Annotated in this window: 47 protein-coding genes (1 of these 47 running past the window's edge); 21 read left to right on the forward strand and 26 right to left on the reverse strand. The window is 41.1% G+C overall.

Annotated elements, in window-relative coordinates:
- Positions 1 to 220: 220 nt before the first annotated feature.
- Positions 221 to 571: a histidine triad nucleotide-binding protein gene (locus RMZ41_RS23235; RefSeq protein ID WP_322642998.1), complete on the reverse strand. Its 351-nt coding sequence runs from the start codon at positions 569 to 571 to the stop codon at positions 221 to 223.
- A gap of 220 nt (positions 572 to 791) precedes the next feature.
- On the opposite strand from RMZ41_RS23235, the gene RMZ41_RS23240 reads away from it, so the two are divergent.
- Positions 792 to 2,330 (forward strand): glycosyltransferase family 39 protein, encoded by a 1,539-nt coding sequence (locus tag RMZ41_RS23240; protein WP_322734329.1) that lies wholly within the window; start codon positions 792 to 794, stop codon positions 2,328 to 2,330.
- Between the two features lie 56 nt (positions 2,331 to 2,386).
- Here the strand turns inward: RMZ41_RS23240 and RMZ41_RS23245 are convergent, their stop codons facing one another.
- The gene (locus RMZ41_RS23245; protein WP_322643000.1) at positions 2,387 to 4,336 is read right to left on the reverse strand and encodes an amino acid transporter; all 1,950 of its coding nucleotides are present in this window, start codon (positions 4,334 to 4,336) and stop codon (positions 2,387 to 2,389) included.
- Positions 4,337 to 5,029: 693 nt separating this feature from the next.
- On the opposite strand from RMZ41_RS23245, the gene RMZ41_RS23250 reads away from it, so the two are divergent.
- Positions 5,030 to 6,046 carry a ribose-phosphate pyrophosphokinase gene (locus tag RMZ41_RS23250; protein ID WP_322643001.1) on the forward strand — a complete coding sequence of 339 codons (1,017 nt, stop codon included), beginning with the start codon at positions 5,030 to 5,032 and terminating at the stop codon, positions 6,044 to 6,046.
- A 352-nt stretch (positions 6,047 to 6,398) separates the two neighbouring features.
- Positions 6,399 to 7,094, forward strand: a complete 696-nt coding sequence (locus tag RMZ41_RS23255; RefSeq protein WP_322643002.1) for a Uma2 family endonuclease — start codon at positions 6,399 to 6,401, stop codon at positions 7,092 to 7,094.
- Positions 7,095 to 7,159: 65 nt separating this feature from the next.
- On the opposite strand, the gene RMZ41_RS23260 is transcribed toward RMZ41_RS23255, so the two are convergent.
- Positions 7,160 to 10,798 (reverse strand): response regulator, encoded by a 3,639-nt coding sequence (locus RMZ41_RS23260; RefSeq protein WP_322643003.1) that lies wholly within the window; start codon positions 10,796 to 10,798, stop codon positions 7,160 to 7,162.
- A 349-nt stretch (positions 10,799 to 11,147) separates the two neighbouring features.
- Between RMZ41_RS23260 and RMZ41_RS23265 the strand changes: the two genes are divergently transcribed.
- Positions 11,148 to 11,381: a hypothetical protein gene (locus RMZ41_RS23265; protein ID WP_322643004.1), complete on the forward strand. Its 234-nt coding sequence runs from the start codon at positions 11,148 to 11,150 to the stop codon at positions 11,379 to 11,381.
- Between the two features lie 369 nt (positions 11,382 to 11,750).
- Here RMZ41_RS23265 and RMZ41_RS23270 read toward each other — a convergent pair whose 3' ends face one another.
- Positions 11,751 to 12,641 carry a hypothetical protein gene (locus RMZ41_RS23270; RefSeq protein WP_322643005.1) on the reverse strand — a complete coding sequence of 297 codons (891 nt, stop codon included), beginning with the start codon at positions 12,639 to 12,641 and terminating at the stop codon, positions 11,751 to 11,753.
- A gap of 58 nt (positions 12,642 to 12,699) precedes the next feature.
- Positions 12,700 to 12,978, reverse strand: a complete 279-nt coding sequence (locus RMZ41_RS23275) for a GlsB/YeaQ/YmgE family stress response membrane protein (protein ID WP_322643006.1) — start codon at positions 12,976 to 12,978, stop codon at positions 12,700 to 12,702.
- A gap of 492 nt (positions 12,979 to 13,470) precedes the next feature.
- Between RMZ41_RS23275 and RMZ41_RS23280 the strand changes: the two genes are divergently transcribed.
- The 4 genes from RMZ41_RS23280 to RMZ41_RS23295 all read left to right on the forward strand — a co-directional run bounded on the left by RMZ41_RS23280 (position 13,471) and on the right by RMZ41_RS23295 (position 17,385).
- Entirely contained in the window at positions 13,471 to 14,340 is an 870-nt protein-coding gene (locus RMZ41_RS23280) for a zinc metalloprotease HtpX (protein ID WP_322643007.1), read from the forward strand.
- A gap of 103 nt (positions 14,341 to 14,443) precedes the next feature.
- A complete protein-coding gene (locus RMZ41_RS23285) occupies positions 14,444 to 14,866 on the forward strand; it encodes a hypothetical protein (protein WP_322643008.1) in 423 nt (140 codons plus the stop codon).
- Positions 14,867 to 15,069: 203 nt separating this feature from the next.
- The gene (locus RMZ41_RS23290; RefSeq protein ID WP_322643009.1) at positions 15,070 to 16,350 is read left to right on the forward strand and encodes a pitrilysin family protein; all 1,281 of its coding nucleotides are present in this window, start codon (positions 15,070 to 15,072) and stop codon (positions 16,348 to 16,350) included.
- Between the two features lie 168 nt (positions 16,351 to 16,518).
- Positions 16,519 to 17,385, forward strand: coding sequence for a fructosamine kinase family protein (locus RMZ41_RS23295; protein ID WP_322643010.1), 867 nt, complete (start codon positions 16,519 to 16,521; stop codon positions 17,383 to 17,385).
- Positions 17,386 to 17,746: 361 nt separating this feature from the next.
- Here RMZ41_RS23295 and RMZ41_RS23300 read toward each other — a convergent pair whose 3' ends face one another.
- Positions 17,747 to 18,067 (reverse strand): TMEM14 family protein, encoded by a 321-nt coding sequence (locus tag RMZ41_RS23300; RefSeq protein ID WP_322643011.1) that lies wholly within the window; start codon positions 18,065 to 18,067, stop codon positions 17,747 to 17,749.
- 98 nt (positions 18,068 to 18,165) lie between these two features.
- Between RMZ41_RS23300 and RMZ41_RS23305 the strand changes: the two genes are divergently transcribed.
- The 3 genes from RMZ41_RS23305 to RMZ41_RS23315 all read left to right on the forward strand — a co-directional run bounded on the left by RMZ41_RS23305 (position 18,166) and on the right by RMZ41_RS23315 (position 22,468).
- Positions 18,166 to 19,506 carry an ATP-binding protein gene (locus RMZ41_RS23305; RefSeq protein ID WP_322643012.1) on the forward strand — a complete coding sequence of 447 codons (1,341 nt, stop codon included), beginning with the start codon at positions 18,166 to 18,168 and terminating at the stop codon, positions 19,504 to 19,506.
- Positions 19,507 to 19,754: 248 nt separating this feature from the next.
- Complete coding sequence (locus tag RMZ41_RS23310) at positions 19,755 to 21,044, forward strand: tellurite resistance TerB C-terminal domain-containing protein (protein ID WP_322643013.1); 1,290 nt, start codon at positions 19,755 to 19,757, stop codon at positions 21,042 to 21,044.
- Between the two features lie 95 nt (positions 21,045 to 21,139).
- Complete coding sequence (locus tag RMZ41_RS23315; protein WP_322643014.1) at positions 21,140 to 22,468, forward strand: ATP-binding protein; 1,329 nt, start codon at positions 21,140 to 21,142, stop codon at positions 22,466 to 22,468.
- A gap of 46 nt (positions 22,469 to 22,514) precedes the next feature.
- Here the strand turns inward: RMZ41_RS23315 and RMZ41_RS23320 are convergent, their stop codons facing one another.
- Both RMZ41_RS23320 and RMZ41_RS23325 read right to left on the reverse strand, forming a co-directional pair.
- A complete protein-coding gene (locus RMZ41_RS23320) occupies positions 22,515 to 22,997 on the reverse strand; it encodes a cupin domain-containing protein (RefSeq protein ID WP_322643015.1) in 483 nt (160 codons plus the stop codon).
- Between the two features lie 379 nt (positions 22,998 to 23,376).
- Positions 23,377 to 24,558 (reverse strand): AGE family epimerase/isomerase, encoded by a 1,182-nt coding sequence (locus RMZ41_RS23325; RefSeq protein WP_322643016.1) that lies wholly within the window; start codon positions 24,556 to 24,558, stop codon positions 23,377 to 23,379.
- A 168-nt stretch (positions 24,559 to 24,726) separates the two neighbouring features.
- Between RMZ41_RS23325 and RMZ41_RS23330 the strand changes: the two genes are divergently transcribed.
- Positions 24,727 to 25,626 carry an aspartoacylase gene (locus RMZ41_RS23330; RefSeq protein ID WP_322643017.1) on the forward strand — a complete coding sequence of 300 codons (900 nt, stop codon included), beginning with the start codon at positions 24,727 to 24,729 and terminating at the stop codon, positions 25,624 to 25,626.
- Positions 25,627 to 25,845: 219 nt separating this feature from the next.
- Here the strand turns inward: RMZ41_RS23330 and RMZ41_RS23335 are convergent, their stop codons facing one another.
- From RMZ41_RS23335 to purE, 6 genes are all read right to left on the reverse strand, one after another.
- Positions 25,846 to 26,112: an NIL domain-containing protein gene (locus RMZ41_RS23335; RefSeq protein ID WP_322643018.1), complete on the reverse strand. Its 267-nt coding sequence runs from the start codon at positions 26,110 to 26,112 to the stop codon at positions 25,846 to 25,848.
- 150 nt (positions 26,113 to 26,262) lie between these two features.
- Positions 26,263 to 27,138: a sulfate ABC transporter permease subunit CysW gene (gene cysW, locus RMZ41_RS23340; RefSeq protein WP_322643019.1), complete on the reverse strand. Its 876-nt coding sequence runs from the start codon at positions 27,136 to 27,138 to the stop codon at positions 26,263 to 26,265.
- Positions 27,125 to 27,985, reverse strand: a complete 861-nt coding sequence (gene cysT / locus RMZ41_RS23345; RefSeq protein ID WP_409875824.1) for a sulfate ABC transporter permease subunit CysT — start codon at positions 27,983 to 27,985, stop codon at positions 27,125 to 27,127. The genes cysW and cysT overlap by 14 nt, the downstream gene beginning before the upstream one ends.
- Before the next feature lie 171 nt (positions 27,986 to 28,156).
- Positions 28,157 to 29,326 carry a sulfate ABC transporter substrate-binding protein gene (locus RMZ41_RS23350; RefSeq protein ID WP_322643020.1) on the reverse strand — a complete coding sequence of 390 codons (1,170 nt, stop codon included), beginning with the start codon at positions 29,324 to 29,326 and terminating at the stop codon, positions 28,157 to 28,159.
- 492 nt (positions 29,327 to 29,818) lie between these two features.
- On the reverse strand, positions 29,819 to 30,598 hold the full coding sequence (locus RMZ41_RS23355; protein ID WP_322643021.1) for a class II glutamine amidotransferase: 780 nt from the start codon (positions 30,596 to 30,598) through the stop codon (positions 29,819 to 29,821).
- Positions 30,599 to 30,848: 250 nt separating this feature from the next.
- Positions 30,849 to 31,367, reverse strand: a complete 519-nt coding sequence (gene purE, locus RMZ41_RS23360) for a 5-(carboxyamino)imidazole ribonucleotide mutase (RefSeq protein ID WP_322643022.1) — start codon at positions 31,365 to 31,367, stop codon at positions 30,849 to 30,851.
- A 148-nt stretch (positions 31,368 to 31,515) separates the two neighbouring features.
- On the opposite strand from purE, the gene nagA reads away from it, so the two are divergent.
- On the forward strand, positions 31,516 to 32,721 hold the full coding sequence (gene nagA / locus RMZ41_RS23365) for an N-acetylglucosamine-6-phosphate deacetylase (protein WP_322643058.1): 1,206 nt from the start codon (positions 31,516 to 31,518) through the stop codon (positions 32,719 to 32,721).
- A gap of 88 nt (positions 32,722 to 32,809) precedes the next feature.
- Here nagA and RMZ41_RS23370 read toward each other — a convergent pair whose 3' ends face one another.
- The 5 genes from RMZ41_RS23370 to RMZ41_RS23390 form a co-directional block, all read right to left on the reverse strand.
- The gene (locus RMZ41_RS23370) at positions 32,810 to 33,955 is read right to left on the reverse strand and encodes a site-2 protease family protein (protein WP_322643023.1); all 1,146 of its coding nucleotides are present in this window, start codon (positions 33,953 to 33,955) and stop codon (positions 32,810 to 32,812) included.
- 433 nt (positions 33,956 to 34,388) lie between these two features.
- Positions 34,389 to 35,246 carry a DUF72 domain-containing protein gene (locus RMZ41_RS23375; RefSeq protein ID WP_322643024.1) on the reverse strand — a complete coding sequence of 286 codons (858 nt, stop codon included), beginning with the start codon at positions 35,244 to 35,246 and terminating at the stop codon, positions 34,389 to 34,391.
- A gap of 186 nt (positions 35,247 to 35,432) precedes the next feature.
- Positions 35,433 to 36,038 (reverse strand): DUF4360 domain-containing protein, encoded by a 606-nt coding sequence (locus RMZ41_RS23380; protein WP_322643025.1) that lies wholly within the window; start codon positions 36,036 to 36,038, stop codon positions 35,433 to 35,435.
- A gap of 949 nt (positions 36,039 to 36,987) precedes the next feature.
- A complete protein-coding gene (locus RMZ41_RS23385; protein WP_322643026.1) occupies positions 36,988 to 37,683 on the reverse strand; it encodes a pentapeptide repeat-containing protein in 696 nt (231 codons plus the stop codon).
- Between the two features lie 132 nt (positions 37,684 to 37,815).
- Positions 37,816 to 38,310: a hypothetical protein gene (locus RMZ41_RS23390; RefSeq protein WP_322643027.1), complete on the reverse strand. Its 495-nt coding sequence runs from the start codon at positions 38,308 to 38,310 to the stop codon at positions 37,816 to 37,818.
- 889 nt (positions 38,311 to 39,199) lie between these two features.
- On the opposite strand from RMZ41_RS23390, the gene aroF reads away from it, so the two are divergent.
- The 4 genes from aroF (at position 39,200) to RMZ41_RS23410 (ending at position 47,183) form a co-directional block, all read left to right on the forward strand.
- On the forward strand, positions 39,200 to 40,069 hold the full coding sequence (aroF, locus tag RMZ41_RS23395; RefSeq protein WP_322643028.1) for a 3-deoxy-7-phosphoheptulonate synthase: 870 nt from the start codon (positions 39,200 to 39,202) through the stop codon (positions 40,067 to 40,069).
- Positions 40,070 to 40,564: 495 nt separating this feature from the next.
- The gene (locus RMZ41_RS23400; RefSeq protein WP_322734330.1) at positions 40,565 to 41,941 is read left to right on the forward strand and encodes an efflux RND transporter periplasmic adaptor subunit; all 1,377 of its coding nucleotides are present in this window, start codon (positions 40,565 to 40,567) and stop codon (positions 41,939 to 41,941) included.
- Positions 41,942 to 41,988: 47 nt separating this feature from the next.
- Entirely contained in the window at positions 41,989 to 45,243 is a 3,255-nt protein-coding gene (locus tag RMZ41_RS23405) for an efflux RND transporter permease subunit (protein ID WP_322643030.1), read from the forward strand.
- Positions 45,244 to 45,800: 557 nt separating this feature from the next.
- Complete coding sequence (locus RMZ41_RS23410; protein ID WP_322643059.1) at positions 45,801 to 47,183, forward strand: sensor histidine kinase; 1,383 nt, start codon at positions 45,801 to 45,803, stop codon at positions 47,181 to 47,183.
- Between the two features lie 38 nt (positions 47,184 to 47,221).
- Here the strand turns inward: RMZ41_RS23410 and RMZ41_RS23415 are convergent, their stop codons facing one another.
- From RMZ41_RS23415 to RMZ41_RS23425, 3 genes are all read right to left on the reverse strand, one after another.
- Complete coding sequence (locus RMZ41_RS23415) at positions 47,222 to 48,322, reverse strand: AI-2E family transporter (RefSeq protein ID WP_322643031.1); 1,101 nt, start codon at positions 48,320 to 48,322, stop codon at positions 47,222 to 47,224.
- A gap of 147 nt (positions 48,323 to 48,469) precedes the next feature.
- Positions 48,470 to 48,904, reverse strand: coding sequence for an NUDIX hydrolase (locus RMZ41_RS23420; RefSeq protein ID WP_322643032.1), 435 nt, complete (start codon positions 48,902 to 48,904; stop codon positions 48,470 to 48,472).
- A gap of 21 nt (positions 48,905 to 48,925) precedes the next feature.
- Entirely contained in the window at positions 48,926 to 49,399 is a 474-nt protein-coding gene (locus tag RMZ41_RS23425; RefSeq protein WP_322643033.1) for a hypothetical protein, read from the reverse strand.
- A 350-nt stretch (positions 49,400 to 49,749) separates the two neighbouring features.
- On the opposite strand from RMZ41_RS23425, the gene folD reads away from it, so the two are divergent.
- The 3 genes from folD to RMZ41_RS23440 all read left to right on the forward strand — a co-directional run bounded on the left by folD (position 49,750) and on the right by RMZ41_RS23440 (position 52,515).
- Positions 49,750 to 50,628 (forward strand): bifunctional methylenetetrahydrofolate dehydrogenase/methenyltetrahydrofolate cyclohydrolase FolD, encoded by an 879-nt coding sequence (folD, locus tag RMZ41_RS23430; RefSeq protein WP_322643034.1) that lies wholly within the window; start codon positions 49,750 to 49,752, stop codon positions 50,626 to 50,628.
- 221 nt (positions 50,629 to 50,849) lie between these two features.
- Complete coding sequence (crtE, locus tag RMZ41_RS23435) at positions 50,850 to 51,782, forward strand: geranylgeranyl diphosphate synthase CrtE (RefSeq protein WP_322643035.1); 933 nt, start codon at positions 50,850 to 50,852, stop codon at positions 51,780 to 51,782.
- 271 nt (positions 51,783 to 52,053) lie between these two features.
- Positions 52,054 to 52,515, forward strand: a complete 462-nt coding sequence (locus RMZ41_RS23440) for a divergent PAP2 family protein (protein ID WP_322643036.1) — start codon at positions 52,054 to 52,056, stop codon at positions 52,513 to 52,515.
- 111 nt (positions 52,516 to 52,626) lie between these two features.
- Here the strand turns inward: RMZ41_RS23440 and RMZ41_RS23445 are convergent, their stop codons facing one another.
- The 4 genes from RMZ41_RS23445 to RMZ41_RS23460 all read right to left on the reverse strand — a co-directional run bounded on the left by RMZ41_RS23445 (position 52,627) and on the right by RMZ41_RS23460 (position 55,615).
- Positions 52,627 to 53,271, reverse strand: a complete 645-nt coding sequence (locus tag RMZ41_RS23445; RefSeq protein WP_322643037.1) for a hypothetical protein — start codon at positions 53,269 to 53,271, stop codon at positions 52,627 to 52,629.
- Between the two features lie 268 nt (positions 53,272 to 53,539).
- The gene (locus RMZ41_RS23450) at positions 53,540 to 53,869 is read right to left on the reverse strand and encodes an MgPME-cyclase complex family protein (RefSeq protein ID WP_322643038.1); all 330 of its coding nucleotides are present in this window, start codon (positions 53,867 to 53,869) and stop codon (positions 53,540 to 53,542) included.
- Positions 53,870 to 53,934: 65 nt separating this feature from the next.
- Entirely contained in the window at positions 53,935 to 54,654 is a 720-nt protein-coding gene (locus tag RMZ41_RS23455) for a SnoaL-like polyketide cyclase (RefSeq protein WP_322643039.1), read from the reverse strand.
- 235 nt (positions 54,655 to 54,889) lie between these two features.
- On the reverse strand, positions 54,890 to 55,615 hold the full coding sequence (locus RMZ41_RS23460; protein WP_322643040.1) for a pyridoxine 5'-phosphate synthase: 726 nt from the start codon (positions 55,613 to 55,615) through the stop codon (positions 54,890 to 54,892).
- A 211-nt stretch (positions 55,616 to 55,826) separates the two neighbouring features.
- Between RMZ41_RS23460 and RMZ41_RS23465 the strand changes: the two genes are divergently transcribed.
- On the forward strand, positions 55,827 to 57,671 hold the 5' end (the start) of the coding sequence (locus RMZ41_RS23465; protein WP_322643041.1) for an AAA family ATPase. It continues 4,062 nt past the right edge of the window; the window shows 1,845 of its 5,907 coding nt (coding positions 1–1,845); its start codon is at positions 55,827 to 55,829; its stop codon lies beyond the right edge, outside the window.

Consider the following 57,671-nt stretch of genomic DNA (forward strand, 5'->3'; position numbering starts at 1 on the left):
ATCCCATACGTTGGCGCTTTCGCGGCGTTGAATAGTTGCTGTCATTGTCTTATAAGTGCGGTTAGTTATTTATGAATTTGATAAGCACATTTGCTTATCTATATTTATTAGATTAGAAGCAAAATTGATATTTGTAAAGAAATATTATATATGTATTGATTATGGCAGCGATTTTTTTTAGTGATGAATTGCGTCTAGAGACACAATTCATCGACTTTTATTAACCAGGAGGCCAGTCCAACTGCCGTCCTCCCAAAATATGTAGATGTAAGTGGTGAACTGTCTGTCCACCATCATCACCAGTGTTGATGACAACTCGATAACCGTTTTTCAATCCAGCTTCTTCTGCAACACGTTTGGCGGTTAACAAAAGATGCCCTAACAGAGCATGATCTTGAGATTCAGCATCAGCTAGGGTGGGAATGGGTTTTTTGGGAATAACGAGGATATGAACTGGTGCTTGGGGGTGGATGTCTTTGAATGCTAAGACTAAATCATCCTCATAAATAATATCAGCCGGAATTTCCCGACGAATGATTTTGCCGAAAATCGTTTCTATGGTTTCACTCATGCTAATTACCTACTCATCTGCTAGAGATTTTAAAGTTTTAGTCTAGTAACTAGATCATCTACACAACAGAATACTCCTTCCTGTGATAAAGTCTTCCATAGATAACATTCGTCCCGCCCCAGCGTAGAGACAATAATTACAATCTCTTACTGAACTACAGGGTAAGATTTTGATGATTAGAAAGTTGCATATTGTGTGTATCACTGCTTTGGAGCTTTTTATGAAACAGTCAAAATACTATTTTATTGTTTTTATTATTATCGCAATTAGTATATTTTTGCGTTTCTTTTTGTTGCAAAATCAAAGTCTTTGGTTTGATGAAGGGTGGAGTTTAGAACTATCTAATGGTGCGAGCGTTCAAGAAAATTTCTTAAAAATTATAACTATAGAAGCTGGTGATAAATACCAACCACTTTATTATTTGGTCTTGTTCTATTGGCGCTCAGTTTTTGGAGATAGTGAATTTGCGATTAGATCGCTCTCATCTCTGTTAGGAGTCGGTTCAGTAATTACTATATTTTTTACTTGTTTACATATTTATGGAAAAAAACATGCTTTATGGTCATCAACGATCTTAGCAGTTAGTTCCTTCAGTGTATTCTACAGCCAAGATGCCAGACCTTATGCATTATTAATATTTCTTACCTTACTTCAAATCTATTTCTTTAGTTATGCAATTACTGTAGACAAGAGTAATAAAATCATTCCACAATTGCTTTTTGGGATATTGACTGCCATAGGGAGTTTTGGCAGTATTTTAACAATCATATTTAGTTCAGCTATTTTTTTATCTCATGCAATTGTTTATAAAAACTTAAAAGAATTAATTAGATGGTGGATACCCCCAATAGTTTTTTCCTCCCCAATGCTTTGGTTTTACTTATCTTCACCTGCTGCATCCGATCCAACAGCAACTACAGTTACTCGTGCTGGATTACCCATAATTACAAACATAATGTTTGTGATATACGGTATATTAGTTGGTACATCTTATGGCCCACCACTAGAAAAATTACGCGATCAAGATAAGATAAATGTTTTCCTTGGTTACTGGCCTCATTTCCTAATATTTATTATTGTCATTGCTGTTATTTTTATAGCTTTAGTAAGAAGTTTATTAAAACAGCGTAAGAGAAAAAGGTATAAAGAGGCTGATTACTTTTTTACTTCACTTTTAACGATATCCTTTCTACTACTTTTAATTTTTGCAGTGGGGACTAAAATTAATTTGCTACCAAGGCACTCTTTTTTTGTCTGCATACCACTTTTTATTCTAATACCATCAGCTTTTTTACATAATTACCAGCGTAAAAATAAACTTTACATAGCCTCTCAAGTTCCAAAGTTAGCTACAGTTTCTTTGCTATTGATGAATCTTTATTCCAATTGGCAATATTATTTAAATCCAGCTTATGCAAAAGATGACTACCGTTCAGCTGTTCGCTATCTGATAAAAACTCGAAATCAATCTGCCAAATCTGTATTGTTACTTGGGCAAGATACATTATTTCGATATTATGGCGATTCATCGACCATATATTTACCAGATTATATTAGAGAAGATATGAAGATAAAAACTATTGGAGAACAAGTTAATGTAGCAACCCAAAATGCAGATACAGTTTATGTGATACTTAACCGCGAATATTATTGGAAATACAAGGATGTTTTTAAAGTAGAAATGAATGATTTATATAAATTGGAAGGTGAGAATGATTGGAATTATATAAAGATATATCGGTTCACGAGGAAAAAATAGAAAAAAGCGCCTCTTTTATGAAGTTTTTGCTGGGGCGGCTCAATTATTTATGATGCTTAACCACCAACATGAACGCCAGGACGTTTGTGAGGCTCCTTTTCAGCCCGACGGAGTACTTCACGAGTTACCACAGCAATGTCGCCCTCTCCAAATAAAATAAAACGCAGTAAGTATTGTATGGGGTTGCCCTCAACCCAGCCGAAGTAGGCATGAGGGATTTTTCCTGTATGATCGCGAATGTAAAGCAGTAAGGCCGCGATCGCATTAGGTACTGCTGCACTCTCAGCCCGTAAAATGCGATAATCGCCAACTTGTACCCCTCTGACTTTGATAATATCCGCAAACTCCGAAGCATCTGATACCTGAATTTCTAGAAAAAGAATTGGATCGTTGGGTGGAATATGGTTGTCTTCGCGTACCTCTTTCTCTTTTAAAAAATACTCTAGAACATCGCCTTTATTCAACCGATTTGCAATCAATCGGATTGCTCCCTGGCTTTCTTCGGCCAGAAATTGTTCGGCAAGTTCGTCAACTTCAATTCGCTCTGTTCGTAGTTCTGTTGAACGCCAAACACGAGAAACCAGCGAGGTAAAAATGATCGCGCCAATGAAAAACCCAGCAATTCTAATCCCCTCTGGTCTTTCGATGATATTGACAACAGTAGTATATAAAAATAGCAGTGTAATAATTGCAAAAACCAGTCTTGCCCGCTTCTCTCTGTGACGGTGGGCTGATAAGGTTACGGCAAATGCTGCTGAGGTGATCAATACAAGCACACCAGTTGCATAAGCTCCACCTTGAGCTTCCACATTTGCTCTGAAAATAATTGTGACAACAAAAGCGATCGCTGTGTAGACTAACACTAAAGGTCGCGTAACTCGTGCCCAATTAGGAGCCATACCGTAGCGTGGGAGGTAGCGAGGCACAATATTTAGCAGCCCTGCCATTGCAGAAGCACCTGCAAACCACAAAATGGAAATAGTACTTAGATCGTAAATTGTGCCAAAGGCATTGCCTAAATACAAATGTGCTAAATAAGCAAGGGCGCGTCCGTTAGCTTTACCCCCAGATGCAAATTCTGCGACTGGAATCAGTAGGGTAGTTATAAAGCTGGTGGTGAGCAAAAAGAAGCTCATAATCAAAGCAGCACTAGTGAGCAGCTTGCGTGTATTCCGAATCCGCCCTCTGGAGTATTCGGGAGTGTCATTGCTGCTACCCTTGACAAGGGGCATAACGGTTACGCCAGTCTCAAAGCCTGATAATCCTAGCGCTAGCTTGGGAAATATCAAAAGAGCTATACCAATTAGGATCAAAGGATTAGAATGGCGAGCAAAAAGTGCAGTCTGCCAATTAGCGATCGCTCCTGGGTGAGTTAAAATCTGAGACACACCAACGCCAACGACAACGAAGTTTAACAGCAAATAAACTGCCACCAATACTACAGCAATCCCAATCGCTTCTCGGAAACCTCTCAAGAAAACTGCACCTAGTAATGCAACTAATACTAGGGTAATTGCGATCGTCTGACCGTGAAACCAATCTGGGGTAAGGGGATTTTCGATAATATGGGCTGTAGCATCAGCAGCCGAAAGGGTAATAGTAATAATAAAGTCGGTTGCCACAAAGCCGAGTAAGCACAGCACAAGTAATTTGCCTTGCCACCAAGGGAGCAAACGCTCTAACATTGCGATCGACCCTTCACCATGAGGGCTTTCGGCAGCAATGCGTCGATAGATTGGTAATGCTCCAAATAGCGTCAGCAAAACTAGAACCAGGGTAGCTATAGGAGAAAGAGCGCCAGCAGCCAGTGCTGCAATACCAGGTTGATAGCCAAGGGTTGAGAAATAATCTACACCAGTCAAGCACATAACCTGCCACCAAGAATGCTGACGATGTGTTTCTTCCCTCCGGCGGTACGCTCCTTCCTTATCACGTCTGTTTTCTTCAAGCAACCAGCTGATAAACTGACTGCTGAGGCGTTTTGTTGAAATAATTGATTTAGCCATCAAATACAGTGTGTTCTAAAACTTGGCTTTGTGATTTTTCTAAGCCTTTGTGGTTTATTAAAATTGTTAACTACAAAGATATAGCAATAATATTGTAGATTAAGCATCCTGTCCGATTTACAAAATATTTAGTGAGATTAGACCAGTCAGATCGGCGAAAAGTCAAACATAAAAAAAATTAATCGACGTTCTCCGCTCCGATAAGACCAATGGGAAAGGATTTAAGACTTTCGGAGTAAGGATGGGTGTGGGCTTTTGGCTCCAAGCTAAAAATTAAGTCTGCCAGTTTATTTATTTACCGCTAGGATCATAGAATATAATTAGATACGTGTTGGACACTTAGCTCCAAGTGTTCATCCGTCTAAAAACAAACTTCATCAATATCACCTAAATTGTAAATGCTTTGCTGTCACTTATAAATAAGGTACTTAGAATAAGCAATTTATCATACCAATCTTTGAGAGATTGGGGTTCTTTGCCTCAAACCAAAAAACTTGAACTATAGACTGAGTGGACGGATTTGATACCGATTCAGGTATAAATAGTTTGCTTGCAAAAAAAACTAGACAGTTAACAAATGATAATTTTATAGGAACATGTTTTAATTTTGTATGGAAGCTTCAATAAAACTCACAAATGTTTTTTAGGCAATTTCTCGGTTAAATCTATTAAATCTCTAATGATAATATTACTATGAATGCACATAGAGGATCTGCTGTGCTCAGTTCTGCAACTTTCAAAGTGCAACCATCCGCAACAGGACTGACCGAGAATCATCGCCTGCGGCTGTTTTCTGGCTCTGCCAATATCCAACTGTCTCAAGAAGTTGCTCGTTATCTGGGCATGGACTTGGGGCCAATGATTCGCAAAAGATTTGCGGATGGAGAACTTTACGTTCAAATCCAAGAATCAATTCGGGGTTGTGATGTTTATTTAATCCAGCCATGTTGTCAACCCGTAAACGATCACTTGATGGAATTATTGATTATGGTTGACGCTTGTCGTCGAGCTTCTGCGCGACAGGTGACGGCAGTAATTCCCTACTATGGCTATGCTCGTGCCGATCGCAAAACGGCAGGACGAGAGTCAATAACCGCCAAGCTGGTTGCTAACTTGATCACTGAAGCTGGAGCTAACCGCGTTTTAGCAATGGATTTGCACTCGGCACAAATCCAAGGTTATTTCGATATCCCTTTTGATCATGTTTACGGTTCGCCAGTATTGCTGGATTATCTAGCCAGCAAACAACTTCCCGATTTGGTGGTTGTTTCCCCTGATGTTGGCGGTGTAGCAAGGGCCAGAGCATTTGCAAAAAAACTGAATGATGCGCCACTGGCAATTATTGACAAACGTCGTCAGGCACATAATGTTGCAGAAGTGTTAAATGTCATCGGCGATGTTAAAGGCAAAACAGCAGTGTTGGTGGATGACATGATCGACACTGGCGGCACGATCGCAGAAGGGGCGCGATTACTGCGTGAAGAGGGAGCGCGTCAGGTATACGCCTGTGCAACTCATGCGGTATTCTCTCCACCAGCGATGGAGCGATTATCTAGTGGTTTGTTTGAGGAAGTCATTGTCACCAATACGATCCCCATACCAGAAGCCAATCGTTTTTCTCAACTAGTGGTGCTGTCGGTGGCTAATCTTTTAGGAGAAACCATCTGGCGGATTCATGAAGATACTTCAGTTAGTAGTATGTTTCGCTAAACTCTCATTCGCGTTACAGGTATAAATTACCCACACTGTCCCTTTTAATCGGTTACAGTGTGGGTTTTTAGTTGTATAGCAAGGGGCTGGGGACTGGGGACTGGGTGAAAAGTCTTTTTGTGTCTAAGTTTCATCATCTGTTGATGTCCTAACCACCAAGGCTGTTGCTATATAACTAAGTTTATTCTCAAGATTATTAAGAAATAATTTAAACTGTTCTTCTGCGAGATACCCTACAGCCCCATCCCTCTTAGGCTGGGGTTATTGACGTGGAGTATTAAAATGGATGCAGCAGAGCCAAATTAGAATACTTTGATTAAGTTTGGACAATTTGCGTAAAGAGGACAAAGGGATGGTTACAACTCCTAAAAAAGTGATTTCAGTTTTACCTCTGGAAAATGGCGATCGCTTATCTCGCTGCGAATTTGAGCGTCGCTATCAGGCAATGCCGCATTTAAGAAAAGCTGAACTGGTTGAAGGAGTTGTATATATCATGGCATCGCCACTGAGAATTAAAAGTCATGGGGAACCACATGGAGATTTAATCGGGTGGTTGTGGAACTATAAAACGGCAACACCTGGGGTTGTCCTGGGAATTGAACCCACAGTGCGTTTAGATCCAGATAATGAACCACAGCCTGACGCGGTACTATTCATTCCGGGCAGACAGGCGTTGATTAGTGAAGATGATTATATCCAAGGCGCACCCGAACTGGTGATAGAAGTAGCAGCAAGCAGTGCAGCCATCGATCTACATGATAAAAAACGCACCTATCGACGGAATGGAGTACAGGAGTATATTGTCTGGCGAACATTAGATAATCAGTTGGATTGGTTTAGGCTGCAAGCGGACGAGTATGTTTTGCTACCAACCGATGAGCAGGGAATTATTCGCAGTCAGGTGTTTCCGGGGTTATGGTTGTCGATACCTGCTTTGCTGTCAGGAGAAATGGCAACGGTGTTATCTGTGTTACAAGCAGGTTTAGCTGCCACTGAACATCAAGAATTTATGCAAAAGTTGAATGAGAATATGGGAAATAGGGAATAGATATGTACTGAGTTTTTTCAAAAATCAGATAGGAGTCCTATAAAAAACATGACTCCTTAACGATTTTAACGATACAGCCAAACTCGAAGTAGTGAAAGTAGTTGCTCAGTATCTACAGGTTTAGTGATGTAGTCAGAAGCTCCAGCTTCGATGCACTTTTCGCGATCGCCTGGCATGGCTTTGGCAGTTAAAGCAATTATTGGTAGGGAACGGAATTGTTGTTGCTGGCGGATGGCGCGGGTGGTTTCATAACCATCCATTTCTGGCATCATGATATCCATCAACACTATATTAATGTCATGATTAGTTTGCAACATCTCTATGCCATCTCTGCCATTTTCGGCAAACAGCACTTGCATTTGATAGCTTTCTAAAAAGCTGGTGAGGGCAAAAATATTTCTTAGGTCATCGTCTACAATCAAAATTTTCCGATTTGCCAGCACCGGATCGTTTTGGTGTAGCTGCTCTAGTATCTGACGCTTTGGTGGGGGCAAATTTGCTTGCACCCGATGCAAAAATAGAGCAGTTTCGTCTAATAACCGCTCTGGCGATCGCACATTTTTAATAATAATTGTTTCTGCTAGTCCCCGCAGTTGGGTTTCTTCTTGTCGGCTGAGTTCTTTGCCGGTGTAAACAATAATCGGTAGTTTCAACAGTCTAGATTCTTGCTTGATTTGCTCAATTAGGGCAAACCCGCTCATATCGGGCAGACCAAGATCCAGTACCATACAATCAAAGTGGTGCGATCGCAAAATTGAGAGGGCTTCTGCTCCCGTACCCACTGCTGTACTGTGGACATCACCATTACCAATCAGTTCGATAATACTTTGAGCTTGTACGGGATCGTCTTCTACGATCAGGAGATTTCTTACTTGACGCTCAATAAAGCCTTTAATATCAGTCAATACCTGAGTTAGTGCCTCTGGAGAAACAGGTTTTTGGAGATAGGTAATCGCTCCTAGTTGTAATCCCCGTTGCTGTCTTTCATCCACAGAAAGTATATGTACTGGTATATGTCTAGTATCAGGTTTATGTTTCAAACGATCCAGAACCGTCCAACCATCCATTTCTGGCATATAAATATCTAGCATAATCGCATCGGGCTTAAACTGTTGTGCGAGTGCTAGACCTTGTTTGCTTTGTAAGGCAACAATTACCTTAAAGCCTTGTTCACGAGCCATATCAAGTAAGATGCGGGCAAATTTCTCGTCATCTTCGATAATTAGTAAAATGCGATCGCCTGCTTGAATTATTTCCCGATCGTCTGGGATTTCATGTGCCAAGGTAGTAAATATTTTCCCCGGCGGTGAAGTATCCACAGTTACAATTTCTTTTTCTACCAGAGGCACTTCTTTGGAAATAGTTAATGCTTTGCGGATATTAGTTTGCTGAGGGGGTGTAAAAGTATTTATGCTATTTTTTTCCTGTCGTCTGGGTAAGTAGAGCGTGAAGATACTTCCCTGCCCTGGTTGGCTGACTAGTTCAATTCTTCCTCCCAACAGTTGAGCCAATTCGCGGCTGATGGACAAACCCAAGCCAGTCCCGCCGTACTTGCGGCTGGTTGTGCCATCTGCCTGCTGAAATGCTTCAAAAATAATCTTCTGTTTCTCGGGTGGAATTCCTATACCTGTGTCGCTAACTGCAAAAGCAATCATTGGGTTATCAACTTGGTCTGCATCAGAAGACATACTAATTTCTAACTTCACGCTTCCCTGTTCAGTAAACTTAAAAGCGTTAGCTAGAAGATTTTTCAGCACTTGTTGCAGACGTTTTGAGTCGTTATAAATTGTCGGGGGTAACTTATCATCTAGCTCAATAGTAAAACTGAGTTCTTTGTTATGGGCCAATTGCCGAAAAGTCTGTTCTAAAGACATTTCCAAATCTGTAAAAGCAATTTGCTCAATATTGAGCAACATAGTACCCGACTCAATTTTTGCCAAATCTAAAATATCATTGATCAATTCCAGCAAATCAGTGCCAGCTGAGTAAATAGTCCGGCTGTACTCTACTTGTTTGTCAGTCAAGTTATTAAGAGAATTATCTGCTAACAGTCTTGCTAAAATCAACAGACTATTTAGCGGTGTCCGTAATTCATGGGACATATTCGCAAGGAATTCCGACTTATATTTGGAAGATAAGGCTAGCTGTTCAGCTTTTTCTTCAAAAGACTGCCTTGCACGCTCAACTTCCTGGTTCTTGCGAGCAACTTCCTGATTTTGAACTTCTAACAGTTCTGCTTTTTCTTCTAATTCTTCATTTAGTTGTTGTAATTCTTCGTTAGACTGCTTGACAAGAAATTGTGATTCTTCCAATTCCTGCGCCTGTTCTTCTAGACGTTGATTACTCTGCTGTAGTTCTTCTTGCTGGGTTTGCAGTTCTTCTGTTAAAGCAACAGACTCTTCAAGTAGTTGCTGGGTTTGTAATTGTGAAGCGATGTTATTTAAAAATACACCTAGATTTTCACTCAATTGCTCTAAAAATGTCAGATGCAAATGGCTGAAAGGGCTAAAAGAGGCAAGTTCAATTACGGCACTTACCTCTGTCTCAAAAATTACAGGCAAGACAATAATATTTAATGGTGGTGCTTCTCCCAAACCAGAATTGATGCGGATATAGTCATTAGGAACTTGTGTAAGGAGGATTCTTTGTTTTTCTAGGGCGCATTGTCCTACTAATCCCTCGCCCAAGCGAAACTGATTTGCTAAGTTTTTTCGCTTTTTGTAAGCATAGCTACTCAACAATTTCAGCACTGGCTGGTTGTCTATAGATGTCATAGCATAAAAAACGCCCTGCGATGCTCCAACCAATGGTGCTAAATTTGACAATATTAAGCTAGTCGCATTTTCCAAATTCCGCTGCCCTTGGAGCATCTGGGTAAATTCAGCTAAGTTAGATTTTAGCCAGTTTTGCTCGTCATTTCTTTGAGTTGTGTTTCGCAGATTAACAATCATCTGGTTGAAGGTGCGAGTCAACACACCAATTTCATCTAGGCGATCGCTATCTGGTAAACTCACCGATAAATCCCCATCCGCCATTTTTTCCGCTAAATCAGAAACTTGCTTCAGAGGGGCTGAGATATGTTTGCTCAGGGCGAATCCAATCAAAGCTAAGACTAAAGAAAATAAGGGAATACTATAGACAATAGTAGCGATCGTTTGGTGAGCAGCTGCTTTAGCCTTCTCAGAACGCTGTTTTAGCAGTGCATTCTCTTCAGTTTTCATCGCTTGAATAACTTTCTGAATCTGATCCATCAGCTGCTTACCTTGATCTGTCAGGATAGCTTTCTGGGCAGGTTCCACGCCTTGGCTTTGCCTTAGATCAATGACATCTTTCATTACAGCCATTCTTTGAGTTAATAGTGGCTGCAAAATATCAAGCCGATTTTGTTGGTTGGGATTATCTGATGTTACCCTCTGAAGTTCCTTAACTCTTTGATTAAGTACTCCAATAGCAGCGTTATAAGGTTCTAAATAGCGCTCTTCTCCAGTAATAATGTAACCGCGTTGCCCAGTTTCAGCATTTGTCAGTTGCAAGTTTAGGTCTTCAAGCTGACTTAGCACCTGGTAAGTATGGGTTTCTTTGCTCGAAGTTTCAATTAACTCATTGGTGCTTTGGTAGCAGATTAGACCAATGGTGGTCAGAGTTGCCAAACTTAAGACAAAACTTACTCCAATCTTGGTTCCAATCTTCAAACGGTTTAACATTATTACAGTCAGGTATTCAAAGTATTTATTTTATGATTTTGTTTTAGCTATCCCAAACAAATGTAAAACATTTTCTTTTTAAATATGCCTAATTGTTGGCACAATCGAAATTATCACTTGCATCTTACAATTTTTACAAATGTAACATTATATTAAATAAGTATATAAAGATTTTTCCTTTAACATTTTTATAATTTTACAATTATCAAACCTTTGGATAACATAAATTCTTTCAAAAGAAGCAATCACGTAATTTTTTAATTGCATCTTGTGGGGGATAATTAAATACTTGTTCTTAGATTATAACTTTAACATATATCAAAATTCTGACTAAAAAATGGTAGTTTTTATGATTACAGTAATTGAGCGAGCAAGACCAAAATTTGGCAAAGGGCAAAAGGTAGAATTTATTGGTGGATTGGGAACTATAGTACAATGTAATTCTACCTCTGGAAATTGGTCGTATCTTGTAGAAATGGAAATGGGTTCAGAACCAGAAATTGGTAGGATTGGTTACGAAACTACTATTTTGCTATTTGAAACAGATATTATTTTACCCGAAGACTATTCTATTGGGGCTTAGGTTTAATATTGACATCCTTTTTTATCAAAAAACCTTGTCAAGTATTAATTAGGACTTTGCAAATAATAGCCAAATCCATGATTCTCTTCTTAAGATGATTTGTAAACTATATCTATGAATATCTATGATGTATAATTTTACATATATTTAAGTAATTATACGCTTATATTTTTTTGTGATACAGATTAATGGCAAATTTAAGTAATAAGATGGAAAATTAAGGCTTAATAAAGACAATATATACTTATACTGAAATTTAATTTCTATAGAAATTAACACGCTTTTTCTATAAATTTTCAAGGATATGTACAATTGCCTGATATCGTCAAACCTTTTAAGTTTAACTGATAATTCACTAGAAATTTCTCGTTATCTGGCGCTAGCCACATCAACTTTAGATTGGCTATATATGCTAAAATACTGGCTCTTGTTACTCTCTAAAATAGCTCTTGCACCTGCTATATAGATATCAGTGCCTTTGATGACTATTAAATAATAGCCTAATGATACCTGATGCTCATAATATCTGCCTGCATCATCAGGAATTCCCAAACTAGTGTAGTTATGTTGAGAACTCTTGATATCCAACTCAAACATATCACCTAGACCATTTACATTTTTAGTAATTATGGATACTTGAGTCATCGGAAAGCCAGCAGTTCTCAGTTCCGTAAGTGCTTTTTCTGCATCTTTGCGCGTATAAAAAACACTAATAGCGTATTTATAGCGACTATTAGGGGTTAAATATGGCCCATTAATACCCCGTTCTTGAAGATCGCGACGATTAAAAATCCTCTGAGCAAGACGAATTTCTATGTCTACACCAGTTACTATCACCAAACAGTAACCTTTACAGACAAGATTGCTGTAACCCTGCGCTTGTTCTTTAGAAATTCCTAAATTTAGGAATAAACCAGGTAAACCATCTGTTAAAGTAGAAGCGATCGCTGTTGCTTGTAGTCCGGCTAGCATCACTTTGCCTATATCAGGAACTAACCAGATAACGAAACCGACTAATAAGCCACTAAAATCACCTAAAGCTTCACCATTATGAGCTTCAGCAACCTCTGATGCAGATATATTGCTAGTGCGTTCTTTAACTTCAACACCAGCAATATCACTTTGTTCTTCTACATTCTGGGCAATCGCAGAAACTTTATGCATTGGGAAATTAGAAGCTTTTAGTTCCTGAAGTACCAACAGTGCATCGGAACATCTAGCGAAAACTCCTATGGTTATTCGCTCTTTTTCTAATGTCATTTTCTCGATTCATTACAGCTAGAAATGATTCCCACAACTATCAACTAATTTGAGGTAATTACACTGCTCGACGAGTCAATAAACCCCAAAGGAAGATCAGTAGCATAGCGCCTAGAACAGCAAACAAAATACTTCCAAGGGATAAAGCTCCGGCGGATGCGGCGGCGGCTGAACCACTTCCTAGTAAAATCTGACCCAAATAACCACCTACTACGGCTCCAAGTATTCCTAAGATAATGGTGGAGAGAATACCGCCACCTTGGGTTCCTGGATAAAATAACTTAGCTAATGCACCTGCAATTAAACCTAAAACCAGCCAAGCAATAATGTTAGTCATTGAATTTCTCCTTTGTGAGAATCCACTTTATTTGTTTTTGACTATTTCATATTAAAGTTTAGCTGCAAAATTCCCGATCTATCTAGAGAACTAATATCAAAAATCTTTAGATATTATTTGAATGTTCACAAATTTGGTTGTATTTAAGGATGAATAGATAAATGAGTCACACTAATGTCTTTGCTATGGCAATCTTACTTTTTTCATTTAACCCTATTAACTAATACACACATCGTAATTAATGGCATAAACTTAGCCCGCCGTAGGCATCGCACTTGTATCTTAAATATCTATATAAGAAAATTACTCCTTTAGATAGATGTGTAAAAAGTCATTATAAATTCTGTTATATAAAAGCTAAGTGGGAAAACCGTACTTCTCTGAGAGGTTTTCTGTACCATATATCTAAGTTGAACTAGATACAATCAAGATGTAACTTAAGTAATGCTGTTTTCTAGAAAATTTATACAGCATTAGCAGGAGAGCGGAAACATGACAAATCAATTGAAAACGGCTGTTTTTCTCGCTGCATTAAGTGGGCTTTTGATAGCAATTAGTTACTGGGTAATTGGCGGTACTAGTGGTTTAATAATTGGAATTGGCTTGGCAGCAGTAACAAACCTGTTGTCTTGGTATCAATCAGATAAGATTGCGCTGGCAGTGTACCAGGCCCAGCCTGTGAGTGAAAGGGAAGCACCAGGACTTTATCGGATGGTGCAGAGATTAAGCGATCGCGCCAATATCCCCATGCCTAGAGTTTACATTGTTCCTAGCCAGGGAGCTAACGCCTTTGCTACAGGACGCGATCCCGAACACGCGGCTGTAGCTGTCACCGAAGGCATTTTGAATATCTTACCAGACGATGAACTCGAAGGCGTTATCGCCCACGAACTGACCCACATTATTAATCGTGACACCCTCACACAAGCGGTTGCTGCTACTGTTGCTGGTGCTATCTCATTCCTAGCGCAAATGGTGAGTTACGGCCTATGGTTTGGCGGTGGTTCACGAGATGACAACAGAGGTGGTAATCCTTTAGGTGTCTTGTTAACAGTAATGCTTGCGCCACTGGCTGCAACAATTATTCAACTAGCAATTTCGCGCACACGAGAATTTTCTGCTGATGCCGGTTCTGCTAAATTAACTGGTAATCCCCGCGCCTTAGCTAGAGCATTACAACGGTTAGAAGCCTCAACAAAGCAGATGCGTTTAAATGTTAATCCAGCTTATGAGCCGTTATTAATTATCAATTCTATCTCTGGGCAGTTTATGGGTAACTTGTTCTCCAGTCACCCTGCGACAGAAGAGCGAGTTGCAGCATTACTGAAATTAGAGCAAAAACTACCAACAAAAGCTTATTAGTTAGTCATTTGTCATTGGTCATTTGTCATTGGTCATTTGTCATTTGTCAACAGGGTGGAGTTTTAATTCGAGAGTAAACTTTGAAATTAAGGATGTTTTAACTATGAATGGTAACAACATCGGATCTTTTGAAAGTCCCGTAATTGAATCTACCGAATCCATAGTAATTTTAGAAATTAGTCCTCGCACCGATAAATTAGTAGAAACCGAAATGGTTGGTGAAAGTGATGAATTGAAGCGCGAAACCAAAGCGCTGATTGAGGCACTAGAAAGACGCAATCAAGCAGAATCAGCAGGGACTCTTACACGTGACACTTATTTGAAAGCTGTGCGACAAGCACGAGAATTGATTGAAGGCAGGAAAGTGAAAGAACGCGATCGCTTAGAGGACTCTTGGGCGATAATTCAAGATGAAGTTGAGAGAAACTGGCATTTAATCATGAAAGACTTCGTAGACTTCAATTTCCGTCTGCAAAAGGCGGCTATTGCTGCTTGGGAAACCTTTAATAATCCTTACTCTCGTTAATTCACGTAACCTCTGTCTGTCTTAAACTAAAGTTCAAATCTGTCCCTCTCCGACTCGGAGAGGGACAAGTTTTACATAGTAAAACTAGGGAGAAGTCTTTTTATATGATTTTCTGTCCTGCCCTCTGCCCCCTGCCCCCTGCCCCCTGCCTCTTCAGTCGCGGATAATATAAAGAGGTAACGTAGCTCTTCACACAAGTAGCAATGACTTCAACCCTGCAAAAATTTAGTCGTCTTCATAGCCCAACCCTGCATCAGTTACCCAATGGTTTAACAATCATCGCGGAGCAAATGCCAGTTGAAGCTGTAAATCTTAACTTATGGATTAAAGTTGGTTCAGCCGTCGAATCTGATGCCATTAACGGTATGGCTCACTTTTTAGAACACATGATTTTTAAGGGAACAGAACGGCTGGCTAGCGGCGAGTTTGAACGGCGAATTGAAGAACGGGGTGCTGTTACAAATGCCGCGACTAGCCAAGATTATACTCATTACTATATAACCACTGCCCCCAAAGATTTTGCCGAACTTGCTCCACTACAAATAGATGTAGTAACAAATGCTAGTATTCCTGATGATGCTTTTGAACGGGAGCGATTAGTAGTTTTAGAAGAAATCAGACGTTCAGCGGATAATCCCCAACGGCGGACATTTCGCCGGGCAATGGAAACAGCCTATAATGAGCTACCTTATCGCCGTGCGGTATTGGGGCCAGAATCGGTAATTTCCCAACTTAAACCCCAGCAGATGCGGGATTTTCATCATAGTTGGTATCAACCTCAATCAATTACTGCTGTTGCTGTGGGCAATTTGCCTGTGGAAGAATTAATTGCGATCGTTGCGGAAGGATTTACAAAAACACTCAGCGCAGACGCGATGAATCGCGTCTCTACAAACTCACCATTAAATCCTGAGTCACCATTTACAGAAATTGTCCGTCGAGAATTTACAGATGACAGTCTCCAGCAAGCAAGGCTAGTGATGGTTTGGCGGGTTCCAGGAATGGCGCAGTTAGATCGCACCTATGCATTGGATGTTTTAGCAGGAGTGTTGGGACATGGACGGACATCAAGACTGGTGAGGGATTTACGAGAAGAACGGGGGTTAGTTTCTTCGATTTCTGTGAGCAATATGAGCAATCAGTTGCAAGGGACATTTTATATTTCAGCTAAATGTGCAGTGGAAAATTTAGCAGAAGTAGAAGATGCGATCGCTAAACATATTCGCACAATCCAAACCGAGTTAGTCACAGAGTCAGAAATTGCCCGTGTACGGCGGCGAGTAGCGAACAAATTTATTTTTGGCAATGAAACACCAAGCGATCGCACTGGGTTGTATGGTTACTATCATTCCTTGGTGGGTGATTTAGAACCCGCCTTTAATTACCCAAACTATATTCAGAGTCAAAATGCAACTGACTTAATGCAAGCAGCCAAAGAGTATCTTTCCCCAGATGCTTATGGTGTGGTTGTCGTTAAGCCGTAAAGAAAATGGGAAATTGGGAATTGGGGAGAATAACATTACCTTATCTCTTTCCCCCTGCCCCCTGCTCCCTGCCCCCTGCTTCCTGCCCCCTGCCCCCTGCCCCCTGCTTCCCTGCCCCCTACTCCCTGCCCCATTCCCAATTCCCCATTCTCAATTCCCAATTTAATCATGTGGACTCAAATCGATGCTCATATTAGCCAGGTGACTGGCGAAAAATTTCAGAGTCAGCAACGGCGATCGGTTGGTGGCGGATGTATCAACCAGGGTTATGCTGTTTCAAATGGTGAGATTACTTACTTCGTCAAGCAAAACCTTGCATCCCAAGCTGCGATGTTTGAGGCTGAAGCATTGGGTTTAAAGGAAATGCTAGCAACAGGTAGTATTCGCGTCCCTAAGCCTATTTGCTGGGGTGTAACTGAGAACAACTCTAGCTATATCGTGCTGGAATGGTTAGAACTTGGTAACGGTAACAGCAATTTATGGGAAGCGATGGGGCGCAAGTTGGCAGCGATGCATCAAGCTAGCAGTAGCCAAGGTTTTGGTTGGAAAATTAACAATACTATTGGTTCAACACCCCAAATCAATACTTGGACAGCAGATTGGATAGAATTTTATATTAAACATCGTCTAGGTTATCAATTTCAGTTGGCAAGGCGACGCGGAGGAAGTTTCCCCCAACAAGAAAAATTACTAGCAGCTATCCCTGAACTATTGGCAGATCATCAAGTACAACCATCTTTAGTACATGGCGATTTATGGGGCGGAAATGCCGGGTGTACAGCGTCAGGAGAACCGGTGATATTCGATCCAGCAACTTATTTTGGCGATCGCGAAGTTGATATTGCTATGACAGAATTATTTGGTGGGTTCCCCGCAGCCTTTTACAAAGGTTACAACGAAGTTTTTCCTTTAGATGCAGGCTATGAACAGAGAAAAACACTCTATAACCTGTATCACATTTTGAATCACTTCAATTTATTTGGCGGCGGTTATGCTTCCCAAGCGAACCGGATGATTGAGCAGATTTTGCGCTAACTACAGCATTTCATTAATTTGTAGCAAATTAGATTTGGCAATACCCTGCAATAGCAATGCGATGGCTTGCTATGTCAATGCGATGGCTTGCTATGTTAATGCGATGACTTGCTATGTCAATGCGTTGGCTTGCTATGTTAATGCGATGGCTGCGCGTCCTAAATTCTAAGCGTGACAACAAACAAAAGGGTGGTTAAGCTGATGCGCGTCTAAATTGTACATTTTGACGTTTTGACTGCCCTAAGTCGATTGGTCATCTGTCCTTTAAAATACAAATGACTAATGACAAATGACTAATGACAATCCTCACAAGTAAATATACAACTTAAATGCGTAACAGCTTATTGCTTAAAAACTGATGCTACTTTAAAGCCGCAATTTGACTCACCATCACCGCCAATGCCAACATTCCCAAAATCGTCATTAATCCCGCCGGCATAAACTTGCGTGTTTTAGCTAGTCGAACTGCAAAGACTACCACCAAAACAGCAGTAACTAACGCTGCTAAAATCAAACCCCAGGTTTGTCCTTGGAGTTGAAAGTAAGCGGCGAGTATCAGTAATAAACCGCTAATACTACCACTTACCAGTGAAACCTTACTTCTAGCTTGAATATAGCCAATAATGCCACCAGCGATCGCTAATATCCCGTAGGCGAAAGCAGCAATTATACTTAAATTCATTGTTCATCTGTAGATTTTGACTTTACTGCCAAGGTCAGCAGACAATTTACCATAGCTAAATAGCTATACCACACAGTTGATTAATGGATAATTAAGCGATGCCAATAACAAATACTTCTTCATATACAAAAGTTCAATACCTCCAGCGTCAAGCGGCCTCACTTTTACTGTACCAGTCTGTTCTCCAAGGCGAAGTGGGGATGGCATTTTTAGAACTGTTGCAAGCTATACGTTACACTGACTCTGATGCACGGGGTTGTCTCGAAGCCTACGGTCGTTACTTCCACGCTTTAGCGACCAAAAATCAAAACTGGGAAGACTATTTAATTACTCAACTTCTCTTCTCTAAAAATCCTTTTACAAAGCTGGCCGAAGTGCAAGAATTTAAAGATTTGCCCCCGGCTTTAATCGCAGCAGTACGGCACGATTTACAAATATTGCAAAGTCTCTATGAATGTAGCAGCGCTTCTTTAAGCGAGTGGATACAAAGCGTAGCTCACATGCCGATTTCGCCAGTAGTGTGGTATAAAGAGCAAGAATTCGTAGGAGTAGATACAACGTTCGCTACATATTTACAAAACTTAAATAATTGGAGTGATGCTGTAGAAGAGTTGGCGGCTTATTATCGGCAATATGGCTCTGGTTTATTTGCAGAATATCGCGCCTTACGCTGGCAAGGTGGGCAGTTTATTGGTATTCAGTATTCCGATCCGGTTAAGCTGAGTGCCCTTGTAGGTTATGAGTCTCAAAAGGATGCTTTGTTGAAAAATACAGAGTTTTTATTATCAGGAGAGATGGCACTCCATGTATTACTTTACGGTAGTCGCGGTTCTGGCAAATCTTCTTTAGTGAAATCTCTGTTAAATGAATATAGTAATCGCAATCTCCGCTTGTTGGAAGTGACAAAATCTGATTTAAAAGAATTACCAGAAATTGTGGAACATTTACGAGGAGTGTCACAAAAATTTATCATCTTTGTAGACGATCTTTCTTTTGAAGAAGATGATGATGCCTTTAAAGCCCTCAAGGTAGTTTTAGAAGGTAATTTAACCGCCCGTCCGCAAAATGTAGTTGTGTATGCTACTTCCAATCGCCGCCATCTGATTCGGGAATTTTTTGTGGATAGACCTACCCCCAAGGATAATGAAGAAGTCCATGCTTGGGATACGATGCAGGAGAAGCTTTCGTTTAGCGATCGCTTTGGTTTAACCTTGACCTTTGAACCAGCCGATCAGAAAACTTATTTGAAGATTGTACAACATCTAGCTACGCAAGCCGAAATTAATATTACCCAAGAAGATTTAGAATTTCAAGCATTACAATGGGCAACTCGCCACAACGGTCGTTCTGGACGCACAGCACGGCAGTTTATTGATTTCTTAAAAGCAGATTTAAGAATTTTTAATTCAGATAACAATACATCCAACGTTTCTGATTAAAATTCATTTGTTTATATTGGCACTTTTTTGTTACTTACATAATAATATTATGCACCAGTAACTAAAACTAGATATTTCAAAAATACTATAATACAAAATTTTGGAAAAATGTCTTATTTAACCAAACAAAACAGGCTGTGTACTCTAATTCCTAATTACCTTAGCGAGTACGCAAATGTAGTTAGGAATTACAAATTTGTATGAGAGTTCTTTATTCTGATAGTTTCACTACGCTAAAAACCAGCAATATGCAATCAGTAACGATCAGCAATCGATTTATACTAGGGATAGTTGCCTTTAGTGTGAGTTTTGGTCTTAGTCTCGTCCCAAGCTGGGATTTTAATAAAGCCTTTCTCACAGGTGTAATTACTGCATCTACCATCTACGGAGCAGCATTATTCGTAGATAAGCGGCGGAGAAATTATGAAATGTTTGTTTTAGGTTCTCTCCGCAAACGAATTAAAGAAATGGAGGGATTAAAAGCTCGTGTTGTCAGAGAAATAAATCAAATCGAGGAACATCATAATTTATTATATACAGAGTCGCAAAAACTACAAAATCAACTTATAGAAACTCGTAACCAAAGGGATACTTTACATCGAGAATTAAGAAACTGTACCGGGCAAAAAAAACAGCTAGAAACGGAAATCAATACTCTGCAAGCTGAAATGAATAACTTGCAGAAAAATCAAACAGAATTAAGCAATGCTTTTTCTGTTTTGACAGCAGAGAAGCGCCGTCTAGAGTCTAACTGTAATGTATCCCGTGCTGAAATCACCCAGTTGCAAAGTCAAATTTCTGAACTCCAGCAAGAGAAACAAGAAGTTGAAAATAATGTAACTCTTTTAGGCAGACTAAAGCCCCAATTAGAAGAAAAACTATACGAACTACGAGTTACAATTCAAGAACTAGAAGTTGAGACGACTCAAAAAAATCAATTGCTGCTAGCAACAAAAACCGAAAAAGAAAATATCCAAGCCATCTTAAATTCTTCACAAACCCAACTTGCAGAACACAAAGCCGAATTACAGCAGTTGCAAGGGCAAGTTTCATTATTGCAAGAAGAACGAGATTCATTGCAAAATCAAGTATGGGAATTATTGCAACAGCTAGAAACATTCAATCAAGAACCTCTGCCTGAAAATTTACAAGAAGATGATAGTGAATTGTTTCCTTTTTCTGAAATAATGGAAACTACAGCAGTCGTAAATACTTCGGAACCTGATATATCAGATAATCTACCTGAAGAATGGACTAATTTATTAGAAAATCTCCCAGGATATGAACTACAAGTATTAAAAGCTATAGTCGAACAAGATAACCCCAAAGCCGCGATAAAAAAAATTGCTGAGGCAAATATTACTATGCCAAATTTATTAATCGATTCTATAAATGAAAGAGCAAATGATACTATTGGTGAATTAATCATTAACTCAGATTCAGAAATTCCAAAAGTTTACCATGAACATATTACCCATGTCAAAAAACTGATTGCAGTACATAAAAATGTCATGGCTAGACATCCGTCGTCAAATTAAATTATTATTGCCGTCGTAAGATTTGTAGTAAGTCAATATGTACCTTACCTGCTTACTGCGTGGTTATGCGTTTAGAATAAAGTAAAGTGTAATACATGGCAAAGCTCAAAATCTCGAAAAAAATCTCCACTGCTTTAATCAATTCTCTTGGTGCAGGAGTAGTACCAAGAGTAGGAGTTGAATATATAGCAGTAGGTCGAGAAAAAGAACTAAAAAGCCTATTACAAAATCTTGATGATATTGCAGAAGGTGTGGCAGCATTTCGCTTCATAATTGGTAACTACGGTTCCGGGAAAAGTTTTTTATTACAACTAATTCGCAACCGCGCTATGGAGCAAGGTTTTGTAGTAGCTGATGCTGATTTATCCCCTGAACGCCGATTAGCTGGAAGCAACCACGAAGGTGTCGCTACCTATCGAGAATTAATGAGCCATTTAGCTACAAAAACTCGTCCTGATGGCGGTGCTTTAGTCTCGATTTTAGAAGGATGGATTAATAAAATTCAACAAGAAGTAGTTAAAGAAACTGAAATGCGTCCCAATGACGATGGTTTTGATGACCTAGTTGAAGCGAAAATTAGGGAAGTAGTTCAGTATATTGAAGACTTAGTTCACGGTTTTGATTTTGGTAGCGTGATTATCGCTTATTGGCGTGGCTACCGAATGGATGATGATAATTTAAAAAATGCGGCGATGCGCTGGTTGCGTGGAGAATTTACGACTAAAGTTGAAGCGAAAGCAGCTTTAGGAGTGCGCGTCATTATTGATGATGATAGTTGGTATGACTATATAAAATTGTTTGCGAAATTTGTCGCTGAGATTGGTTATAAAGGACTGTTAATTTTAGTTGATGAAGCTGTACATTTATATCAAATATCTACTACAGTCACGCGGGAAAAAAATTACAATCGACTTCTTGCAATGTTTAACGATACCATGCAATGTAAAGCTGAACATCTTGGCATTGTTGTTGGTGGAACAACTAAATTTTTAGAAGACCCCAAACGCGGACTTTTTGCAGACCAAGCTTGGCAAAGACGTACAAAAGAAAGTCGTTTTGTTGCACAAGCTAATGTTCAGGAACATTTAGGGCCAGTGATTCGGCTAAATCCCTTGAGTGAAGCAGAAATATTAACGCTTCTGCAACGTTTAGCTGAGATTCATGCACTCAATTTTGGGTATGAACAGACTTTGAAAAATCCTGAGTTAAAGGAGTTTGTGAAAGAAATTATTAATCGCTTGGGTGCAGAAGCATTACTGACACCAGGGGAAATTGTACGAGATTTTATGAGTGTGCTGAATATTCTTCACCAAAATCCCGGAATTGCGTTTACTGAATTAATTCATGGCTCTAAATTTAAACCTACTGCTATGGGTAAAGATGTAGATGTGGATGAAGATGGAGCAGCCGAATTTAGTTTGTGATTAATGATGAATAAACTCAACTAGAGGCACAAGCAGATTGAAAAATTCATCTGTTTTCAGGATTAGTTAAAATAGCTTTTGGTTGATTAGCATTAAATAGAGAAGCAGACAACAGAATAATCGGCTTGTTTGTTTGGTTTTCTCCATAATGAATCATTCCGGCAGATTCAACTAAAGAATCTCCAACTGTAAGCTGTATAGTTTTCCCTTTTTTAAGAATCAATTCTGTGGCATCAGCTTTTGTTACTTTAGCTTCTCCTTCCACAACAGTATAAGTTAAACTTCCCGCCTCTACTCGTTCAATCTGCATTCCCGGATGACTATGAGTAGGGAGTTTTGCTCTTGGTGCGATGGTATAGCGTACAAGCTCAAGAATCTGTTTTTTATCTTGAGTAGGATAACCACTTGCTAAAACTTCACGGGTAACAGATTGAGTATAAGTATTGGGTGAGGAGATTTCTTGGCTCTTAACAACTACACTGCCAAAAGCTAGAATAGCTAAAGGGAGAATCAGAGACAGCTTTCTCATATTAAAAGTTTTTGGTTCAGGCAATACCTTTAATTAAATCATTTTGTATTTAGTTTGCCTAATTACTTAACTTACTACTGTTCAGATAGTTTTTTAAGTACATTTTGAACTTAATCTGCTCTTTCTCCTTGCAATAGCATTGATTCTACTTTTACCTGTACACTAACAAAGATTAAACTGACTGCATTGTTTACCACCGTAGTCATCGCAATAACTTAAACTGTCGTTACTACAACTGAAACATTCCTAAGCAACCTTAAAGTTTTAGTTACCACACTTAAAGCTGTCGTTATGAAGCTTCACCGTTCCTAAGCAACTTTAAAGTTGTCGTTACTACACTTAAAGCTGTCGTTATGAAAAATAAGTTTTTGCAAGAAATCTATTGCAAAGGAGTTGCGATCCCATCAAATTGCTGTGAGCATAGGTACAATGCACGCGGTACATGAAAACATCCTTTCCATTTACCGCCTTTGAGGTTCAATAATACTTCTCCACGGCGGTTGAGATACCCAAACCACTCACCGTATTCTGAATCAGCAAAATGTGACCAAGTGTAATCGTGCATCTTTTGATACCATTCCCAACACACCTCACGCCCAGTCAGGCGATAGCCCATCGCTAATGCAACTAAAGATTCTAGATGAACCCACCACAGCTTTTGATCCCATTCCAATTGTTGTGGGGGATGACCATCTGCATCCATAAAGTAATACAATCCGCCAAACTCGCTATCCCAAGCAAAATTCAGGATATTTAACACCACATCAACGGCTTGATTAATAGTTTTGGTATCGTTTTGACGACGGGCGATATCCATGATAAACCACATAGCTTCGATACCATGACCTGGATTAATCACCCGTCCCTCAAAACAATCTATGTGGGAACCGTCAGGGGCAACATTTTCGTACATTAGTCCCCGTTCTTGGTCGAGAAAGTCGGTCATCACTTCGCGGACAGTTTCAGCTAAGACATTCTCTAGTGTTTCCTTTGGTAACAACCATTCCATTTCTAGAGTTAAGTTAGCTAAAATCATCGGTACAGCTAATGATTTCATCGGGCGTGTGCCGGGATAGGTTTTATTATATTTGCCTTTTGGGTTATCCTTGCGGCGTAATACGTTGTTGTAAGCCTGCATTGCCACATCCTTTGCCCATTCTTCGCCGCCAGCAAGTGCATATTTACTAAATGCCATCGCTGCAAAGCAATCAGAGAAGATATTGTAAGGTTGAACTAATGGTTTCCCGTCACTGGTAAGGGCAAAGTACCAATTACCATCGTTATCTCTGCCATGTTGAGCGAGAAAATTAGCGCCATTACTGGCAATTTTTAACCAGTTTTCGCGTTTTTCTAGCTGGTTGTAAAGCATTGAAAAAGTCCACACCTGGCGGTTTTGCAACCAGATGAATTTGTCTGTATCATAAATTTTGCCGTAGCGATCGAGGCAGGTGAAATAGCCGCCTTGTTGCCAATCAAGAGAATATTTTTCCCAAAACGGGAGGACATCGTTGAGGAGAGCGTTTTTGTAAAGTTCAGCAATCGCTTGAAAATTATACTCCATAAATTTCCTCCCCTTGTGCTAAAGCTAACAGCTTAACAGTTATCACATTTTGGCTCGAACATGGTGCGATCGCGTCAGTCTTTTACAAGATTTAGTCAGCAACAGTTATACTGCTATCTTGTATCTTGCACTATTCTCAATAACCGTAGGGGAGCCAGTGAGGTTGTTATGAGCCAGATTGAACGAGTTGCGATCGTTGGAGGAAACCACGGTAATGAGTTAACAGGAGTACATTTAGTTAAAAGATTTCAGCAGTATCCAAATTTAATCAATAGATCGAGTTTTAAAACTCTGGCATTACTTGGTAATCTTAAAGCTATTGAAGAAGGTAAACGATACATTGACAAAGATTTAAACCGTTGCTTCACTAATCAAAGCTTACAAAATCTTCAACTTTCAAGTTATGAAGATACGCGAGCGAGAGCAATCCAACAGATACTCCAACCGCAAAATCAGCCCTTTGTGGACGTAATTGTTGATTTGCACAGCACAACCGCCAACATGGGGTTAAGTCTAATTTTTTGTGATATGCATCCTTTCTTACTTCGGTTAGGCGCTTATTTGACTTCAATAAATCCGATGGTAAAGATTTTTGTGAATCCACAATCTAAAGAAGGTGGTTTTCTTCGTTCTTTGTGCGAATTAGGTTTTGTGATAGAAGTTGGTGCTGTGGCTCAGAATATTTTAAATGCTGAATTATTTCAGCAAACAGAGCAGCTTATCTATGGAATTTTAGATTATTTTGAAGGTTGCAACAAAGGTAATATTCCGCAAATAAATAACACGCTTACATTCTATCAATACATTAAAACTATTGATTATCCTAGAAGCGATGCCTACGACGGGCTGCGCCAACGCGGGGAGATTCAAGCCATGATTCACCCCCAGCTTCAGTTTAGGGATTATGAACCTCTGAATCCAGGCGATCCAATATTTCTGACTTTTGAAGGAAAAGATATTTTCTATGAGGGAACGTCTACTGTTTATCCTATTTTTATTAATGAAGCCGCTTACTATGAGAAAGGAATTGCAATGTATCTTACTCAAAGGCAACAAGAAGTAGTTTAATAAAATTTGCCACAATGATTGAAGTTGTATATGAACAATTGAATGCGAGATGCTGTAATATCCCCGACTTCTTAAAGAAGTCGGGGATCTGCTCACCTTTACCTATAAAAGATTACTTTTACTATGAGTAAGTAACTTCAGTTCCTTGCGGGAGGAGGGTTTCGCGTTAAGTTGACACCTATGAGCTAGCTGTAAACCCTCACTATGTTTTCATAAGCTTTACCAATCAGTTGGTTTAGTCTCATCCCAGACTTCTAACTCTAATTCTTGAAGATAAGTTAGGGCACTCTGAATTTGTGCATCTGTTCCTTTTAATTCAAGATCAAACCAACCATCACCGACAGCATTTGCTCCCAAAATTGCTGCGGTAATATTCACAGTCAGTCCATAGTCAGACACCAGGCGAGAAATTACAGGTTCCTGGTGATAGTCCTTGGGAATTCTTAATCGAATCCTTTTATTGATAAGTGTATTGTCACTAGCCATGATTATCACCATCAAGGGGGCAGGGAGCAGGGGGCAGGGAGCAGGGGGCAGGGAGCAGGGGGCAGGGGGCAGGGGGCAGGGGGCAGGGGGCAGGGGGAGAAGAACTATTAATTATTACTCAATTCCCAATTCCCAATTCCCAAAACCTAACTATTCAACATCTTTAATGCTGGTTTTGCGTTCTAAAATCTCTTTCAGCACTAAGGTTACTACTGCTAGCAATGCTAACAGTACAGCCGCAGAAAAAGCAGCTTCGGTTTCATACTGTTTGTAAGCATCTTCTACAAACAGTGGTAAGCTCTGGGTTTGGTCAGCAATGTTGCCAGATACCACTGAAACTGCCCCGAATTCACCCATTGCTCTGGCGTTGGTCAAAATTAAACCGTAGAGTAAGCCCCAACGGATGCTAGGTAGGGTGACGCGCCAAAATATCTGCCAATCTTTTGCACCGAGAGTTCTAGCAGCTTCTTCTTGATCTTTACCAAATTCTTCTAAAACGGGAATTACTTCCCGCGCTACAAAGGGCATACTCACGAAGGCTGTAGCTAGCACCATACCTGGAAAGGCAAAGATTATTTTGATATCATGAGCTTGGAGCCAAGGGCCAAACCAACCATTGCGTCCGTAAAGTAGCACAATCATTAATCCTGCGACTACGGGAGAGATGGAAAAGGGTAGATCAATAATGCTTAAAACTATGGCGCGTCCAGGAAATTTATGACGAGCGATCGCCCACGCTGCACATAAACCAAATACCGTATTTAAAGGTAGAGAAATCACAGCTAATAACAGTGTTAACCAAGCTGCATGGAGAAACGCTGGCCGACTCAGGTTGGATAGAAATGGCCCAACTCCCTTGCTAAAGGCTTGGACAAATACGTTGATTGCAGGGATGTATTGAACTAGGGCTAAATAAGCGATCGCTACCCCAATTAAAACTATGGGAACCCAACTCTTCTGTTCTTTAGGTTTGGCTGTATGTGTATCAGATGCAGATGAGTGAAAACTTGGTTTATCTACTGTCATATCGCCTTGCCCATGCTTGTAAAAAATTAATTGCCAATAGTAATACCAACGAAATTGATAGTAAAACTATGCCAATTACTGTTGCCCCAGAATAGTCATACTGCTCTAATCGTTGGAAAATCAGCACGGGTGCGATCAAATCTTGATAGGGCGTATTGGAAGAAATAATTACAGTTGACCCGTATTCCCCAACTGCACGCGAGAAACCCAAGGCAACACCAGTTAAAATTGTCGGAAATAAAGGTGGCAAAATTACCTTCCAAAATGTCTGCCATTGAGAAGCACCCAGACACCAAGCCGCTTCTTCAATTTCATGTTCCATTTCCTGAAGTACTGGTTGTACAGTTCTCACAATAAAAGGTAGTGAGATAAATATCATTGCTACTGCTACTCCCGTGCGAGTAAAAGATACCTTAATTCCCAGTGGTGCTAGTAGCGAACCTAACCAGCCATTATCACTATAGACTGTTGCTAGGGTTAACCCTGCTACCGAAGTCGGTAGGGCAAAAGGTAAATCTACTGTGGCATCAATCAAGCGTTTTAAGGGAAAGTCGTAGCGAACTAGAACCCAAGCAATGAGAGTCCCAAATATACCATTGAGTAAGGCAGCAAAGATTGCTGTCACAAAAGTAACATTGTAGGTAGCTAATGCGACATCACTGGTTGCGATCGCCCAAAATCTCGCCGGAGGTTCCGTACTCGCTTTCAGGAACATGGCAACTATCGGCATAAACAACATCACCGTCAAGTATGCAATGGTGATTCGCCAAGTCCAGGGAACCCGCCCCAATTTCTTCCAGAATGGCGTTTTGCGTTCAACTTCCAAAGAAGGAGATACAGTCGTCACGTCGCTTCGCTCCGAATTCAAAATTCAAAATTCAAAATTCAAAATAAGTTTTTTGTCAGTATTCGTAATTCGTAATTATTACCTCAAAACTGTTCGTGCAGCGTGCCGTAAGCAAGTTAATTGGTCTGTTCTTGAATTACGAATTACGAATTACGAATTACGAATTACCGTTTATTTCTGGGCTTGAATTTTATCAAACACGCCCCCATCTGCAAAGAACTTCTTATCGATTGCACTCCAACCACCGAAGTCTGCAACTGTACCCAAAGTTTTTACTTTGGGAAATTTGTCTTTGACTTCCTTCGTTTGAGCTAAAGTCTCATCCACAGGACGGAAACCTAATTTGACAAACTCTTGCTGTGCTTCTGGGCTATAGAGGTATTTCACAAAACCTTCGGCAACTTCACGGGTTCCGTGCTTATCGACGTTCTTATCTACCACTGCGATCGGATTATCGATGGATATATTCACATCGGGAACGACATACTCAACCTTCTCACCCTTTTGTTGTGCCAAAATAACTTCGTTTTCGTAGTTTATTAAGACATCTCCCTGTCCTTGCTTGGCGAATGTATCAGTAGCTTCTCGCGCATCTTTAGGTAAGATTGGCACATTTTTATAAACTTTAGTTACAAATGCAGTAGCCTTAGCTTCATCGCCACCTGTTTTAATCACAGAATCCCATAGTGCTAAGAAATTCCACTTAGCAACGCCTGAAGTTTTGGGGTTAGCAGTAATCAGTTTTACACCGTCTTTGGCTAAATCTTCCCAGTTCTTGATGCCTTTAGGATTGCCTGAACGAGTGACTAATGCTGCAACTGATTTGGAGACAATACCATTGTTGGGAACTTCCTTCTCCCATCCTGGCTGAATCAATCCAGCTTTTTCGATCTTTGAAGTGTCTCCAGCTAGCGCCAAGTGGACGACATCTGCTTCTAAACCATCGATAACAGCGCGAGTTTGAGAACCAGATCCGCCATAGCTTTGCTTGAAGACGACAGTTTGATTATGATCTTTTTTCCACTGTTCTACAAATTTAGGAATAATTGCTTCGTGAGCCGCTTTGGTGACAGCAAAGGAAACCAGAGTTAGTTCAACACTATCTTTGTTTGCAGCCACAGGAGTAGCACTAGGGGTTTCAGAGGAAACATTACTTCCAGTTCCTCCACCTGAGCAGGCGGCAAGCGCCACACTCAATACAGTCCCTACTAAAAAGAGTGATATAAAGCCTTTAAGCGAATTTATTCTGAACCGATATGTTCCATGTTCAGCGTAGATGCGACGCAGCTTGTCGTAAGACATCGCTTGTAACCCTTTCAGTGGGCGTTGCCACAAACTCATTCTATTTCCTCCGCTAAATCTACAAATAATTGATGGGAATACAGTTATATAATGTTTATCATACTGGATGATTCCATGTATCTAGTTATAAACACCAAAAAACCTCATATTCTTTACCGGGAATATGGTGATTTTACCAGTTCTATGAAAAATTACAATGCTTTTATTTTCAACTATCAAGTAGTCATCACAATTGGCTACTTAGTATATCAAGCAACTTGCTAGAGAATGAACCGCAATATTTACCTGAAAATAGCTGTAAATTAAGTAAGTCGGTGTGAATATTTATCATCAAGATAAGGCAGGAAGCAGAGGGCAGGAAGCAAAATTTAACAGGGTTTTACTCTACTTTAATTTTATTAACATAGTTTAGTTTTTTCCCATCGTTTTATTTACTCAATATGAAAAATAGGAAAAACAAAACCCATTTAGATACTTTCTAAATGGGAAATTTTATGATGGATTTTTGAATTAGCCTACAGAATCGCATTATTAAGTAAATGCATATCTCAGGGGCGATCCATCCTGAAAAACTAGTAATTCTCCTGGTTGGATTCGTGTCCAAACTTCGTTGTCAGTGAGAGGTGTGGTAGCAATGACAGCAACGCGATCGCGTTCGGTAGTCACTTCCCGAAAATCTACAGTCATGTCTTGATCGATCAAATGGGCAGCTGCAAAGGGCGCTTGGCGGACAATGTAGCTGAGGTTGGTTGAACAATAAGCAAAAAAGTATTCTCCATTTGATAACAAGTAATTAAATATACCTATCTTTGCAATTGCATCACTAATTTGTTTTAGTACAGGGTACAGTTCCTTGATGTCAGGCTTACCATCAAGAAAGCGCGATCGCAATGTTTCGAGCATCATACAGAATGCTTTTTCGCTATCTGTATCACCTACAGCTTGATAAAAGCCCGAATTTTCCGGATCAAAATCTGGTAAATTACCGTTGTGGGCAAATACCCAATACTGACCCCACAATTCTCTACGGAAAGGATGACAGTTGTGTAGGGCAACTTCACCCTGAGTAGCTTTGCGGATATGGGCTATGACATGGGTTGAGTGGATAGGATAACTCCGCACCAACTCCGCTACCGGAGAAGCAATAGAAGGCTGGGCATCTAAAAACATTCGACATCCCTTCCCTTCAAAGAAAGCAATGCCCCAGCCATCGCTATGATGATCTGTTCTTCCTCCCCGTGCAGAAAACCCTTCAAAAGAAAAGCAAATATCCGTTGGAACATTGCAATTCATTCCGAGCAATTGACACATGGATCTTGCCGCTCTCAATTTTTGACTAAGTTCTCAGAATCAAGATACTTCAGAATACTGTATTGATTCTGGAGCGATCGCTTCAATGTTGGAAATTGGGAATTGGGAATTGGAAATTGGGAATTGGGTATTCCTGATCTCCCTGCCCCCTGCCCCCCTTGCCCCTTGTTCCCTTATTGCCTTTATCCCCTGGGCTACTGTTAATATTTCTTAACTAATTACGAATTACGAATTACGAATTACGAATTATTTAAGGCATTTGCTTTAAATATTGCTCATAGCCTAGTTCTTCTAGTTTTTCTTGCTTTGCAATTACTGATTCACATAAGGTTTGGCGATATTGTTGCACTTTTTCTAACAATTTTGGTTGCTGAGTTGCGAGGATTTGTACTGCTAAAAGTCCGGCATTTTTCGCATTACCGATCGCCACTGTTGCCACAGGAATACCCCCAGGCATTTGTAAAATAGAATACAAAGAATCCACACCTTGTAAGTTACGGGTGGGTACAGGAACACCGATAACAGGAAGTGGAGTTAAAGACGCTACCATTCCCGGCAGATGAGCAGCACCACCGGCACCGGCAATAATTACCTTAATACCGCGTTGGTGTGCAAGTTGAGCGTATTGCACCATCCGTTCTGGAGTACGATGAGCAGAAACGATCGCCACTTCGCTTTCAACGCCAAATTCCTCACAAACTGCGATCGCATCTTTCATGGTGGGCAAATCAGAATCGCTGCCCATGATAATACCAACTAGGGGAGTCATAATAATTAAAAATTAAAAATTTAAAATTCAAAATTATTTGAGCTAGCTTATGGAAGCTAGGTTATGCCGATTATCATCTCATGTTTTAATCGATTCATTGATGTTGGTTGCATCTAAAATCAGATTTATTTCTCTTCTCGTCAGTGTGATGACCCAAGCAATACAAAATCCTGTAGATATTATCAATGCTAGAGTGCCTGGTTATAAAGATTTGCAGATGCTCTTGGTTAATGAAGAGGGCATTATTGAACAAATCTTGCCAATGGGTACAGTAGGAACGCACAGACATGCACCCCTACAAGATGTCGCAGGCGACTGGATTTCATTGGGTGGGGTTGATTTACAAATTAACGGTGCTTTGGGATTGGCATTTCCTGATTTGATGGCTGAAAATGCTCACAAGCTTCAGAAAATCTCACAATTTTTGTGGGATGTCGGGGTAGATGGATTCTTACCAACACTTGTGACAACTTCAGTAGAAAATATTCAGCGATCGCTTGCTATTATTGCTGAGGTTCTTCCCAATCAATCAGCAGGTGCAAAGATTCTGGGAGTACACCTAGAAGGGCCATTTTTGAATTTGCAAAAGCGTGGCGCACATCCAGCAGAGTATCTCTTACCCCTGACAATGGATCAAGTAAAGCGCGTTTTGGGTGATTATGCCCATGTTGTGAAAGTCATTACCTTAGCACCGGAGTTAGATTTGACTGGTGAAGTAATTCCATATTTGCGTTCTCTGGGAATCATTGTCAGTTTAGGGCATTCTCAGGCAACATCTACCCAAGGACAACAAGCCTTTAATGAGGGTGCAACGATGGTAACTCATGCTTTCAACGCCATGCCAGCATTACATCACCGCGAACCAGGTTTATTAGGAGCAGCAATTACCCATCCTGATGTAATGTGTGGTTTTATTGCTGATGGTGAACATGTTTCGCCCACTATGCTGCAAATTTTACTTCGTGCTAGCTATCAAGAAAAAGGGCTGTTTCTCGTCAGCGATGCCCTTTCTCCTCTGGGGCTACCTGATGGTGTGTATCCTTGGGATAGTCGGGAAATTGAAGTTAAAAACGGTACGGCACGACTAGCCGATGGCACTTTGTCGGGAACGACTTTACCCTTGTTGGTGGGAGTGCAAAATTTGGTGAAGTGGGGAATTTGTGATCTAGAAAGTGCGATCGCTTTAGCTACTAATGCACCTAGAAAAGCGATTGGTTTACCAGGAATTGTTAAGAGTCAATCCGCTAACTTATTACGCTGGCATTGGGATGAGGCTACAAAAGAATTAACTTGGCAACGTGCGATCGTGAAGCCAGAAGCTCAAAATTTATCTGTTACTCTCAACTCCATATAATTCCAAAGTACGGAAAAAGGAAAGGGCTTTTATTATCCCTTTCCTCTTAACCTGAGTGGAGTCGAAACTAGAATTACAAATTATTTATCTATGCAGGGTTAGGTTGAGTTCGGCTTTGCAGTAGTTGGATAATTGCAGTTTTTTCTAAAATTCCAACTAGAACGCCATTCTCACGAATCACGGGAAGCACAGACAGCTTTTGTTGTTCGAGTAATTGCATTACTTCCAGCAGAGGCTGATCTGATTGGACTGTGGTTGATTCGGTAATTGGTCGCATGACTTCTTTTACTTGAGTTTCTGACCACAGTGCTGTTGGAATGCTTCGTAAATTATCAATTGCGTAGGCGTAGCCCACCGAAGGTATCGCACCTACTAATTGTCCATCATCATCAGTCACTAAGAACCGATGCCAGTTTTGTCCACTAATGACTCGCTCATCAGCAAACTCTCTCAGGCTCAGATTTGCAGATACAATTGGGCTATCTTGAGTTACAGCATCTTCAGCAGTCAAACCTGTAAGTTTTTCTTGCACTCTGGCAAATTGGGCCGCATTCCCAGCATTTTGCAACAAGAAGAAGCCAATTAACAAGTTCCAGAAGTTACCGGCGCTGCCAAATAATAGTAGGGGAAGTACACCAGAAAGGATTGCTACCCAACCGAAGATTTGCCCAACTCGACTCGCAAAGGTAACACCTTTATAAGGATTACCTGTAATTTTCCAAACAATTGCTTTCAGTATATTTCCGCCATCTAAGGGCAAGCCAGGAATCAGGTTAAACAGGGCTAATGCCAAGTTAACAGAAGCGAGAACACCGAGAATTGCCGCTAACGGCCCTGATACAGTAGTTGTAACGCCAATAGCTGTAAAGATACCGCATAGTAGTAAGCTTACCATTGGCCCAGCGATCGCTACCCAGAAAGCCTCACCTGGGGTTTTTGACTCTTTTTCTAAGCTAGCCAAACCGCCAAAGATAAACAGTGTGATGGATTTAACATCAATACCCTGACGAATTGCAACAAAACTGTGGCCTAATTCATGGGCGACGACAGAGGCAAATAACATCAGCGCTGTCATCAATCCTAGTAGCAAAGCTAATCCCGCAGATAATTGGGGAAATTGCGCCGCCAGTCCACTGCTATAGCTCCAAGTTACTAAACCCAGAACTAAAAACCATGACGGGTGGATATAGAAGGGAATTCCGAAGAGATTACCAACGCGAATTGTGCCATTCATGTCGTTCACCTTTGATTTCAGCTTCGAGAGGTTTGTTTTCGTCCTGCTCGATGTCTCTAGTGTAACGAAAGGTTAAGAGATTTTAATCTTCTTGGCGGTAGTGGTGTCCGTCTGTAAAGGTGTGGTTATTAGTATTATTTTGACATTAGGGACTATTCCCAATACTGCTCGGGTAAAGCATTTTTAACTCGGAATTGGATTTGGGAAAAGGTTAAAGGTTTTTTCTTTCCCTTTTCTCCCGCCCCTTATCCCCAGAGGGGGCCCCACCTTCCCCTTTTCCCCAAAACCCGACAATTATTTGGACTATTCACTCTGACCGAAAACGCAAAGGATACAGAGCAACTAAATTTATTTATGGGGATTATTAATTTTGAATTTTGAATTTTGAATTTTGAATTACGAGCAAAGCGACATGACTTTTGCACCCTGCCTTTCAAGACCATAAACTTAGTTGATTGGGGGGATGCTCAAGGTTATTCCAAGGTAAGGGTGGAACTGGAGTACCACTGTGTTCTAATAGCTGTTGGAAGTGACGCGCTATGTTAGGCGATCGCGCTTCTATTGGACAATGAACAAAGAAATAAATTCGCACTCCCGTCTGTAACCATTGCTGAATCTGCCTTACCCACTCTTCCATAAACGGCTGATTCACTGATAAATTTGGATGAGAAATAAATCGAATCAGAGTAAAAGGTGCAGTCACACTCAATTGCAACGGTAATTTGGGTTTACGCCGTTCTGATTCCAACTGTGGGTCATCATCACCAGTGTAGATGGGGCGCGAGTCTAAAAGTACCCGTCCTACACCTAACTTTTCTAAAAGCGCCGTCAAATTACTAGCATGAGGTTCCCTGAACCAGTCAGGATGACGAACTTCCAGCGCTAAAGGTGCGTCTATGCGCGGCCAAGCTTCCAGAAAACTGGTCAAATCCTCAAGTAATACAGGTGCATAACTGGGTGGTAACTGAGCAAATATTGGGCCAAGACGTTTACCTAACGGGCGCATTCCTTCCAGAAATTTTAAAGCCGTTGGAATATGAGGTTGCAATAACCCTTGATGGGTAATATCTCGCGGTAATTTTAGACAAAATTCAAACCCTGCTGGTGTTGTGGCAGCCCAACGGGTTACAGTTTCTTGGTTAGGCACGGCATAAAAAGTGGTGTTACCTTCTACAGTGGTGAAGCGACGACTGTAAAGATGGAGAAAATCAGCAGCGCGAGTACCTTGAGGATAGAGTTCGCCCACCCAACTTTTATATGCCCAAACAGCACAACCGATAAAAAAGTTCACAGAGCTAAAAAGCCTTGAAGTATCATATTCAATTTTACAGTCAGTTTGTAGTTGTAGATAAGGCTATAGGACTTACGCATCAATTACGAATAAATTACGAAATGTAGGGGCAATTCATGAATTGCCCCTACAAAGCTTAGATTTTTTTTGAAGCTAAGAGTTTGTTGCTTTTAGCTTTGAAAAGACTTAACGACACTGACGATATTTGACGTGATAAACTAACCCCCGGTGGGCAAGGTCAAAAGAATCAACAGTTGCCATTCCTCTACCACTAGCGGTCATTGCAGCATTCACTCGCATATTTACACTGTCACCACAACGCGACCAAACATCAGCTACAGTCACTAATTGATCGCGGACGTTGTAATCACGTTCACCATTGAATGTCCGAGAAAAAACAGGGCCACGCTGTCCAGCAAAAAAGTACTCTGCTCTGAGTCTGCCAGTTGTGTCCGGAGCAACATAGCCCCGATAATCAGCATCGTAGAGAGAAATTTGAAAGCCTTGGGGGACTTTAATCGGAATACTTAAGTTACAGTTTTTACGTCTTTCTTCTGCCTTATTTCCTACAGCTATAAACTTATCAAATAGAATACTTAGCTCTTGACCATCGGGACTGACACTTACACTAGCAGACCCTTCAGGGCAGCCATTACCGCCATATTCTGCACTGACAATTTCTACTTTGTCGTTAGCAAAAGCAGGGCCGACAGAAGCTGTTATCAGCGTAGCCGCAGCTAGAAAAGACTTGATAAAATTGATAGATGTTGTCTTGAAATTTTGGTTATTCATAACTCACCTGTTTTGAGTATTTTGGATAGTGTTAGTTCCAAATTGGTTGCGGCTGATTACGGAAAACTGATCGTTAAAAAATCAGTATCAACCATATTTAATGGGAAAGAAAACCCATGTATAACTTATAACGATTCGCTGGTTTTTTGATATGGATAAAGAATCTACAATAAACTCATTTCCGGTAAAATAATCAACGGATTAATCAGCCTAGTATAAATTTGCCAACTAGATTAATTTGCTCAAAGAAGTCGAAATCCAGTCTATTAAGACCATTATCGACACCTCACAGCTATCGAGAAGTTAGCTATTTAACCTACCGAAGCTACATCTGCATATTGAGTTTAGGTAATTAGAATTGAACTGAATTACTTATAGAAGTCTCTAAAGTAAATTCAGAATCGTGATTTAGAAGAAATACGTAATTGATCTATGGCTGCTGAAGAAAAAGCACAAATTTTCCTCACTAAATAAAATATTTAGCAGTCTACAATTAACGATATTTTTCCTTAAATTAATTCTAATTTTTGACTTCTAACTTCTTAGTCAAGCCTTAAATATTTAATCTGTACTTGCTTAATGACTAAAGATTTTATATTGTGTTCCCGTAAAACTGACTAGGCGATCGCAATTTATCATTTAAACGCAAAGCAACGGCACAGCATTACTTATGCGTGTCAATCTAGGTACTTCTACTAAAAAAAAGGCGATCGCAATTTATCATTTAAACGCAAAGCAACAGCACAGCATTACTTATGGAAGTACTTCCCATACGGTTCGGATAAGCATTTTTCATTTTCCTTGTGGTCTGGGGAATGGGTTTGCGGGAAAAGGGTAAAGGATGTATTTAAAACCTTTCCCCTTTTCCCTTTCCCCTTTAACCGAACCGTATTAAAAAATCAGGTAGCACACCTGTGCCACCTTACTCTGTGTCGTAGCGCCACCTCGGTTATTGATAAATTGCGCCATCAGGCATAATTGCCCCAGCTAAATTTGCACCAATTAGTTTAACCAAAAGGCGCTCACCCGAACGAATCCGCGCTCCTGTCAAGTCGGCTCCTCGCAAATCGGCTCCACTGAGATCCGCTCCAATCAAATTAGCAGCGCGTAAATTCGCCTCTCGGAGATCCGCTAAAAGCAGGTTTGCCCGAAATAAATTTGCTTCAGATAAATTTGCCCCTCTAAGGTTGACTTTGTGCATAAAAGTGTCACTGAGATTAGCACCGCTTAAGTTTGCATAACTCAGATTTCTGCCAGATAAATCTTTGTTGCTCAAATTTGCCCGACTGTAGTCTTTGCCACTCAAGTCTGAGTTTTGCTTTGGTGGTGGCTGGGTTGGTTGAGATGGTGTTTGGTATTGAGGTGATGATGTTTGGTATTGAGGTGATGGTGTTTGGTATTGAGGTGATGGTGAAGGTGAATTAGATGTGGTTTGATGTTTGGTTTTTAGAGAGCGCAACTTTTCACGAGCTTCATTTATGGCTTTCAGCTTATCTTGTGCTTTCTGCTGTAAACGGAGATTTTCTTTAGGAATGCGATCGGGATGCCAAACAAAGACTAAATCTTTGTAAGCCTGGTTCACTTCCTCAAGTGTTGCCCCAGGCTCTAATTCCAAAATTCTATAGTACCGCTCCAGATCGCTCATACGATATTTTGGTGGACAATCAACTTAATTATCAGTGATGGAGCCATGTATTCGCTGCATCTTTTGTCATTTATCATTTGTTATTCGTCATTTGTCATTTGTCATTAATTTATCTCCCTGCTCCCTGCCCCCTCATCTTCCCATCTCCCGATTTCTCCAGCGAGCGATCGCTCTTAAATATGCTGCAACTGGAATCTGATAAATTTCAATAACAATCCAAACAATAATTGATAAATGTGATAAAAAAGTTAATATCGTCCAAATATATGGCATCCAGGTAATAGGTTCCTTAAGGTCAGCAGGAAAATAGTAAGCTACTATGCCGATTAAAGTAGTGGGAAGAATTACAAAAATTGCTGCTGCTACTCCATAACCCCAACCTAACTCTACACCTTCCAACTGGCCTTCAGTCCAGCTAAACCCACTCCAACGCCAAGTTAAGGGTGGTTGTCTAGAAGGCATCTTAATTTGCTGTAGCTCTAAATTGACTGTAAAAATCTCTTGGCAAAAGTCACAAGCCATCGCTTCCATCAATGGCATGTGAGAAATCTTACCTATCCGACAGACTGGGCAGGGGTAAACTCCATAATAGTCGAAAGATTGGGCTAAGATTTTGGAACTGGGCATAATGAAACTGATAATCCTAAAAAGTTTATTTGGTTAATGGGACTTGGGTAACAATAATGTATGGCGATTCTCAATTGTCTGCAATTAGCTTTCGCAAGGTAAGATGACAAGTCAGGAGAATTACAGCAGTTTTTTTGCATGAAGTACAAAGCTATGGGTTGGGGGTTGGGGGCAGGAGGCAGGAGGCAGAAGATAGAAACTCTTTCTTTATATATGAATGATGCGTGAGTTCTGCATTTTGTACCTTATATAAAAAGCAAGCTGCCGTATATATTTTCAGGAGTTACGCATTCACAGAAAAGAACAGGTTAGATTAATTGAAAAAGCATATCTGTCTTAGGGACGATTTATTATATAGATGCAAAGCATCTTAAGACAGGTTATTGCACCTACAACGCTGATTTTCACTCCTACATTTGTACTGAGTCTATCGCTTTTTTATAGTTTGTTGGGGTCTTGACACCGCCTACTCTTCCTGTTATGCTAGCTAAAGCACGTATATCTATTAAATTTTCCAGCAAAAGCCCCGTAAATGCTTAACATAAATTCGTACTTTTATTTTTGGTTTAGGGTGGTTCACCGGGAGTGAATCGAGTTTCCTAATGGAAGCCGCCCGGTGAACCGCAGAGCAAAACTCTGCGGTTTTTGTTGTTTTAAGGAGAATTTCATCGTCATGACTTATTTGAGTAGCTGGTTTTATGGCTTTTACTTTTGGCCCAGAGTAAGTTCCGGGTAAGTAGCGTCATGTCGATGAATCAGAACGCGCCCGGAACTCTTCAAGGTTCCGGGCTTTTTTGTTGTTATTTGGGAATGGAGCAGGGAGAAAACCAATTCCAATTCCCAATTCTCAATTCCCAATCCCTAACTAACTTTTCAGGAGAATTAAATCATGATTAATGCCAAACTTGCTGCACAATCTCATCCGAAGCACCAGACAATCGTTGAAATTTCAGAAAAAGTCGCTTTCGGGGGCGAAGAATTAGTAATTATTGGCGGGCCCTGTACCGTTGAAAGCTTAGAACAAATGGAGATTGTCGCCCAAAAGCTATCTACTGCATCGGTACAGGGTTTGCGTGGCGGTGTCTACAAACCCCGCACTTCTCCCTACGCTTTCCAAGGTATGGGTGAAGAAGGATTGAGGATTTTGGCAAGGGTGCGATCGCATTACAATATGCCAGTTGTCACCGAAGTTATGTCAATTTCTCAAATTGAAGTAGTCGCCGCCTACGCTGATATGCTTCAAGTTGGTAGCCGCAATATGCAAAATTTCGATTTGCTCAAAGCTTTGGGACAAGCTGGTAAACCAATACTGCTCAAACGTGGTTTAGCAGCGACTATTGAAGAATTCGTCATGGCTGCTGAATATATCCTCAGCCACGGGAATCCTGATGTGGTGTTGTGCGAAAGAGGTATCCGCAGTTTCGATGATTACACTCGCAATGTCCTAGATCTAGGGGCTGTAGCAGCACTCAAACAAATAACTCACCTGCCTGTGATTGTAGATCCTTCCCATGCTGTCGGTAAACGGGAATTAGTAGCACCTGTGGCTAGGGCTGCGATCGCTTGCGGTGCAGATGGATTAATTATTGAATGTCACCCAGAACCAGAAAAATCTGTTTCTGATGCCCGTCAAGCACTCTCTTTAGAAGATATGGTGCGTTTAGTTGATAGTTTAAAGCCTGTAGCAACAGCCGTTGGGCGCAATATATCAAATTCCGGGGCGGGTTTATCACCTGCCCCGATTTTTTGTGCTGCTTAAATTTGGTCATTAGTCATTAGTCATTAGTCATTAGTCATTGGTACTAATAACTTCGATTTTTGCACGGCTTTTTATGAAAACAACCATTTGCAGGAGGATGACGGAAAGACAGGCGATGTTTTTGTAGCCGTGGGATGAGTCAAAATATTTATTTTGGCTTAACGACAAACTGCCATACCTACGGCGGTAAACTACGCTTTTGTAAAATAAAATCACGAAGCTATAGTATAAAAGTCACAAAGTCTTAGTACAAAAGTCACAAGAGCTTAACAACAATTTCTTCCTAAAAGGGGTAGGCGAACGAAGCAATTATTAGTACACTAATGCTTAGTTTCGCTAACATTCTGCTTATCTAATTAGAATTAATCGCAACCAACCATTTTGCGGAGAATTCGATGTCTAACGACAAGCTAGTACGTGTCTGTGCTTTCCCTTTTCCCCCAGATTGTTGATATGCGCTGTTTAGCTCTTGTTCAGACGATAAAGCCTTTGTTCTTGACTACTCAAACTGTTCCTTATTTTCAGAGCATTATTCAAAGAGGGCGGTTTTCGCTACTTATTTTAAGTCTAGCCTACTTATGTAGTGCCTGTAGTGCTTCCGAAGCCGAATCAAGTGGAAAAGAAGCAGGAAAAAAACGGGCTGTGCCAGTGGTGGTTGCCACTGCGACTCAAAAAACGATTCCAATACAGCTATCGGCTACAGGGACAGTTGAAGCATATTCTACAGTATCTGTCAAGTCTCAAATTGGCGGACAACTTACTGGAGTCTATTTTCAGCAAGGGCAAAACGTTAAGAAAGGAGACTTGTTATTTAAAATAGACTCTCGCCCTCTACAAGCCGCGCTGATGCAAGCGAATGCTGCCAAGGCTAAAGATTTGGCTCAGGTGAAACAGGCACAGGCAAATGTGCTAAAAGCTATTGCCCAAGTGAACCAGGCGAAAGCGAATGTAGTTAAGGATAAGTCCCAAGCAACAAATGCAAATGTGCAAGCTCAACGTTATGCTAGCTTGCTGAAGCAAGGGGCAATTAGTAAAGAACAGTCCGAACAATATCAGACTACTGCTGCTGCTCAACAGGCAACGGTGACAGCAGATCGAGAGGGAGTAGCAAATGCTCAAGCAGCAGTGGCGGCAGCCCAAGCAGATGTACAAAATGCCCAGGCGGTTGTAGCAGCAGATGAAGCTGCGATCGATAATGCCAAAGTTCAGCTTTCTTATACTTCTATCTATTCGCCAATTGCTGGACGCACGGGTAGCCTGAAGCTAAATCAAGGCAACTTGGTAAAGGCAGATGCTGACGATCCTCTGATTACAATCAGCCAAATTCATCCGATTTACGTCAACTTTTCCATTCCCCAGCGACTGCTGCCAGATATCAAAAAATACAGTGCTAATAACGGCAAGTTAGAAGTTGATGCTTTACCTCCCAAAGATCCAGGGCATCCGGTACGAGGCGAACTAACCTTTGTCGATAGTGGAGTTAATACCCAAACAGGTACGATTCAACTTAAGGGTACTTTTGCCAACGCTGACGATCGCTTGTTTCCGGGACAATTTGTAAATGTAGTCCTCAAACTGAGCGAAGAACCAAATGCTATTACTGTCCCTTCACAAGCAATACAGAGTGGACAACAAGGGCAGTTTGTGTATGTAGTTCAACCCGACAAAACAGCAGAAATGCGGCCGATTACCGTAGGCGATACCGTTGGCAACGAAACGGTGATTAAGCAAGGGTTGAAATCAGGCGAACAAGTAGTTATTGATGGACAATTCAACTTAGTGCCTGGTGCGACAGTCCAAGTAAAACCGGAAGTAGGAAGCAGGGGAGCAGGGGGGCAGGGGAGCAGAGATGATAGAAAAAATGACAAATGACAAATGACCAATGACAAATGACCAATGACAAATGACTCACTACTAAGATGAACATTTCCGAGGTATTCATCCGGCGACCAATCATGACAACCTTAGTTATGGTTGGCATTTTAATATTTGGGCTGATCGGGTATCAACAGCTACCCGTCAGCGACTTGCCTAATGTGGATTATCCAACACTCCAGGTAACAGCTAACCTGCCGGGGGCTAGTCCAGAAACAATGGCTGCTTCAGTCGCAACCCCTTTAGAACAGCAGTTTTCAAGCATTGCGGGATTGAGTTCGATGAACTCAACGAGTTCTTTGGGGACTACACAGCTAACACTGCAATTTGACCTGAATCGGGATATTGACGGTGCAGCCCAAGATGTGCAATCTGCGATCGCTAAGGGAGCAAAGCAGTTACCTACGAATATGCCGAATCCGCCATCTTACCGAAAGGTAAATCCGGCGGATCAGCCAGTGCTTTACATCTCGCTTAATTCGTCTATTTTGCCCCTTTCAACTGTAGACAAGTACGCGGAAACCTTACTAGCACAACGTCTATCAATGGTGGATGGAGTCGCCCAAGTGCAAGTATTTGGCTCCCAAAAATACGCGGTACGAATTCAGGTTGACCCGGAATCGCTGAGTGTCAAAGGTATAGGAATAGATGAAGTAGCTGATGCGATCGCTAACGGAAATGTCAATCTCCCTACAGGGACACTTTACGGGCAACAGCAGAATTCTACAATCCAAGCAAACGGTCAACTCAACGATGCCGCCAGCTATCGTTCTTTAAGTGTGGCTTATCAAAACGGCGCACCAGTGCAGTTAGGCGAACTCGGTCAAGTTCTGGATAGCGTAGAAAATGATAAGATTGCGAGTTGGTATTTTCCTGTCAAGAAGGAGAGTAAAGGCGTAGGGGAGAAATCCAAAGTCCAAAATTCTGGCGTGCGGGCGATCGTTCTGGCAATTCAGCGCCAACCGGGGACTAATACTGTTCATGTCGTGGATGCAATCAAGAAACTCCTACCCAGCTTTCGGAAACAGATTCCGGCGGCTGTGAACATGGATATTCTCTACGATCGCTCCCAGTCAATTCGTGAATCGGTAGATGATGTACAATTCACACTATTGCTCACCATCGCGTTGGTAGTGCTAGTAATCTTTCTATTTCTTCGCAATATCTCTGCTACAGTTATTCCCAGTTTGGCAGTACCGCTTTCGATCGTAGCGACTTTTGGAGTCATGGTATTACTGGGCTTCTCGCTCGATAACCTGTCACTGATGGCGTTGACCCTTTCAGTAGGTTTCGTGGTAGATGATGCCGTAGTCATGCTAGAGAATATTGTCCGCCACATGGAAATGGGCGAAAGCCGGATGGAAGCAGCCCTAAATGGTTCTAGAGAGATTGGTTTCACAATTTTATCTATGACCATCTCTCTGGTAGCAGTATTCATCCCGATACTGTTTATGGAAGGCATTCTAGGGCGACTGTTCCGCGAATTTGCCGTTACCATCAGCGTTGCAATCTTGGTATCTGGTGTAATTTCCCTCAGCTTGACACCAATGCTTTGTTCCCGCTTTTTGAGTCCACCTCATCATGAACAAGAAAGTGAGGAAACAGGGGAACAAGGGAGAGAGAGAGAAATTGTTAACTCCCAGTCCCCAATCCCCAATCCCCAGTCCCCAATCCCCAGTCCCCAATCCCGAATCAAAAATTTCAACCGTCGTCTCTACAACTTTTCGGAAAACGTTTTTAATGTGATATTGGGCGGATACGATTGGAGTTTGAAGAAATCACTCAAATATCACCGCACAACAATGGTGATTTCGGGAGCGATTCTTTTAGCGACAGTGTATTTATTTATAATTGTGCCGAAAGGGTTTGTTCCCAACGCAGATGTTGGACAAATTACTGCAACAACTCAGGCATCAGAGGATATATCCTTTGATGAGATGGTAAAACATCAACAGGCTGTAGCTGCGATCGCTTACCGCGATCCTAATGTCGATTCCATCAACTCTAGCGTCGGGGCTGGCGGGCCAAATGCTTCTGCCAATGCTGGAAGACTTTTAATCGAACTCAAACCCCGCTCTCAACGCCGTCTCAGTGCTGACGAAGTTGTGCAGGAACTCCGACCGAAGTTGTCAGTTGTGCCTGGAATTAAGGTATTCTTACAAAATCCCCCAGCGATTAATGTTGGTGGGCAACAAACAAAAGCCCAGTATCAATTTACTCTACAAAGTCCCAATATCCAGGAACTTTACCAGTACGCTCCAGCTTTAGAAGAGAAATTGCGATCGCTCTCAGATTTGCAAGATGTCAACAGTGATTTGCAAATCAAAAATCCACAAATAAAAGTAGACATCAACCGCGACCAAGCTTCGGCTTTAGGTTTGACCGCTAATCAAATCGAAACTGCCCTGAGTAATGCTTATGGTACTCGCCAAGTTTCCACTATCTACGCCCCCGATAGCCAGTATCAAGTAATTATGGGCGTGGAACCAAAATATCAGCAAAATTCCAACGCTCTAGATTTACTCTCAGTTCGTGCGCCTAGCGGACAACTTGTGCCTCTCAACGCTGTCGCAACCTTGAGCAAAGATGTAGGCCCCTTAACTATCAACCATAAAGGGCAACTGGCATCTGTCACCTTCTCCTTTAACCTCAAGCCAGGAGTGTCATTAGGTAACGTCACTGGAAAAATTGAGGAACTCGCCCGTCAAACATTGCCACCTACTATTAGTACAGGTTTCCAAGGTTCCGCGCAGGCATTCCAGTCATCAATTCAGGGTTTAGGATTGCTACTGCTGGTTGCCATCTTGGTAATTTATATTGTGTTGGGGATTCTCTACGAAAACTTTATTCACCCGCTAACTATCCTTTCTAGCTTACCCTCGGCGGGATTTGGGGCAATACTGACCCTATTGCTGTTTCAAGTTGACTTGAATATTTACGCCTTCGTAGGGATTATTTTGCTAGTCGGGATTGTGAAGAAAAACGGGATCATGATGGTAGACTTTGCGATCGTTGCCCGTCATAACGGTAAAACACCTTATGATGCTATCTACGAAGCCTGCTTGGTAAGATTCCGTCCAATTATGATGACGACAATGGCAGCACTGATGGGCACATTACCCATCGCCCTCGGTTTGGGAGCGGGAGCAGATACACGCCGTCCCCTTGGTTTAGCAGTAGTTGGCGGGTTAGTGTTCTCGCAGTTCCTCACACTTTATTTAACGCCTGTTTTTTACACCTATATGGAGTCTTGGCAAACCAAGTTGAAAAAACGTAACTGGCGCAAACAGCCAATATAATTTGTAATACTCGCATACCAAACATAAGGTGTAACTTGCTTAAAAATCAATATCGGTTGTAGCAACTGGCGTTGTGTTAGAACGGAGTTCGTAATGTACTATGAACATGGATTTGATGCCGTACTCTCCGCACTCACATCCTACATATATTTTCTCCAAATTAAACCGAATTCTTATATCAAACAATACGCTTGGGTTAAGAAAACTCTTTCTTCTCTCTGTGTTATCTGTACCTCTGTGGTTAGTTAAAAAGAATTAATTTTACAAAGATTGCTAACCTTAACCCAACTGTATTGTGCTATAAAGCTTTTTTTATTAAAACAGAATTCTGAATTATTATTCAATCTTATTTGATAGATAAATGGCAACTCAACATCTACGCAGCCATAAAAGTATTAGATTCGCTGAAGTACTCTATATTTCCACATCTATACTGTGAATTTTGGTTATCAATTTGGGAAAAATAAGTTTGTAAAGATTGATAAACTTTAAAATTACAGAGACGAGTATTCATGATGTTACCAGAAATATTACCTCAGCAATCAACACATGAGAGTATGCTGACTATTGGTGGTACAACAAATGCTAATGAGTCAAACTTGCGATTAGAATCAACTTTGCAAGAATTAGTCTCTTGGCAAGTTGAGATTGAAATAGAGTGTCCAGGGAATGATTTAGCTACGCTCTTTAAGCAAGAGCCTTTATTACCAGGAATTATCCTCAATAATAATCAAGAATATATAGGGATGATTTCGCGGCGGAAATTTTTTGAGTATATGAGCTATCCCTACAGTTTGGCACTATTTTCTATAAAACCGATTAAAATCCTTTACAAGTTTTTCCAGACAGAGATATTAGCTATTTCTGAAGATATGTCTATCGTTAAAGCTACTGAGATAGCTTTACAACGACCGCCCCAAATTACCTACGAGCCGATTTTAGTTAAAACTACATTTGGAAAATATAAGCTAATTGATTTCCATCAATTACTCTTAGTCTACTCCCAAATTCATGTATTAACACTCCTTCAGTTACAGCAGGTAGAAGAACAATCTAGAGTTGCCAAAGCAGGTTTTCACGATCTTCAGCAAAACTATACGCGATTAATTCAAAATGAAAAAATGGCTGCATTAGGACAACTTGTTGCTGGCATCGCGCACGAAATCAACAACCCTGTCAACTTTATTGCTGGGAACCTTGTTCACGCCATCGAATATAGCCAAAATCTACTTAATCTTATTAGATTGTACCAAGAATGTTATCCTGAACCAGAAGCGGATATTAAAACTGCGATCGCACAAATTGAACTAGATTTTTTAATTACCGATCTCCCCCGTCTTCTCACTTCTATGCAGGTAGGTACAAAGCGAATCGAGCAAATCATTCTTTCTTTACGCAATTTTTCTCGTCTTGATGAATCTGAGAAAAAATTAGTTGATATCCATGAAGGTATTGATAGTACCCTAGTAATCTTACAAAGTCGTCTCCAAAATCACCAAATAAGTGAAAACATCAGTATTATTAAAGAATACGGCGATCTTCCTCAAGTTGAGTGCTACGCAGGGTTACTCAATCAGGTATTTATGAATATTTTGGCTAATGCTATTGATGCGCTAGAAGAGTCATTTGTCATTAGTCATCCGTCATTAGTAAAAAAACAAGGGACAATTTGCATTCGGACTCAAATTATTGATGACAATCAAGTAATTATTCGTATTTCCGATAATGGACTGGGAATTCCAGAGAGTTTGCAGAAGAAATTGTTTGATCCCTTTTTCACTACTAAACCCATTGGTAAGGGAACTGGATTAGGTTTATCTATCAGTTATCAAATTATTGTGGAAAAACATAGAGGCCAATTGGAATGCATATCGGCTTCTGGCGAAGGAACTGAATTTAGGATCAAAATTCCGGTTAACTTCAATTCTGAACTTGTTTAGAAAAACAAACCGGAAAAATTTAGGTTGAAAATTTAATTTTAACTATAAGTTTCTACCTCACTCTTGACCGTAACAGGTTCTGACACGATATCATCTATTTTATTAAACTCTCCAGCCCGCCAGCTATCTGTTATATCTTTGATAAAACTGGCAATAGGAATTGCAATTAACAAACCTAGCACTCCTCCTAACTTTGCTCCCAATAGCAAAGAAATTACCACCCACACAGGATTTAAACCAGTCAAATTACCTAGAATTCGAGGTGCAACAACATTAGAATTAACTTGGTCGATTGCAACAGCTATACCTAACACTTCAACTCCTAACCAAAAGTTTTGCAATGCCACCAAAAGGCTGACTATGGCAATACCAACTCCAGTACCAAAGGGGAAGAGAGAAAACAAACCAATCCCGATACCAAAAAGTAAAGCTAGGGGAACTTGCAACGCCAAAAATGCCAGGGTAATTGTCAACCCTAACACGGCTCCCAAGGTTGCTTGACCAATAAAGTAATTGTGGAAATCCTCTCGCAGTAACTCTCGTAATCTTAACCCAATGTTATTAGGAAACCACTGAAATATTCCATCCCAAAGAGGCTCGCCGTTTAATATTAGATAGATAGTCAAGACTACCGCCAGCAACACGTTGAGAACAATACCAATGGTATCGACGGCAAAACCAAGAATTCTACCAGTGAAGGACTGAAGTTGGTTAGATAATCGTTCTAGAACTTGGGTAAATAAACCGCTCAAATTAATCGGAAGCTGTTGCTGACTTAACGCCCAATCCTGGAAAGTTTGCAACTGCTGAGTCCCAGAATCAATCCAACTAGGCAAAATATTGGCTAACTCAACAAGCTGTTGGATAATTAGGGGAACCAAGGTAATACCTAAAGCTACTAAAATCACCACAGTTAAAAGCAAGACTCCTGCGATCGCTAGGTTACGTTTTACCCCTTGTTCTTGCAAAAACTGGATTGGATAGTTCAACACAAAAGCGAGTAGGATGGCGGCGGCAATAATACTAATTAAGGGTTGAAAATACTGCACAACTTGGAGCAATAGCCAACCATTGAGAATAATAATCGGAAACGCCAATCCTATAGTTAACCATCGCGGCAGTTTATTTGCTGATTGCATTAGTGATGACTCCACAAGAGTTATAACTTTATTTTGGCTTCTAGGTAGGGATTGGGGACTGGGGACTGGGGACTGGGGATTAGGCAATATTCTTCATTTTTCCCAATTCCCAATTCCCAATTCCCAATGCCCAATGCCCAATTCCCATCAATATTTACTTCTCTCCATAAAATCCAACATAATTTGCCGATGCATATTTCCTAAAGGTCTAACTTCGCCAGCGTTTTGCGAATAACAGTTACCTTGGTGAATATCTTCTGTGGTTAATAATCCCATATCCCAGCCTTCATTCAAAACTAGTTGATTTAATTCCACCAAGAGGGGGGCGTGAAAAACATGACGGACAACTCTTTCGTCGGGATAACAGCCAAATTCTGCAAAGGGTGGTAAATCGTAGCCAATTTCTTCTAAAATTTCTCGCTTTACTGTGATATCTGGCGTTTCACCAGGTTCGACATGACCGCCAAATAGCGCCCAATAACCAGGGTAGAGAATACCGGGGATGTTGTCGCGTAGTTGCATGAGAAACTGGTTTTTTTGATATAAAATTGCGATCGCTACATGCACCGGTTGATTGTTCATATATTAATTTTTAATTGCTAATTATTCTTCTTCTAGATAAACTTCCCCTAATTCTTTACCACCTAAAGGGATACTTCGGTAGCGAATTTTACCTTTAATCACGACTTGCGCTCCCTTAGCCAAATTCTTTTGATTGGTGACAACCCAAATTTTCCCAGTCGAGTCATTAATTTGATAAGCCCATTGCTTCATCAAAGGAGCTTGGTTTTCCACCTCTCCTTGGATGTAAACTGTAGCCTTATTGTCTTGTTCTGGTTTAATTTCTCGAATTGGGGTGACATTAGCACCAATTTTAAAATTAGTCCCATTCAAGCCAGACGAGGTTAAACTACCACAACTACAAAGTCCCATTACCAATAAAAAAATCAACCCCAGCCTATAGGGAACAATACTGTGCCCGTACAAGAACGAAAGGGACAAATTTCTTGTTTGTTCCATGAAAGCCACCGATTGAGCAAATTTTTGCTTCACTGCTTGCTTTGTCGCCAGTTTCATTAGGTCAGTTCCCATCTATGATATTCTCTGCGGTTTTAAAAACACGCTCTCAACTCTTTATTCTTCAGATAAAGCCGTTGATCTGAGAAAATAAGCATTATGGTTTTACTCTGAGAGAAACGCTACGACATCAACAAATACACAATAATAGTTAAAAGTCAACCCTTCAACTCTCTGGGACTAAGGACTGGTAAAAGTTTTTTAAAATTTGCTGGTGAGTAATGATCAACCACCAAATTTTTTGATTTGGCACCTAATCCCCAATCCCCAGTCCCCAATCCCCTTTACTAGCAAATATTTCTATTCCAGACTTTAGACAAAAAACGAATTAATTATAGTTGGGAATTTTCATGGAAACAAAAACTGCCAAACTCCTTGATGGTAAAGCGTTAGCAGCAAAAATTCAGCAAGAACTTTCTGTTGCCATTACCCAATTAAAACCTAAAATTGGACGACCCCCTGGTTTGGCCGTGTTGATGGTTGGCGATAATCCAGCATCAGCCGCTTATGTCCGCAATAAAGAAAAAGCTTGCGCTAAAGTTGGCATCGCCTCTTTTGGTAAGCATTTTCCCACCGAAACTACCCTGGGGGAGTTAGAAAAGGTAATTGCTGCATTAAACAACGATGAACGGGTGGATGGAATTCTGGTGCAGTTGCCCCTACCTAACCACTTGGATGCTGTGACTCTGTTACATCAAATTGATCCCGATAAAGATGCTGATGGGCTGCACCCAGTCAATTTGGGGCGATTAGTACGGGGAGAAACTGGTTTACGCAGCTGCACTCCTGATGGTGTGATGCGGCTTTTGCAAGCTTATGAGATTCCTTTGCAGGGAAAACAGGCAGTAGTGGTGGGACGCAGTATTTTGGTGGGTAAACCTATGGCGCTGATGTTACTAGAAGCTGATGCCACAGTGACGATCGCTCACTCGCGATCGCATGACCTCAAAACCATCACCCAAAATGCTGATATTCTAATTGCAGCAGCAGGTCGTCCCGGACTGATCGCTGCTGATATGGTAAAACCAGGTGCTGTTGTGGTAGATGTGGGAATGAATCGTGTCACCGATGCTAATGGCAAAAGCCGCTTAATTGGCGATGTTGACTTTGAATCTACTGCTGCTGTAGCAGGATTTATTACCCCCGTTCCTGGTGGTGTTGGCCCTATGACTGTCGCCATATTATTGCAAAATACATTCACCAGCTATTCCAGAGCAACAAAAAAATGAAAAAGAGTGAGGAATTATGAGTGAGAAGTGAGAAGTTAAGAATTATTAAACTCAACTCCTCTACAGACGCGATGAATCGCGTCTCTACTCCCACCTTTTGTACAGACGCGATTCATCGCGTCTCCTAACTCCTAATTCCCAACTCTTCATTTTTTAAGCCCCACAGCACCTTAAAATTGTGACGTATAAGACAAAAATCCCCAAGTGTCAGGAATTGAAGAATGGTAGCAACTGATAACGTTCAAAAGACACCACCAGAGGAAGCCACATTTAACTTAGCAGCCTATCTCAAAGAGCGACAAAAGCTTTGTGATACTGCTTTAGATCAGGCTATCCCCATCATTTATCCAGAAAAGATTTATGAGGCGATGCGCTACTCGTTATTAGCTGGCGGCAAGCGTGTACGTCCCATTCTTTGCCTTGCTACCTGTGAAATGATGGGTGGCACTATCGAAATGGCTATGCCAACAGCTTGTGCTGTGGAGATGATCCACACAATGTCTTTGATTCATGACGACCTTCCAGCGATGGATAATGACGATTACCGTCGCGGAAAGCTAACAAATCATAAAGTCTATGGCGAAGATGTGGCCATTTTGGCTGGGGATGGCTTATTAGCACTCGCTTTTGAGATTGTTGCCCTTAAAACCCCCCAAAGCGTTAACAGAGAGCTTACCTTGCAAGTAATTGTTCGTCTTGGTCGGGCGCTGGGAGCAGCTGGTTTGGTCGGTGGTCAAGTTGTTGATTTAGAGTGTGAGGGTAAATCAGATATTTCTCTAGAAACGCTAAATTTCATTCATAGACACAAAACATCCGCCCTTTTGGAAGCTTGCGTAGTTTCTGGCGGCATCATCGCTGGAGCATCAACTGAAGACGTGCAGCGACTGACCCGTTATGCTGAAAATATTGGGCTAGCATTCCAAATCATCGATGATATTCTGGATATCACTTCTACAAAAGAGCAATTAGGTAAAACAGCTGGTAAAGACCAACAAGCTAAGAAAGTGACCTATCCTAGCCTTTGGGGACTTGAAGAATCGCGCTTAAAAGCCCAAGAGCTAGTTAAAGTAGCTTGTGCGGAATTAGAACCATTTGGAGACAGAGCCAAGCCACTGCAAGCGATCGCTCATTTTATTATTAGCCGTAATAATTAGCAACGCTTTGCGGGATGCTAAATCTTTACACCGCAAGGGTTACATTGATTTGGAGCGAGTGGTTTCTTTACACCATTCTCTATCTGTATTCCGCGCAGGAGAATTAAAAATTCAAAATTCAAAAAGCTTATTTGATTAGCTTTTTGGCAATTTTGAATAATTTATCTGTTTTCACCGTGATGTACTAGGTTAATTTTGGATTTTGGGTTGAATCTAAATGTTTCCTCAACCAACAACTGCTGCTAATATTTACTAACCTAACCAAAATAACATGCGGGACATAGGCAACATTTTAGACAACCGGGTGCTGCTGGTTGCTCTGGCAGCCTGTTTTATTGCTCAAGCATTAAAGCTCGTAGTCGAAATCATCAAAAATCGTAAACTGAATATTCGTGTTTTGGTGACAACCGGAGGTATGCCCAGTGCCCATTCAGCTTTAGTTACAGCTTTAGCGGCTGGTGTAGGGCAAACACTTGGTTGGGCATCTCCTGATTTTGCCCTTGCTATGGTTTTTGCCATCATTGTCATGTATGATGCAGCCGGAGTTCGCCAAGCAGCTGGTAAGCAAGCTCGTATTCTCAATCAAATGATTGATGAATTATTTCATGAAAAACCAGACTTTAGCCAAGACCGTCTGAAAGAATTATTGGGACATACACCAGTTCAGGTAATAGCTGGATCGGCTTTGGGTATAACTATCTGTTGGTTAGCTAGCTTTGCTTATTTAAACTAGGGCAATGAATCCTTGTTTGAGTGACTATTTTTAATTGGGAACTGGTAATTTGTCAACTGACAAATTACCAAATTGGTAGAACGCATCAGTATTTTAGAAAACTTAATATCACTACAACCGCACAGTTGAGCGTAGCAGAATCACCTTGCGACTATCTACTATGCTGGCAACAAAACCGCCATTGTTCAGCTTCTGTAATGTATTGTATGCTTCACTTTGGTTCGTGGTATAAACTGCCAGTAAGTAAGGGCGTTGTCCATAAGAAACGAAACCTACATTCCCTCCTACTGCTTGCTGTACGTTATTTACTAGTTCAGGGCGATTGTAATAATCTACCAGCACTGCATAACCCTCTCCTAATGCTTGAGGATTATAGTTAATTGTTTGCTGAGGTGGCTGTTGCAGTCGTTGTGCCTGTTGTGATGCCTGTTGCGGTGGCTGCACATCTGCCGTTGTCGGTCGAGTAGTGATAATGGCAGACAAGCCAACAATATTACTTACATACCTTGCCCATCGATTGGCATCATCAATTTTTTTAAAGCCCCCTATCCGCGTCACAGTTTCATTAAGATATTTGCAGGTAATGGTCTTTAGTTCAGGCGGTAAAGCACTACGCAACTGTTTTTGATTATCTGCTGTGGGACTGACTACTAATAAAAGATACTCACCCGAAGTCGGTGGTTGACAAGCAGGAATAGCTTTTTGGGCAAAAACAGAACTCATCCCACCAATCAACCCTGCGTAAGCGAAGCTCATCGTAGATATCGCTAATCCTAAAACACTTGGTAAAGTCTGAAATCTATGCACAAAAGTTAGATTATGTAAATCAAGGTGTCCTAGAAGATTTTATAAGAAAAAAGCTTAAAACCTAGCTACTTCAGTATGGGAATAGAAGGACTGTTACAAAATATATTTTATTCTTACCAAAGAAAATTGGGAATTGGGAATTGGGAATTGAGAATTGGGAATGGGGAATAAGAACTATTTATGATTGCCCAATGCCCAATGCCCCATGCCTAATTCATTAAGATACGGTAGCAAGCGATGCTAAAGCATCTGGTATTGCCTCAGAAGGAGCTTGGAATTCTCCAGTGATGACATACTCTAAACGCAGTTTTAACCAAGTAATAAATTGAGGATTTGTAGAAATAATTGCTACTGATGGTTGAGGACACTTTGCCTTGATTTGTGCAAATTGAAGTGCTTCCAAAAAAGCTGGTTGCTCAACCAACCAAAAATCTATTTGTTTTTCTTGTTCGTGGTAGTTACGAGTGCGTTCTTTGATAACTTCGTGTATGGGTTCTTCTTGGAGAAGAAAGCGTTGACTTGCCAAAACGTAATAGTATGTTTGCATTTTCATCCTTTGGTTGCTTTGTGAATCATGTAAGGGCACAGTACTACATTCTGTACCCTTATGAACTAACTCTTACGGGATTTCTTGAACCAAGAACTGAACGGACAAGCACTTCCCGATTTTTGAGCATTTGTCTGTTTGCCACCAGATGTTAGCTTTTCCAAGAACAGATTATTGTCGAAGTAGTGTTCTAAGGAAATAACCTTTAAGTCATCGGTAACTTTGGCAATGCTCATACCGATAATTTCTACTGTCTCTCCAGTAGGTGCATGGCCTTTGTATTCTCCGTTAAAATGTCCCCAATGCCGCCATTTGAATGTGACATTTGGTGGCCCTGAGTAAACTTCCAGCACTTCCCAAGGAAATCCTTTAGGAAATGTTGTGTGGAAGACTTTTGCGGATGATTCAAAGCTTTCTTCTGAAGCTTTGTAATGCTCTGAATCAGCCATAAATAAGTTGTAAGTACCTTGAGCGGATAAATCTGCTGCGGTATACTCTACTCCGCCGTTGGTACTGACGCGAAACTGTTCATTGACAATAGATAACCACTGTTGCGGGTTAGCTTTGAAAGATACCTCCATCTCAAAGGTTCTTACCAAGTTTTGCACGATCGCTTCCAGCGTACCTTCAAGGTGATTATAGATACTTTCTTGGGCGAGATTCTCTTTGGAACGAGAATAATCAGGCGGTGTCTGATAGCGCCACTCGACATCAGTACTTTCTACTATCACTTTATCTCTATCTTGTACCCAAAGTGGCAGGTTGTTAGATTGTGTTGCGCTCATAGAAGTCTTTGCTGAAGATTTGATCCCAATTTCTAGATTTCGCAGTGACAACCCCTCTTTTAAGAATTGGGCAGGGGGCAGGGAGCAGGGGGCAAGGAGACAAGGGGGATAAGGGGGATAAGGGGGAATTACTGAATAAGTCTCTCCCAAGTCTCCCTCCTCTTTCTTGTCTACCTTGTCTCTTCTTCATGCCCAATTCCCAATTCCCAATCCCCAATGCCCAATCCCCAATTCCCTATGCCCCATTCCCTGTTATAGCTTGCTTCATCTCGCGGACTGCCCTTTCTATACCTACTAATGCTGCCCGACTGATGATGGTATGACCAATGTTCAGTTCTTCCATGCCTGGAAGCGCAGCCACCGGATAGACGTTCCAGTAGGTGAGTCCGTGACCGGCGTTGACTCGTAATCCAGCTTGAATCGCTTGTTCACAACCTTTAGCTAATATGGCTAATTCTCGGTGGCGATTCGTTTCATCTTTAGCCTCAGCGTATTGTCCGGTGTGCAGTTCGATAAACTGCGCTTGTACCTTGACAGATGCTTCAATTTGTGCTGGCTCGGCATCGATAAATAAACTAACTGGAATGTTAGCGCTTTGCAATTTATCGACTATCTCACCTATTCTAGCAATTTGACCGATAATATCTAGTCCGCCTTCTGTGGTGACTTCTTCGCGCTTTTCGGGGACTAAAGTCACGTAATCTGGTTTGATATCGAGTGCGATCGCTAGCATTTCTTCTGTTGCGGCCATTTCTAGATTAAGATGCGATCGCACTGTTTGCCGCAATATCCGCACATCCCGATCTTGGATATGCCGTCGGTCTTCGCGCAGATGCACCGTAATTCCATCAGCACCCGCTAATTCTGCCAGCACCGCCGCCGCTACTGGGTCTGGTTCTACCGTCCGCCGTGCTTGCCGGATGGTGGCAATGTGGTCAATGTTAACGCCAAGTGTAGGCACCCCAAATTTCTCCCAATTCCACAATCCTCAGAACTTGATTTTACCGGAAATTGGTGGAGTTTTGCTGGAAAGCAAAAGGCAGATTACACACATAGAATGCGATGTCTACGACGGGCTACGCCTACGCACAAAAGAAAACTGAGTTAGCAAAAGCTGATTTTTGGGCAAACTACTTTAACTAAATAGCTGATTTAACAAGAGTTGATGAAGTATGAATACAGCAGTTGAGCCAATGGACAAGCTTTTGAACTATCGAATTAGCGAACAGCTTTATGCAGGTTCTAGAACCGTAGTTTATCGTGCAATTCGAGAGTCCGATCGACTTCCGGTTGTAATCAAACTGCTTCAGCAGGAGTATCCCAGTTTCAACGATCTGCTGCTGTTTCGTAATCAGTACACCATCGCTAAAAATATTGACCTACCTGGTATTGTCCATCCCTACAGCCTGGAACCTTACGGCAACAGCTATGCTTTGGTAATGGAGGATTTTGGCGGTATTTCCCTCAGAGATTGGATGAACGAAAGAATCGGGGATAAGCAATATAGTTTGACAGAGTTTTTGGAAATTGCGATCGCCCTGAGCAATATTCTTGACGGACTCTATCGCCATCGGGTTATCCATAAAGACATTAAGCCTGCCAACATCCTGATTAACCCACAAACTCAGCAAGTCAAGTTGATTGACTTTAGCATTGCCTCTCTTTTACCTAAAGAAACCCAGGAAGTTCACAGCCCTAATGTTTTAGAAGGTACTCTTGCCTACCTTTCCCCGGAACAAACCGGGCGGATGAATCGCGGAATTGACTATCGCAGTGATTACTATTCTCTCGGCGTTACCTTCTATGAATTGCTGGCTGGAGACTTACCCTTCAAGTCAAACGATCTGATGGAGTTGGTTCACTGTCATATTGCCAAGGTTCCAGAAAAATTAGGAGGTAGGGGGCAGGTCTGTGCTGGGGGCAGGGGGGAAGAAGAGATTCCCCAAGTTCTTTGTGACATTGTGATGAAATTGATGGCGAAAAATGCTGAAGATCGTTATCAGAGTGCATTAGGGCTGAAATTTGATTTAGAAAAATGTTTATCTCAATTGCAGGAAACTGGAGAGATTAAATCCTTTAAATTAGGTGAGAGGGATATTTGCGATCGCTTTATCATCCCAGAAAAGCTTTATGGCCGCCAAGGTGAAGTTCAGAGTTTACTGGATGCCTTCGAGAGAGTTAGTCAGGGAAGCAGTGAAATTATGTTGGTAGCAGGCTTCTCTGGTATTGGCAAAACTGCTGTGGTTAACGAAGTCCACAAACCAATTGTGCGACAACGGGGTTATTTCATTAAAGGCAAATTTGACCAATTTGGGCGCGATATCCCTTTCTCTGCCTTTGTACAAGCCTTTCGAGACTTAATCAAGCAAGTCCTAAGTGAAACTGACGCTCAATTTGAGCAGTGGAAGCGCAAAATTCTCTCTGCTTTGGGTGAGAACGGACAAGTGATGATTGAGGTGATTCCAGAACTAGAAAGTATAATTGGTAAACAGCCTCCAGCGCCAGAACTCTCTGGGAGTGCGGCACAAAATCGCTTCAATTCGCTGTTTTTAAAATTCACTCAAGTCTTCACGGCACTAGAACATCCATTGGTAATTTTTATTGATGATTTACAATGGGCGGATTCTGCTTCTTTAAAGTTAATAAACTTGTTAATAAGTGAAGTTAACATTGGCTATCTGCTATTAATTGGTGCTTATCGAGATAACGAAGTCAACCCGGTACATCCGCTCATGCTGACTTTGGCGGAGATTCATAAATTGGGCGCTACAGTCAATACGATTACCTTAGCTCCCCTCGATCGAATATCCGTTAATCATTTGGTTGCAGATACATTGAGTTGCTCTCTAGCCTTAGCCACGCCGTTGACAGAGTTGGTATTGACAAAAACTAAAGGTAATCCTTTCTTCAGTACTCAGTTTCTCAAAGCGCTATATCAAGATCAACTAATTACATTTAATTTTGACGGTGGTTATTGGGAATGTGATATTGCTCAAGTGCGAGCGATGGCTCTTACT

This window comes from Nostoc sp. DedVER02 (assembly GCF_034530675.2).
Taxonomy (GTDB): domain Bacteria; phylum Cyanobacteriota; class Cyanobacteriia; order Cyanobacteriales; family Nostocaceae; genus Nostoc.

Excerpts from the sequence above, each read along its gene's own strand:
- RMZ41_RS23235 (WP_322642998.1), bottom strand. The coding sequence starts at position 571 with ATGAGTGAAACCATAGAAACGATTTTCGGCAAAATCATTCGTCGGGAA.
- RMZ41_RS23240 (WP_322734329.1), top strand. The coding sequence starts at position 792 with ATGAAACAGTCAAAATACTATTTTATTGTTTTTATTATTATCGCAATT.
- RMZ41_RS23245 (WP_322643000.1), bottom strand. The coding sequence starts at position 4,336 with ATGGCTAAATCAATTATTTCAACAAAACGCCTCAGCAGTCAGTTTATC.
- RMZ41_RS23250 (WP_322643001.1), top strand. The coding sequence starts at position 5,030 with ATGAATGCACATAGAGGATCTGCTGTGCTCAGTTCTGCAACTTTCAAA.
- RMZ41_RS23255 (WP_322643002.1), top strand. The coding sequence starts at position 6,399 with ATGGTTACAACTCCTAAAAAAGTGATTTCAGTTTTACCTCTGGAAAAT.
- RMZ41_RS23260 (WP_322643003.1), bottom strand. The coding sequence starts at position 10,798 with ATGTTAAACCGTTTGAAGATTGGAACCAAGATTGGAGTAAGTTTTGTC.
- RMZ41_RS23265 (WP_322643004.1), top strand. The coding sequence starts at position 11,148 with ATGATTACAGTAATTGAGCGAGCAAGACCAAAATTTGGCAAAGGGCAA.
- RMZ41_RS23270 (WP_322643005.1), bottom strand. The coding sequence starts at position 12,641 with ATGACATTAGAAAAAGAGCGAATAACCATAGGAGTTTTCGCTAGATGT.
- RMZ41_RS23275 (WP_322643006.1), bottom strand. The coding sequence starts at position 12,978 with ATGACTAACATTATTGCTTGGCTGGTTTTAGGTTTAATTGCAGGTGCA.
- RMZ41_RS23280 (WP_322643007.1), top strand. The coding sequence starts at position 13,471 with ATGACAAATCAATTGAAAACGGCTGTTTTTCTCGCTGCATTAAGTGGG.
- RMZ41_RS23285 (WP_322643008.1), top strand. The coding sequence starts at position 14,444 with ATGAATGGTAACAACATCGGATCTTTTGAAAGTCCCGTAATTGAATCT.
- RMZ41_RS23290 (WP_322643009.1), top strand. The coding sequence starts at position 15,070 with ATGACTTCAACCCTGCAAAAATTTAGTCGTCTTCATAGCCCAACCCTG.
- RMZ41_RS23295 (WP_322643010.1), top strand. The coding sequence starts at position 16,519 with ATGTGGACTCAAATCGATGCTCATATTAGCCAGGTGACTGGCGAAAAA.
- RMZ41_RS23300 (WP_322643011.1), bottom strand. The coding sequence starts at position 18,067 with ATGAATTTAAGTATAATTGCTGCTTTCGCCTACGGGATATTAGCGATC.
- RMZ41_RS23305 (WP_322643012.1), top strand. The coding sequence starts at position 18,166 with ATGCCAATAACAAATACTTCTTCATATACAAAAGTTCAATACCTCCAG.
- RMZ41_RS23310 (WP_322643013.1), top strand. The coding sequence starts at position 19,755 with ATGCAATCAGTAACGATCAGCAATCGATTTATACTAGGGATAGTTGCC.
- RMZ41_RS23315 (WP_322643014.1), top strand. The coding sequence starts at position 21,140 with ATGGCAAAGCTCAAAATCTCGAAAAAAATCTCCACTGCTTTAATCAAT.
- RMZ41_RS23320 (WP_322643015.1), bottom strand. The coding sequence starts at position 22,997 with ATGAGAAAGCTGTCTCTGATTCTCCCTTTAGCTATTCTAGCTTTTGGC.
- RMZ41_RS23325 (WP_322643016.1), bottom strand. The coding sequence starts at position 24,558 with ATGGAGTATAATTTTCAAGCGATTGCTGAACTTTACAAAAACGCTCTC.
- RMZ41_RS23330 (WP_322643017.1), top strand. The coding sequence starts at position 24,727 with ATGAGCCAGATTGAACGAGTTGCGATCGTTGGAGGAAACCACGGTAAT.
- RMZ41_RS23335 (WP_322643018.1), bottom strand. The coding sequence starts at position 26,112 with ATGGCTAGTGACAATACACTTATCAATAAAAGGATTCGATTAAGAATT.
- cysW (WP_322643019.1), bottom strand. The coding sequence starts at position 27,138 with ATGACAGTAGATAAACCAAGTTTTCACTCATCTGCATCTGATACACAT.
- RMZ41_RS23350 (WP_322643020.1), bottom strand. The coding sequence starts at position 29,326 with ATGAGTTTGTGGCAACGCCCACTGAAAGGGTTACAAGCGATGTCTTAC.
- RMZ41_RS23355 (WP_322643021.1), bottom strand. The coding sequence starts at position 30,598 with ATGTGTCAATTGCTCGGAATGAATTGCAATGTTCCAACGGATATTTGC.
- purE (WP_322643022.1), bottom strand. The coding sequence starts at position 31,367 with ATGACTCCCCTAGTTGGTATTATCATGGGCAGCGATTCTGATTTGCCC.
- nagA (WP_322643058.1), top strand. The coding sequence starts at position 31,516 with ATGACCCAAGCAATACAAAATCCTGTAGATATTATCAATGCTAGAGTG.
- RMZ41_RS23370 (WP_322643023.1), bottom strand. The coding sequence starts at position 33,955 with ATGAATGGCACAATTCGCGTTGGTAATCTCTTCGGAATTCCCTTCTAT.
- RMZ41_RS23380 (WP_322643025.1), bottom strand. The coding sequence starts at position 36,038 with ATGAATAACCAAAATTTCAAGACAACATCTATCAATTTTATCAAGTCT.
- RMZ41_RS23385 (WP_322643026.1), bottom strand. The coding sequence starts at position 37,683 with ATGAGCGATCTGGAGCGGTACTATAGAATTTTGGAATTAGAGCCTGGG.
- RMZ41_RS23390 (WP_322643027.1), bottom strand. The coding sequence starts at position 38,310 with ATGCCCAGTTCCAAAATCTTAGCCCAATCTTTCGACTATTATGGAGTT.
- aroF (WP_322643028.1), top strand. The coding sequence starts at position 39,200 with ATGATTAATGCCAAACTTGCTGCACAATCTCATCCGAAGCACCAGACA.
- RMZ41_RS23405 (WP_322643030.1), top strand. The coding sequence starts at position 41,989 with ATGAACATTTCCGAGGTATTCATCCGGCGACCAATCATGACAACCTTA.
- RMZ41_RS23410 (WP_322643059.1), top strand. The coding sequence starts at position 45,801 with ATGCTGACTATTGGTGGTACAACAAATGCTAATGAGTCAAACTTGCGA.
- RMZ41_RS23415 (WP_322643031.1), bottom strand. The coding sequence starts at position 48,322 with ATGCAATCAGCAAATAAACTGCCGCGATGGTTAACTATAGGATTGGCG.
- RMZ41_RS23420 (WP_322643032.1), bottom strand. The coding sequence starts at position 48,904 with ATGAACAATCAACCGGTGCATGTAGCGATCGCAATTTTATATCAAAAA.
- RMZ41_RS23425 (WP_322643033.1), bottom strand. The coding sequence starts at position 49,399 with ATGAAACTGGCGACAAAGCAAGCAGTGAAGCAAAAATTTGCTCAATCG.
- folD (WP_322643034.1), top strand. The coding sequence starts at position 49,750 with ATGGAAACAAAAACTGCCAAACTCCTTGATGGTAAAGCGTTAGCAGCA.
- crtE (WP_322643035.1), top strand. The coding sequence starts at position 50,850 with ATGGTAGCAACTGATAACGTTCAAAAGACACCACCAGAGGAAGCCACA.
- RMZ41_RS23440 (WP_322643036.1), top strand. The coding sequence starts at position 52,054 with ATGCGGGACATAGGCAACATTTTAGACAACCGGGTGCTGCTGGTTGCT.
- RMZ41_RS23445 (WP_322643037.1), bottom strand. The coding sequence starts at position 53,271 with ATGAGCTTCGCTTACGCAGGGTTGATTGGTGGGATGAGTTCTGTTTTT.
- RMZ41_RS23450 (WP_322643038.1), bottom strand. The coding sequence starts at position 53,869 with ATGCAAACATACTATTACGTTTTGGCAAGTCAACGCTTTCTTCTCCAA.
- RMZ41_RS23455 (WP_322643039.1), bottom strand. The coding sequence starts at position 54,654 with ATGAGCGCAACACAATCTAACAACCTGCCACTTTGGGTACAAGATAGA.